Here is a 57,671-nt window from a genome sequence, read left to right on the forward strand (position 1 = left end):
AGAAATGACGGGCTCCATGTCCTCCGTCAAAAGTGATGAGCTGCTGAAAGTACCGACCTCGGATATCACCCAGGCCCTAGGAGGACGATTGGCAGGTGTGCAGATTGTACAGACCGACGGACAGCCGGGTTCGGCCATGTCCATCCGCGTGCGCGGCGGTATCTCCATCACCCAAAGCAACGAGCCGCTTTATATCATCGACGGCTTCCCTACCGAAGACGGCATGGCCAGCCTCGACCCCGCCGACATTGAATCCATCGACGTATTGAAAGACGCCTCGGCCACCGCCATCTATGGTGCGCGCGGAGCAAATGGCGTAGTGGTCATCACCACCAAAGGTGGAAAGAACGATGGCGGGAAAGCCACAGTTACTTTCGATGCGTATGTGGGAGTCCGCAAACTGGCAAACCGCCTGTATACATTAGACCCGGAAGAATACGTGCTGGCTGATTATGAAAGAGTACTGGGCAGAAGCACCAAACCCGATGAGGAAATGCCGGCCTGGCAAAAACGATATGGCAGTTTTCTGGAAATTCATGACAACTATGCCAGCCGAGAAGGAATTGACTGGCTGGACAGAACGATGGGACGCACCACCGTTGCCCAAAACTATCGTGTAGGCGTGAACGGAGGCAATGACAAGACCAAATACAATCTTTCCTATAATTACTTTGACGATGAAGGAGCCATGATATACAGCGGAAGCAGCAAGCACAACATCACCCTGAGTGTCAACAGCAAGGTAAACGACCGTTTGTCCGTCACCGCACGCGTGAACTACGACCAACGCAAGATTTACGGAGCCGGTGTGGCCGGAAACGGAACCAACGAAGGTGGAAGCAACACGGACGCACGCTTCAACAAACTGGCACAGATTCTACATTACCGCCCCACCATCGGGCTTCACGGAAGCGACAAGGATTTATTGGAAGGATTAGACCCCATGCTCGACACCGAAGGCAACACCATGCAGAATCCATTGATTGCCGCCCGCGAAGAGGAAGACAATAAAGAATACCGCACCTTCCAGGCAAACGGAAGCCTGACCTTTAAAATCATCAAGGGGCTGACCTTCCGCAATTCTACCGGTATGCGCTATCAATCCCTCCGCCGCGAATTGTTCTATGGTGACGAATCCATCATGGGAAAACGAAACGGTATCTATGGTTCTATCCGCCAGACAGAGAACGGAAGTTTCCAGACCTCGAACGTACTGACCTATGACAAGAAAATAAAGAAACACAAAATCGTGGCCATGCTGGGACAGGAATACGTCACCCGCTGGACACGCTACGTGGAATCAGGAGTGAGTGATCTGCCTACCGATGAGTTTATCCTCGGCGACATGAATCTGGGAGCCCCCTCTATCGCTGCATCCAACGAAAATTATGACGACAATCTGGTCTCTTTCTTTGCCAAAATGAACTATGACTATGCCGACAAATACTTGTTTACCGCTTCGTTCCGTGCAGACGGTTCCTCCAAGTTCGGAAAGAACAACAAATGGGGCTACTTCCCCGCTATATCGGCCGCATGGCGTATGGGAGAAGAAGACTTTATCAAGAACCTGAACATCTTCTCCGACCTGAAATTCCGTATCGGCTATGGTTTGGCAGGCAACAACCGCATCGGCAGCTACAACAGTCTGGCACTGCTCAGTTCTGTCACCACTGCCATGGGAGGCGGACTGACTCCGGGATACGCATCCAAACAGATTCCCAATCCCGACTTGAAATGGGAAGCCAATAAAACCTTCAACCTGGGTATGGATTTCGGTTTCCTGAACCAGCGTATCACCGTCTCGCCCGAATTCTATATCAACAAGAGCAGCAACCTGCTACTTAGCGCGCAGCTACCCTATTCTTCAGGTTATCAAACGATGCTTATCAATGCCGGCGAAACCAAGAATGTAGGCTTGGACCTGACCATCAACACAGTCAACTTATCCACCAAAGACCTCACTTGGAATACTTCTCTGACCCTGTCGCACAACAAAAATACCGTGGAAGAACTGACCGGAGAGACCGTGCAACTGTACGAAGCCCGTTTCGGCTTTAACCAAAACACGCACCGCATCGCAGTGGGCGAATCATTAGGACAGTTCTACGGCTATGTGACGGAAGGCTTGTACCAAGTGAGCGACTTCAACTATGACGCCGCCACCCAGACTTATACATTGAAAGAAGGCATTCCCTATCATGGTGACCGCAGCAAAGTACAGCCGGGCAACTGGAAGTTCAAGAACCTGAACGACGACAAGGTGATAGACGAAAAAGACAAGACCGTCATAGGAAACGCCACCCCCAAATTCTACGGAGGATTGAACAATACCTTCACCTACAAAGGCTTCGATCTGAGCATCTTCCTCACCTTCAGCTATGGCAACGAGGTGATGAACGCCACCAAGATGGTATCGTCCAGAGTGGGTAACAGTAACAACAACGCGCTGGAGGTTTCAAACAGCGCCAACCGCTGGATGACCATCAACGCCAACGGAGAAATTGTAACCGACCCCGAAGAACTGGCCGCCTTGAACACCGGCAAGACCGTAGCCGCCTATTACGACGCACAGCAAGGAAACAACTATATCCAGTCATGGGGGGTGGAAGATGCCTCTTTCCTGAAACTGAGCAACGTGACACTGGGATACACATTCCCCAAAACAGCCATTGCCAAACTAGGGCTGAAGAACCTACGTCTCTATGCCACCGGCAATAACTTGGCGACCTGGACCCCATACACCGGTTTCGACCCCGAGGTGTCCACCATGAAAAGCGGCCTGACACCGGGCGTAGACTTCGGAGCCTATCCGCTGAGCCGTTCCTTTATCTTTGGTCTTAATGTAGCGTTTTAACCCTTAAATATAATCAGAAACAATGAAAAAGTACCATTTACTATATCTATTATCCGCCTTGTTACTGGCGGGATTCACCTCATGTGAGGATATGCTGACGGAGAAGCCGAACTCCAGTTATGACAAAGACGGATATTTCGACTCGGAGGCCAAAGCGGAAATGGCCATCATGGGGATCTACTCCTCCATCTCGGACAAAGACCATTACGGATGGTGCGAGATGGCTGCCCCGGCATCCGACGATACCTATTACACCAGCCGTACACACTCGGACAATCAAGTGCATGACATAGCGCATTATCGCATCAACTCCACCAACACATGGGTAGAAAACCTGTGGAAATTCAAATATCAAGCGATAGACCGCGCCAATATGGCCATAGACGGCATCCGCCACATGACCGGTTATGAAGAAAACAAGAAACTGAAAGCTTTGGAGGCCGAGGCCCGCTTCCTCCGCGCCTTCATGGCATTCGATTTGGTGAAATATTGGGGCGATGTACCTTTCAAAACCACCTATTCCGAAAGTTACGAATCCGCCTATCAGCCCCGCGCAAGCCGTGAGACCATCTACGATGAAATCATCGCCGACCTGACTTTTGCCAAAGAAAATACAGAATGGGCTACCGCAGGCTCTGATCCCGAAAGAGTGACACAAGGCGCCGCACGCGCCCTATTGATGCGCGTCTATCTGCAACGCGCAGGCTACAGCCTGCAAATGGACGGCAAACTGACCCGTCCGGAAGAAGGCAAGCGCAAGGAATATTTCAACGCTGTCATAGAAGAATGGAAAGCGTTTCAAGCCAATGGCTACCATGACTTTCATCCGAGAGGATACGATACGTTGTTCAAGGACATCTCCTACGGCACACAGAACCCGAAAGAAACCCTGTGGGAAATCTCCTTCTTCCACATGCAAGGCAAGCGCAATGGCGGCGCATGGGGAATATACAACGGACCTATGGTAGGCGAGCCGACCGGCTTGGCAGCCTCTGAGGCCAACCAGCACATGGGACGCGCCAACGGATTCTTTATCGTAGTGCCCGAATGGCGCGGATTCTTCGAAGAAACCGACACACGCCGCGATGTGATGGTATGCACCTACCAGCAACGCTGGAACGCCAAACTGAAAGCACACGAAAAGAGAGAGTTGAAAGCCGGAGGATGGTATTGCGGAAAATGGCGTCGCGAATGGATGTCGCCCGATTCCTGGAACAAAAACCTGAATTACGGCGATGTGAACTTCTGCCCGTTGCGCTACGCCGATGTCGTACTGATGGCCGCCGAAGCATACAATGAAACAGGGAATGCACAATCCACCGCATGGGAGTTACTGAACCGGGTACGTACACGTGCCGGAGCCACCCCGATAACCGAAGCCAATTATGAGGAACTGATGGCGGCACGAAAGAAAACGCATCAGCTGACCTTCATTGACGACACCACTCCACAAGGCAAATTCCGTACCGCCCTTTATTGGGAACGCGGATTCGAACTGGCCTTCGAAGGACAACGCAAATATGATCTTATCCGCTGGGGAGTATTAGGGAAAGCCCTCAAACTGTTCGGTGAAGCCAGCTCGGTGAACAAGAAAGAGACCAAGCCCTATCCGGCATACCAGACTTTCACCGAAGGAAAGCACGAACTGTTTCCCATTCCCTTGAAAGAGATACAAAGCAATCCGAAACTGGAAGGTAAAAACAACCCGGGGTACTAACCGGAACAAAATGATTTCAGGGATTGTGCAAGAACCATCGGACGTGCACAATCCCTACTTTTATTAAACTCCAGAAATATAAAGAATATGAAACGATTCTCTTCAATCTGCCTGTTATTATATCTTTGCATCCTACCGGCAGCCGCTTTCAACAAAGATGTTTTTCAACTGCTGAATCTTGACTACCCCGGTTTACAACAAGTTAAAGAACACTATGCCAACGGAAAATATGAAGATGCCGCCCAGGCGTTGCTGGCATACTACCGGAACCGTACAGACATCATCAACCCGAATATCGACATGAAAAATCTGCACCTCAGCGACCGGGAACGTCAATGGGCGGAAGAAGCATTAGAACATACATTCTATGTGCACGACGGCTATCAACCCTCTTTCCATTATGGAAAAGACATCAACTGGCGCTACTGGCCAGTGAAAGACAACGAATTACGCTGGCAGCTTCACCGCCACAAATGGTTTACCCCCATGGGAAAAGCCTACCGTCTGACCCAAGAGGAAAAATATGCTCAAGAATGGGTCTGTCAGTTTATGGACTGGATTAAAAAGAATCCGTTGACCGAAATTGATAAAGAAGAATATGAAATGACAAACAAAGCAGAAGTAACAGGTTCTGCGGAAAACGTACGTTTCGCATGGCGTCCGTTAGAAACAAGCCACCGACTGCAAGATCAAATCAACCAGTTCGTTTTGTTCCTGCCGTCCGTCTCGTTCACAGCAGACTTTCTGACCGATTTTTTGGTAAACTATCACAAACATGCCTTGCATATACTTCATAACTATTCTGCCGAAGGAAATCATTTATTGTTTGAAGCGCAACGGATGATTTACGCCGGAGCCTTCTTCCCCGAGTTCAAAGAAGCAGCCGGTTGGCGTAAAAGCGGGATAGATATTCTGAACCGTGAAATAAAGAAACAAGTATATGCCGACGGCGGACAGTATGAACTCGACCTGCATTATCATCCCGCCTGTATCGATATTTTCTACAAAGCATTGATCATGGCCGATGTAAACGGATTCCGACAAGAATTTCCTCACTCCTATCGGGACACGATAGAGAAAATGATTGTCTTTTACATCAACGTATGCTATCCCGACTATTCCAATCCCTGTTTCAGTGATGCCAAACGAGGAGGAAAATCAAGCGACTTGAAACGCTATAAAAACTGGATGAGACTTTTCCCCAAGAATGAACAGATACGCTACATGGCCACAGAAGGGCGCGAAGGCAAACTCCCGGAAAACCTCACCAAAGGCTTTCCGAATTCGGGATTCTTCACCTTTCGCAACGGATGGGACGAAACCGCAACCGTCATGGTCATGAAAGCCGGTCCCAAAGGAGAATGGCACTGCCAGCCCGATAACGGTACTTTTGAACTGTGGTTCAACGGAAAAAACCTTTTTCCCGACTCCGGCTCTTACATTTACGCCGGTGAAGGAGAAGTGATGAAACTACGGAACTGGTTCCGTCAGACAAAAGTACACAACACCCTGACCCTGAATAACCGGAACTTGGAAACCACCCAGTCCGTCACCCGCCTGTGGCAACCGGAAGGAGAGGTACAAGTGTTGGTCACAGAAAACCAAAGTTATAAGAACTTGAGACACCGCCGTACGGTCTTCTTTGTAGAAAGCACCTACTTCATCATTGTGGACGAAGCTTCGGGAGATGCCACCGGAATGATAAACCTGCATTACCAACTGGCCGACGGCAACGTGGATATTGATGAAAAACAGCATACGCTCACTACCCGTTTTGACAACGAGAGTAATGTAAAGCTCCAGTGCTTTGCTCCTAAAGAGATCCGGACGGAAAAAGAAGAGGGATGGTATTCCACGGCTTATCGTAAACGGACGGAACGCACAGCTGTCGCTTTCAACCTGAATAAAAATGATGAAAAGACAGTGCGTTATATCACCGCTATCTACCCATTCAAGAAACAAGGAAGCGCCCCCCGAATCTCTGCCAGAATTATCAGCCACAAGCCAGATGCACTAACGGTTGAAGTAAAAATCAACGGGAAGAAAAGCATCTTAAGTTATACATTGTAAAAACCGGGTTCCTATGTTTAAACATTCCACGAGGAACCTGCCATCTTCACCCGGATGCGCATAAAACATAGGAACCTGCCACCATTTCTTTTTTTTAAGTAAATGATTCACTTCACATTCTTTGTCATTCTAAGTATTTTTTATAAATTGCCACGGTCTTTATCTGAACACACGAAAGACGTTGACTATTATCCAAAACTATAAAATTATGACAAAATATTACTTGTGCCTGCTTATCACCTTAGCCTCCCTGTTAAAGGTATCAGCCCAGATTTCCTTCACACACCTGGGTATCAATGACGGACTCTCCCAAAGCACCGTGTTTGACATCACACAAGACAGCAAAGGGAATATGTGGTTTTCCACTTTCAACGGAGTAAATAAATACAACGGATACGATTTCACCGTTTATCTGCACGAAGAAGGAAACCCGCACAGCATAAGCCACAATACCGCCCGTACCATCCAAGCAGGCAGCAACGGCAAAGTATGGATAGGCACCGATGAAGGATTATCCTGTTACGACCCCATCGAAGATTTCTTTTACAACTATTATTACGAAAAAGATAAAAAAAGAGCTGCCGTCACCGGCATTATTGAGATAGATCCGGAGCATTTGCTAGTCAATACATCTCACGGTCTGACTCTGTTCAATATATCACAAAGCGCATTTACAACAGACAAAATGGACGCAACTTTACTCTCACTGAAAGCCACAGCCATACACCGCTATCAAGACCGTATATATATAGGAACCTCCCAAGGGGTATCTGTCTACTCACTTATCCGGCACACCCTGCAAACCATCCTCACCTTTCCGGAAGGAGCTTCCAAAGAAGTGCTGACCATCCTACAGCAATCAGACTCCCTGCTATGGATCGGAACGGAAGGAGACGGCTTGTATGCTGTTCATCCCGGCACCAACACCGTCAGACACTATACCGCCAGCAACGGGAACAGCATCAGTTCCAATTTTGTACGCTCACTAGCCTTGGATGCGCAAAACCGCTTATGGATAGGCACATTCACCTCCTTATATATTTACGATGAAGAAAACGATAAGTTCATTGCTCACGTCAGCGACCGTCTGCAAGAACAAAGCCTGTCCCAAAGTTCTATCCGCAGCATCTTCAAAGACTCCCAAGGTGGCATGTGGCTAGGCACTTATTATGGCGGCATCAACTATTATCACCCACTGAGAGAACGCTTCCAACACCTTCACTTCTCTCCACACCTCAACTCACTGAATGACAATATAATAGGAAGCATCACAGAAGACCGTACCGGCTGTTTGTGGATAGGGACCAACAGTGGCGGCGTAAACAAATACAATCCCTCCTCGAAAACCTTCACCTACTACCAGGCACAGCAAGGCTTGGGAGCCAATGATGTAAAAGCCATATACATAGACGAGGCTGCCGACAAAGTGTACATAGGCACACACACAGGAGGCCTCAATATCCTGCACCGCAGCACAGGACGCATAGAAAACTACACCACAGCAAACAGTGCATTGACCGACAATAATGTCTATGACATTTTACCAGCGGACAAGGAAGGAAATCTATGGATAGGCACCCTGAACGGACTCTTCTCCTTTAACCCCACCCAACGCAAATTTATAGAAGCATACACCGGTGGAAAAACACAAGACAAAAACCGTATCCGCGACCTGATGACCGACAGCAAGCAACGCCTGTGGATAGGCGGGGAAAACGGAATTGCCCTGTATGCCCACCAAGAAGGACAACTGCATCCCCTTCCATTGCTTGACAAGCATACGGATTTGAAAAATGCGTTTGTTTACTGCATTCATGAAGCAACCAACGGAACATTCTGGATAGGAACCCGGAACGGTCTGTACCAATTCGATGAAAAGAAAAACGAACAGACACGCTACAGTGTATCCGACGGGCTTCCCAATCCAGTCGTATATAGTATTCTGGAAGATCATCTGGGACGCTTATGGATCAGTACCGACAAAGGGCTTTCCTGCTTCCATCCCGAAACAGGAAAGTTCAGAAACTTCACCTCCATGGACGGCTTACAAAGCAATCAGTTTACCCCCAAAGCCTGTTGCCGCACCACTGAAGGCGAAATGTATTTCGGTGGCATCAATGGCATCTCCATCTTCCAACCGGAACAGATGCAGGATAATCCCTATGTGCCCTCCCCCCTCATTACAAACATGGAACTATTCAATATACCGGTCGCTCCGCACGATAAAACCGGCATTCTGGACAAGCACATCAGCGAGACAACACAAATAACACTGCAAAACAAGCAATCATCCTTTACGCTGAACTTCAGTGTGCCCAATTACATCGCAGGCCGCCATAATACATTCGCCTACCAGCTGGAAGGATACGACAAGGAATGGTATCATACAGACGGAGATCATCACTGGGCCACCTATACCAACCTGCCGGCGGGCCGTTATAACTTCCTGGTAAAGGCGGCAAACAATGACGGCAAATGGAATGAGACACCTACCTCTTTAAAAATAACCATTCTTCCCGCGTGGTATCAGACCTGGTGGGCCATCACCCTCTTTTTACTGGCAGTGTCGGGATTCATCGCATGGATATTCTATTATCAGATGGAACGCATGAACAAAAAGCGCAATGAAGAGCTGCAAGAAATGAAAACCCGCTTCTTCATCGACATCTCACACGAACTGCGCACTCCTCTGACCCTGATACTGGCCCCCCTGCAGGAATTATTGCTACGTACCAACGACCGCTGGACAAGAAACCAGTTGGAATACATCAAAAAGAACGCCGACCGGCTGCTGCATCTGGTAAACCAGCTGATGGATTACCGACGGGCGGAAAAAGGAGTCTTCCAACTAAAGGTAAAAGCCATTTATGCACACAATATCGTAGAGAAAAACTTCCGTTTCTACGAACAACTGGCCAAACGGAAACAAATAACGTATGAACTCCAATCCGACCTGATGGACAAAAAAGTATTCTGTGACGCCAATTACCTGGAGCTGGTCTTAAACAACCTGCTGTCCAATGCCTTCAAATATACCGATAAAGGTCAAAGCATCACCGTATACCTGAAAGAAGACGGCCCCAATCTGCTACTACAAGTCAAAGATACGGGAGCAGGCATTCCGGTTGACAAACAAGCCAAGATATTCGAACGTTTCTACCAAGTGGAAAACGATCATCCGGGAAGCGGTATCGGACTGTCCCTGGTACAAAAATTGGTAGAACTCCATCACGGACATCTGGAACTGGAAAGTGTAGAACATGAAGGAAGCTGCTTCTCCATCTATCTGCCCAAAGACAAAGAAGCCTACAAGCCCGAAGAACTGGCCCAAACGGATACGGAAAAACAACTGTATTCCACCAATGTAAAAGACATGTATATCGTTGACACGGAAGAAGAGAAAGAAGGCACTGAACAGCAGCCGGGAGAGGCCGGGGCGTCAGCATCCGAAGGAAAGCGCAAGAAGGAAACCATCCTGATTGTGGAGGACAACACCGAGATACAACAATACCTGAGTGAAGAACTCTCCAAATCCTTCATCACCCTGGAAGCCGGCAACGGAGAGGAGGCACTGGAAGTAGTGAAAGAAAACGAAATAGATTTGATTATCACCGATGTGATGATGCCGGTCATGGATGGCATCAAGTTATGCCGCAGCATCAAGCAGAATCTCAAGACCTGTCATATACCGGTTATCATCCTGTCTGCCAAATCGGAACTGAGCGACCAGTTGGAGGGATTGCAGGTAGGAGCGGACGACTATATTCCCAAACCTTTCTCATTGGCGCTGATTGTAACCAAGATAAAAAATATTCTGCGCACCCATTATCGTTCGATAGAACACTACTCTAATTCACTGGAAATAGAGCCGGAGAAAATCGCCTTGAACCCATTGGATGAAGAGTTCCTGACGAAAGCGGTAAGTATCGTGGAAAAACACATGGACAACATCGAATTCTCTACCGACGAATTTGCCCGTGAACTGTATATGAGCCGCTCGTCCCTGCACATGAAAATGAAAGCGGTAACCGGAGAGTCCACCGCGGAATTTATCAGGAAGATACGTTTCAACCAGGCATGCAAATTGCTGAAGGAAGGACGATATAACGTGGCGGAAATCAGTCTGATGGTAGGATTCAACACCCCCTCTTATTTCGCCACCTGTTTTAAGAAATATGTAGGCTGTCTCCCCTCAGAATACATCAAAAACGGAGGGAAACAACAAATTTAAAACTCCTTTCAACAGAATTGGCATCCTTCATACCGGCTTGAAAGTTCTTTCAACATACCGAAATAAAGATTAGCAGGCTTACTCTTACCTTTGCGTCAAGAATAAGTCACGCTAACTTTATAAAATAGTATGAAAAAAGTTTTCTTCTTAGCCATATCCGCCATCATCGGACTGGCTTCTTGCAAAAACAATGCGCCTCAACAAGAGGCATGGGTAAACAACGCGCTGGATATAGCATCGTATCAGTTAAAGACGACCGCTTCCGAAATAGCGGATTCCGCCAAACTGCCCCGCTCCATCTGGACCGGATATACAACAGACTTTTTGGTCAGCCAGCTGGAAAGAGACGCCAAATCCTTTCAGAACTCCCTTTGGGCCAATCCTTCGGCCGACAAACTGGGCCAACGCCGTCTGTGTGGCATCTACGACTGGACCAGCGGGTTCTTCCCCGGCAGCCTGTGGTATCTTTATGAACTGACAGGCGACAACGAGTTGAAAGAACAAGCCATAAAATATACCAATCTGCTGAACCCCGTCAGATATTACAAGGACACCCACGATTTGGGATTCATGATCAATTGCAGCTATGGCAACGCCCTCCGCCTTGCGCCCAATGATACCATCAAAAATGTATTGATAGAAACTGCCGACAACCTCTGCCTGCGCTTCGATCCTAAAATAGGCTGCATCCGTTCATGGGATTTCGGACATTGGAACTTCCCGGTCATCATTGACAACATGATGAATCTGGACCTGCTCTTCAGTGCCAGCAAGCTCACCGGTGACAACAAATACCGGGAGGTAGCCATCACCCATGCCCAGACCACCCTGAAACATCACTTCCGTCCCGACTATACCTCTTATCATGTAGTGAGCTACCATAACGACGGAACTGTAGAAAGCCAGGGTACCCATCAGGGAAAGAACGATGCTTCCGCCTGGTCGCGCGGACAAGGATGGGCCGTATATGGATACACCGCTTGTTACCGTGAAACCCAAGATACACTTTTCCTGCAACAGGCTGTGAGCATCGCCAATATGATTATGGAACGCGTAAAGACCGAAGACCTAATTCCTTACTGGGATTTCGATGCTCCGGCTGGTAAAGACACCCCCCGCGACGCCTCCGCCGCCTGCGTCACCGCTTCCGCTCTGCTAGAGCTCAGCACGCTGGTTCCGGACGGGCAGAAATATTTTGACTATGCCGAACAACAACTGAAAAGTTTGTCCGGTAAAGGCTATCTGGCAGACAAAGGCAAGAATCAAGGATACATACTGGAACATTCCACCGGTTCGCTGCCTCACGGTTCCGAAATAGATACTCCTCTGAATTATGCCGATTATTATTATTTGGAGGCAATGAAAAGATATGTGGATTTAAGATAGGTAAAAGGTTGTTTTAGACATTAGTCCTCAGAGGTTAGTTTTAAACTTCTGTTTTCAGTTTAACACTGTAAGCCGGTAGAGTTGCCAAAGAATACTCTATCGGCTTTTTATCTGTCTCCCATATCTCCTCTACGTCTTCAGCCCCTCTTTCTCTTTTCCACGCAGATAAACAGAAGGAGACACGCCATACTGTGTCTTGAAACAACGGCTAAAATAAAGCGGATCACTGATACCTACTTTATAAGATACTTCGCTCACATTATAATTACCTTCCAACAATAATTCCGCCGCTTTCTTCAGACGAATAATACGGAAATATTCATTAGGAGTATGCCCTGTCAAACCACGAACTTTCTTAGAGAATACAGTACGCCCCAATTTCATCCGGGCAGCAAAGTCTTCCATCGTAAATTCCGGATTTCCCAACTCCTGCTCTATAATAGCCTGCAATTTATCAAGGAACTGTTTATCTTTATCAGAAGTATAAATAGCCGGTCGCTCTATACTGGGATCATTCACATATTTCTCACGTAACTTTTCACGCTGGTCAATCAATTGAACCATCCGTGCCAAAAGCAATTTTAAGCTGAACGGTTTGGTTACATACGCATCCGCCCCACTTTCCACTCCTTCCAATTTATTTTCGGTAGTTCCCATAGCTGTCAGTAGAATGATCGGAATATGACTGGTACTGAATTCATTTTTTAACTTACGGGTTACTTCATACCCATTCATTCCCGGCATCAGGACATCACATATTATCAGATCAGCATCATAAGTCCGTGCACGTTCAAAACCCGCCACACCATCAGCCTCGGCTACCACCTCAAAATAAACAGATATTTCTTTCTTCAAAAATTCACGAATGTCAGTATCGTCTTCAATGATCAATATCTTTTTCTTGTTTAAAGGAGCCACCATCTGTTCTTCTTTTACGAGACGGCACGGAATGCCTTCGTCTGTATGATCCGTTTCTTCCATTAAGACTGTAGAGATCAAAAAATCTTTTGACTCATATACAGAACTATCCAATGGCAAAGTGACTGTAAAAACAGAACCCTGCCCTTCATTCTCCGCATATTCAATGCTTCCTTTATGCACATTTACAAGTTCGTGAGTCAAATGCAACCCGATTCCCATACTATCACCGGAGAAACTACTTTGCATAAATCGAGAAAAAAGTTGCCCACGTTTCTCTAAAGGAATACCAATACCGGTGTCTGACACGGAAATGATCATTTTTTTTGTTTCTTCTTCCACATCTACCGAACAAACTATTTTCCCGCCCTCCGGTGTGTACTTAAATGCATTGGACAGAAGATTATAAACTATCTTATCCAGTTTACCCTTATCAACAAACATAGGATAAGAACTGACAGAAGGAATAAATCTAAATTCCATTTCTTTAGATTCCGCCGTTTCCTTAAAACTCAGAAATATATCGTAAAGGAAAACGATAACATCTGTTTCTTCTAATGAAAGAACCAGCTTATTATTCTGCATTTTTCTGAATTCCAGCAGTTGATTGATTAATCTGAGCATTCGCTGCGTACTTCTGTCCATTACTTTTATAGGATAAGCCAATTCTTTAGAAACCCTGCCCATAGTCTCTATTTTCTCCAAGGCTCCCTGTATCAACGTCAACGGAGTACGAAACTCATGAGAGATATTGGTAAAAAAGACCAATTTATATTCCGTCAACTGTTTTTCCAGTTGGATACGGTTCCGCAAGGTAGCAAACTTATGGATTAGTCTGAACGTAATATACATTGCCATACAAATCAGAATCACATAAATAGCAAAGGCCCAACCCGTTTTCCAAAAAGGCGGAGTAATAACAATCTGCAATACGGTTTCATCTTTCCCCCATACACCGGAAGCACTGGATGCTTTTACATGTAACTGATAAGTACCCGGCAACAAATTTTTATAAGCTGCAAAATTCAAGGAAGAAGGAACTCCCCAATCTTTATCGTATGGAGCTAGCTTATAAATATACTTGGCATCATTTGCCATAGAATAGTCAAAAGTAGAGAAGTCTATACTGAATGAATTCTGATAATATTTCAGTTCTATTCTATCTGTATAACTTAACGCTTCCGCCAAAGGAGAATCAACATCTCCGGGACGAACGGAAATTCCATTTATTTTTAAGTCTGTGAGAACTACCGGAGAAACGACATGCTGTGGCATGACTTTTTCAGGATCGACCACAACCAAACCATGATTCGTTCCAAACAGCAAATGTCCGTTTTTCATAACGCAGGCACTACTCTCCAAATAGACATTGCCGGGCATTATAGCTGAAAAAAAGAAATTATCAAAAGTCTCCGTATCCGGATCAAACCGGGACATCCCATATTCGGTACCCAGCCAGATTTTTCCATCTCTATCTTCTATGATTGACTGGACTACATTATTTACCAACCCATCATCCTCATCATAATGCCGGAATTCCAACTGATCATAAGTTTGTCCTGACTGGCAGACAGAAAAGCCTCTACCTGTAGTTCCAATCCACATACGGCCTTTGCTGTCACAGAAAATGTTACGAATTTCATTGCTACGTATTTTCCCATTATCCAAGTTATAAACGTAATACTGCCGCGAATCATTCAACAAAGAATCCGGATGGAATACATAAATACCATTATTAGTTCCTACCCACATCCAATGATTCCGGTCAGCAGTAATAGTACGAACCTCTTGCTCTCCAAAACTCCCCTTCAAAAAATGATGAAACACGAAATCGTTTTTCTGATAAACAGCCAAATCGAGTCCTCCCCCGAACGTTCCAATCCACATTCTATCCCGGTAGTCCCTATAGATATCATAAATATGATTATGTGCAAGTGAATTCACATCATCAGCCCGATGCACATACCATCTATCGCCTATACACAATCCATCCCCACGGGTTCCCATCCATACTTGCCCTTTGTCATCCTCTTCGAGAGCAAAAACACTAAGATGATAATAATTTCTTTGCAATAAATCCAAGTGACAGTCATAAGCAAACAATCCCCCCCGACGATTTCCTACCTGCACGTCTCCATTCTCCATACACGTAACCATACGGATGGTATTGGAACGATCCACCAATTTCTCATTTTCAGGATAAATATAAGTTGCCCCATCATTTAGCACTGACAATAAAGCGATGCCGGAATATTCTGATCCCAACCAGATATTACCGGTTCTGTCGCCCATAGCATATAAAAGAAAATCAGAATTCACCCGATTGAACTCATCCACATGATAAGAGTAATGGGTCATCTCCTCCTTTTGAGAATCATAAACAAATAAACCATTACCATAAGTGGAGATCCATATCAGTCCACGTGAAACATCCTGTATGATATGATAACGTTCATCTCCTATCAACTTAACTTTTTCATCAGACATTAATCTAAAAATCCGGACGGCACGTGTCCGAACATCAATATAATGCACAAGACCGGTACCATTGGAAATCCACAGATTATTCAAATTATCCTTTTCACATTTTCCTAAACGGATATCAAGCGAAGCATCATGAATCAGTCTTTTCTCAGACATGCTAAACACCTCCCCACCCTCGGGAGTAAAAAACACCCAATCGTTCTGTAAGCGACAGGACTCATAGGTATTAAAAGCAGAAAGTTTCCACGGCAACCGGGCTGTCAAAGACAAATTCTCACCTGAAGACTTTTCATAAATACCTCCATCAGAGGTTACAAAAAAAATCTTGTGACGAAAAGACATCGCCCCCACAAAAGACAAACCATCTTGAACAACCCGGGTCTGCCCCTCTTCCGTCACCTGAAACAAGCCTAGCTGAGTACAAATCCAAATCACTCCCTGTTCATCCTCATAAACGGAATTCACTGCATTAGTTAACAATTTCCCATTTTCCTTTGTAAAAGATACAGAAGAGTGAATTCCATCCTTACAGACTATTTTACGACATCCACTTTGATGATGCCACAGCCAGATATCCCCGCCAGCAGTCTCCAATATTTTATTGTAAGGCCTCCTATATTCCCCACACCCTGTAAAATCAACAAAACAATCATGTTTCAAATCGTAACAACTCATTAATTCCGGGGCAGTGATAAACCATAAGAAACCATTCCGATCTTCTTGTATCTTCTTTACATGATGATTTGCCAAAGAAATTTTATCGCCTGATTCCGGACGGAATGTCACAAACGAATGGCCGTCATAACGGCTCAGCCCATCCAATGTCCCCATCCAAATAAACCCTTTGCTGTCTTGGAACAGATAACGTACCGAATTATTCGCCAATCCGTCGCTAGTCGTGATAAAAGTAGGATGTACATCTACCGATGCATGCATTTCCCAACCTATACACACAAAAACGACCCATAACAGACAAATATATGTTTTCATACAATTTCAATCAGATTCATACCAGGCATTAAAATATATGACGTACATCATTTTCCCGACATACGCCATATTGACAAAGATAGGAAAACTCGCTCACATACGGATGGATTTCGCAGGAATAATGCAAACCGTTGGAATAAAAGGGAGATATGTAGGTTTTACCTATATTCGTCCATTATATGGTTTTGACCTGTTTTGGAGGAGTTAGGAAAATAAATTGCTACTTATCCGTTGCCTGTTCAAGGTCGAAAACAATATTGGAAAAAGGTCTATGCACTGCCACTGACATCACCGTAAAGAACGCTGTTTCACTCATATTTTGCGAGTACAAAGTTAATGCTTTTTTTGCTAAAGGGAGAAAATACAGGTTCTGAATGTTACGCATGGAGCTTCTTTCCATATTCCGCTATATTCGTCATGCCGTTCATTTGCTCGATATCCGGTAATTTTGCAAACAAAGTAAAAAGCTATGGATCAAGCGAATGTAAAGGTGTCGTTCTACCTCAAAAAGAGCGAGGCGGATGCCGATGGTATGTGTCCTGTAATGGCAAGGCTGAACATCGGCAAGTATTCTGAAGCGGCTTTCAGCCTGAAACTCCGTGTGCCGCAGGCAATATGGAGTTCGGGGCGTGCTTCAGGCAAAAGTGTGAAGGCGAAGGAAATCAACAACCGGCTGGATGAAATCCGTGCGATGGCATTGGGAATCTATGCTGAACTGTCGGTTGTTCGTGACAGTGTGACTGCGGATGATGTCAAAAGTCTGCTGCTGGGTATGGCTGGTGAACAGACAACGTTATTGAGCTACTTCCGCACGTTTATTGAGAACTTCGCGAAGCGCGTGGGTGTAAACCGGACCGAAGGCAGTTTGAGAAGCTATCGGAACGCCTACAACCATGTGGAAAGGTTCATGCGGGAAAAGTACAACTTGTCGGATATCCCGTTTTCGGCATTGACCCTCTCCTTCATACAGGATTACGATTCGCACCTTCGGACGGATTGCCGCCTCTCTCCGGGAACGATTATCAACCTGACCGTGCAGTTGAAAATCATCGTTGGTGAAGCCGTGGCGGACGGCATCATCACCACCTACCCGTTTACCGGCTATGAACCCGTGCGCCCGAAACAGAAACGGAGGTATCTCACATCCGAGGAACTGCAACGGCTTATGACCATGCCTCTTCACAGACCGAACCTTTATCTCACACGGGATTTGTTCCTATTCTCATGCTACACCGGCATCCCGTACAGTGATATGCGGCTTCTGTCGAAAGAGCATTTGTCACTTGCCGATGACGGCACATGGTGGATCAGAAGCTCGCGCCGGAAAACCGGAGTCGAGTTTGAAATCCCCCTGCTGGACCTGCCGTTACATGTCATGGAGAAATACAGGGACACAGCACCGGACGGGAAACTGCTACCCATGTATTCCAACAGCACGATGAACCTTAACTTAAAACGTATCGCAAAACTCTGTGACATAGACTGTCCGCTGGTTTTTCATGCCGGCCGCCATACCTATGCAACCGAAATCACGCTCGGACATGGGGTTCCGCTTGAAACGGTCAGCAAGATGTTGGGACACGCCCGGATTGAGACGACCCAAATTTACGCCAAAGTAACTGATGACAAGATAAATGCAGACACGCGGATATTGAACGAGAGAATAGCAGAACGTTTCTCCGTGGTTATTTGACAAACGATAAAAAGCCAACGACATGAAAAAGAAAAGTGAACATACAGACAATACTATCAGACATCGCAGCACATTCGCGATACTGTTCTATATCAACCGTACCAAGATGCGCAAGGACGGGACGTGCCAGTTGCTGTGTAAGGTGAGCATCGATGCCGAATGGGAACAGATTGGCACGAAGGTATCCGTCAATCCCGACATCTGGAATCCGGAAAAAGGCCGTGCCAACGGACGCAGTGCGAATGCGGTGATAGTGAACCGTGCCATAGACGAATTGACGGAGGAGATTACCGGACATTACAACCGGATTAAGAACAGCCTGGGATTCATCACGGCGGAACTGGTGAAGAACGCCGTAATGGGTGTCGGGCTGAAACCGCTTACCCTGCTGGCTCTCTTCCGGGAACATAACGAAGATTTCAGAAGACGTGTTGGGCTGGATCGCATCAAGGAAACGCTTGATTCTTACTTGAGATCGTACAAGCACCTTTCCGCTTTCATCAAGGATAAGAAAGGCGTGGAAGATGTCACGCTACGTAGCCTTGACAAGAATTTCTATGATGATTTTGAACTGTTCCTTTGCAAGGACTGCCACATGATGCCCAAGACCGTGCATGAGCATCTGTACCGCCTGAAAAAGATGACCAAACTGGCAGTCAGCCAGGGAACGCTCCGCCGTGACCCGTACTGCCGTCTCCACCCTGCGTTGCCACAACGGAAGAGCCGCCACATGAAGCTGGAAGACCTCAAGAAACTCATGGAGACTCCCGTGGAGAAACCTCAACTGCAATTCGTGAGGGACATGTTTTTGTTTTCGACCTTTACCGGACTGGCTTACGCGGACTTGAAAAGGTTGAAGACGAGTGATATCACACAATCCGAAGACGGTGCGTGGTGGATTCACATACGCCGTCAAAAGACAGACACGCTTTCATCCGTCCGCCTGTTGGATATTCCATTACGAATCATTGAAAAATACCGGAACCAGCAACAAGGGGATAATGTGTTCAATGTTTACCGCCGTGGCTATTTTATCCTGCTGACGCGGGAACTGGGAAAGGTGTACGGTTTTGATTTGACCTTCCACCAGGCCCGCCATAATTTCGGAACCCATGTCACACTTTCACTCGGAGTCCCGATAGAAACGGTCAGCCGCATGATGGGACACATGTCGATTTCTACAACGCAACTTTACGCGCAGGTGACGGATAAAAAAGTGGACGAGGATATGAAAATTTTGAAAGCAAGCGGTTTCTGTGGTACGACTGAACTTTGCGAGGAGGATTTCACCACCCGGAAAGGCAGAAAAAGGACACCCCACGCTATCTGAAAATCAAGAACGGAGAAACGCATGTCCCTATGAACGAGCCGTTTCTCCGTTTTGTCATGTCACACCCACCGCATATCTTCTTTGCACCGTTTGTAGGCATCCTCTAATATTTTAAGGATGTCCGATTCCTTGTAGAGGGCCTTACCCTGTACAAGATAGTAAGGGACAACACCAAGTGTGCGGTATTCCTGCAATGTCCGTCTGCTGACCCTCAGAATTTTGGATAGTTCCTCGTCCGTCAGGAAACGTTCGCCGTGGAATACGGATTTAGGGGTGTCCTCCATCGCTGCGATTAACCGCTCCATATTGTCAAGTCCCTGAAACAGGACATCGACACGCGGGTCTTTCCGTTCTAAAAAATGATAGCTCATAGTTCTCGTTTTAAGTGGTAGTAATTCGATTCCAATAGTTTGTGTACGTCTTCGGTTTTGAAGAAAATCTTGTGCTTGATGCGTGAGTAAGGCAGGATACCCTTGTCACGGTACACCTGAAGCGTCTTTTTGGATATGCGCAATATCTCGCACACCTCCTGGTTGTCAAGCCACTTTTTTAAGCCGAGGTCTTCCACCGGACGGCACATACCCATTACCTTTTCCTCCAGTTTGCCGAAACGTACCCGAAGTTCATCGAACGTCTGTTTGTCGATACATACTATTTCCATACCAGTCATTTTTTGAGTTGAACATCCATCCGGTTTTTCAGTTTCGGGGGCAACACCTTCCCTTTTTGGTTGAGGAACGCTTCCACTTCGGAGGCCTTGTAGTAAGTCCGTCCGTCAATCATGTAATAGGTGACATACTTCTTCTGGCGGTAACGTGCCAGCGTGCGTTTGGTGATGCCGAGCAATTGGCAAAGGTCATAGTTATCCAGAAGTGTGTCGCCTTCCAGACACTCTTTCAACTTGTTCATCCGCTCCAGGGTACGGTCGATTCTATCGAACCGTTCCATGATTTGCATGAGCATTATTTGGACACTTTCGCTGTTTATCTGTAGCATAATGCATTCTGTCTTTAGTGTAAATAATAGTTTTGCTTACACCTTGTCGCGCAACAGGTTATACTACATATAGGGCTAATGGCGTACCAATGACCATGTATTTCACTGAATGGCATCGGCATTCCATTGAAATACAGTGGAATAAAAATTTTTAGTATGAAAAGTAGTGATAAAAATGTTCTTGCAAAATGCAAGGTTTTTCGCAAAATGCAAGTTACATCTTGCAAGATTTGCGGTAGATAAGGCGGCAGATGCCGTTGGAAAAAGAGGTGGTTTTATGCAGTTCCCAATGTTGTGGTCGGAATGTATTCAACACGGAAATCCCTTGTCCGGCAGAAAACGGCAGCTGGTAAACCACAAGTTCATCAACAAGATCATAGAGGAAAAGCCCGCGAAGCAGCTCCACCGATTCCGGTTCTATGATTTCAGCAAGGTAAGTGAATGAATCGTCCCTGTTGTCTTTCTCGCAAAGCAAATCAAGGATGGAATGGGGCAATATAAGGGCCGAGCAGCGTTCACGCCAAAAGGGGAAACCCCGCCTGTCGTTTCTTACCCAGGACACAAGTGCTCCGGCCGGTTCCGGAAGGAAACCGTCCAATGTTATTGCCGTCACAACTTGAATCCTTGCCATAGCTTTAATTCTTTTTCAACCGGAAACTGTAAAAAAGAAGCGTGCAATCCACGCTATTTCTAATGGAGGCTCTGGAATGCCCTTAACAGGAATAGGTGAATGCACGCTATGCCAAGGCATAGCATAAGCAATCACGCAATAGTTCCTGTTAATGTTCATTTTCCAGATTCCCATTAGGACGCTTGCGGTCTTATGTCTATATATAAACGGCAACTGCCCGTTAGACAGTACGCCGCATTTTTCGCTATTTAAGTGCAAAAGTACACATATTCAGCGACATTTGCACTATTTTTAGTCGTTAAATTCATTTCAGCCCGTATTTCTTCATCTTCCTGTACAGTGTTGCCGGGTTGATGTTCAGCATTCCAGCCGCTTGTTCCCGGTGACCGTTGCAGGCTTTGAGAGCCCTGATAATGCTTTCTTTCTCAAATGCTTCACCTTTCAGAGGCAGGATTGCAAGTGTGTCTGTTTCCTCATTTCTACATACACAGACAGTTGTTTCCAATCCGTCCACGTCAAGCATCGGAGACTCAGAGACCAGTACGGCACGCTTGACACGGTTTCGGAGTTCACGCACGTTGCCCGGCCACCGGTAGGCAAGCATCCTGCGTTTGGCATCCTCCGTAAATCCCAATGTCTCCCTTTTCAACTCTTTGGAGAAACGTTCACGGAAAAACTCCGCCAACGGAATGATATCTTCCGGGCATTCCTCCAGGGAGGGCTGCCGAATCTCAAACTCGTTCAGACGATGGTAAAGGTCTTCCCTGAACCGTCCCTCCTTGATAGCCAATTCCATATTCTCGTTTGTCGCGGAAATGACCCTGACATCCGAAATCCGTTCCCTGCCGCTACCAATCGGGGTATATACATTCTCCTGTAATACCCGGAGGAGCATGGATTGGATTTCATGCGGCATCGTGCCTATCTCGTCAAGGAACAGCGTGCCGCCTTTCGCCAGGTCGAAATATCCGCTCTTTGCCGTGTCCGCACCGGTGAACGCGCCTTTCTCGTGCCCGAAGAACAGCGAGGCGGCCAACTCGCGGGGCAATGCGCCGCAGTTTACGGCGACAAAAGGCTTGCCATACCGTTCGCTGTTGTCATGGATGGTCTGCGCTACCGACTCCTTGCCGGTCCCGTTGACCCCGAGTATCATCACGGACATATCGGACGGGGCAACCAGCCTGGCAAACTTTTCCACTTTCAATATCATGGGGCTTGTGCGGTGGAACAACTGCCGTTCCTGCTTTCTCACGGTGGCTACCGGATGGAACACATCTTCCGCCAGTTCCAGCAGGTGATCCCTGTACACAGGTTTGGGCAGGTAGTCCCTGGCTCCCAGTTTGATGGTACGCACAACGTCCGGAACGGAAACGTATTCGGTCGTTATGATGAACGGGATGTCTTTCTTCTCCTTGCGCAGCCATTCCAAAAGGGAAATGCCGTCGCCTTCGGGCAACCGTACGTCCGACAATATAAGGTCGAACTGCATACGGCGTATCAACGAGCGGGCTATCGGCTCGCTCATGGCTGTCACCGCTTCATAACCGGCCCGGGAAAGCCAGTCTTTCTGTATTTGCGACAACCCCACGTTGTCTTCAACTATCAGTATCTTCCGTTTCATTTGTCAGTCTTTTTATCTCGGCTTCCGCCGCCTTGATGAGCATGGCGGTGCTGGCTATTATCTGCCGGGTATATTCATTTAACTCTTTGTCGCTTGTTTCACTGTCTTTCAATAAAGTCCGGTATGCCAACAGAGGTTCCGCCATCCGTAGGAACTCCCACATCGGTTGCATACGGTGGGTGATTTCACGCAACTTCTGCCTGTCGCCGTTTTTTATGGCTGCATCAAGTTCTTCACGGTCTTTCTCTGATTGGGATATAAGGGAAAGCAATGCCTTGTGCTTGTCACTGACCTCGGAAAGGATCAAACTGAAATCAACCTCCGGTTTTTCCTCCCGCCTGTTTGTCTTTATCCTCGAAAGCAGGCCGAGAAGTTCCGATGAAGAAAACGGCTTATAGATGTAGTCCGTAAATCCGGCATGGAGAAAAGCCTCCTTGTCCCTGTCACCACGTGCGGTCATGGCTACAATAGGGATGGTGCGGGAGTTTCCGATGTTCGAGTTGCGCAACAAGGTCAGCAAGTCAAAGCCGTTGGTCCCTGGCATTTGAATATCAGAGATCAACAGGTCATAATCCTTGCCCCGCATCGCCTTGACCACATCTTTGGAGCTTACGCTGGTCGTACAATTCATCCCGTTACGCTCCAGCATCTCTTTTATCACATTCAACAGCATCGTATCGTCATCAATGACAAGTACATTCCGAGGCAAATGTGCCGGATGTGGGATTATCAGGCTTTCGCTCTCTACCGTTTCATCCGTGGTTTTCAATGGAAGTGTAATGCGGAACGTGCTACCCCGGTCAATGCCGCTCGTCACGTCTATTGTCCCGCCAAGCAGGTTGACAAGACCTTTTGTTATCGGCAGGCCTAATCCGAAACCCTCCGCGTTTCTGACGGAGTCCAACCGCTCAAACGGGCGGAAGATACGTGAAAGCGCATCTTCACTCATGCCTATGCCGGTATCCTTGACTTCCAATACTAATTCACCTTCGTTATAACGGGCATTCAAGCTAATTGTACCGGTTTCTGTAAATTTGACGGCATTGCTGAGCAGGTTGTCCAAAATCTGTTCGATACGGTCCACGTCACCGCAAAGTTTGACATCGGTACCGGTAAAATCGTGATTGAATAGGATGCCTTTGTTATTGACCACATGGGAGAAGCCGAAGGCGATGCGTTCCAACAGGGCATTCAGGTTGAACGGTACATCGTTGCGGGTTTCTTTTGCCTCGTTCAGGCGGTACACGTCCAGCAGGTTGTTAAGCAGATGTACAACATGTCGGCACACAATCCTGATGTTATTCAGGTGCGTGTTCCTTCGTTTCTTTTCCCTGGTATCCACGGCAAGTTCCGCGCTGCCGCTGATTACGTTCAGAGGGGCACGGATGTCATGGGAGATTGTCAGGATGATATTCTTCCGCATCTCTAACAGCGCGATGTTCTGCTCTATCGTTTCTTCCAGATGCTTCCTGTTTTTTGCCTTGACCTTAATATCCCGTTGTATGACAAGATACGAAATGAACAGCAGGATGATTGAGAATATAATCAAGCCGGTAATGACCAAAGTCGAATGTTCGTAGGAAGCTTTCAGACGCTCTTCCTTGCTCCTGAAGGCGTTCCATGTCTGCTCATCCAGACTTGTAATAAGTAAACGCAATTTCCGGTTGAGTTCCCTATTGCACAACCGCAGGCTGTCCGTATAAGTTTCTATGTCCCGTTTCCGTTTATTCAACAACGAGATCAGTTCCTTATCCGGTGCGGTTTGCCTGGTTGTAACAACCGGCATCTGTACGGTTTCCTTGCCACCGAAGAATCCGGCGATACCTTTCTTCTTTCGGGTAACGGTCCGGGTGGTTGTCTGTGTCGTTACGGTCGGTTTCTGATTGAATAGAAGGCTATCCGTTCTCTTCTGCTCCCAAGACGCTTCCATTATTTTGAACAGATGTTCTTCTTTAGCGGCCAATAATGTACGAAGTGAATCTATTTGCACTGGTTGTATAAAATCACTACATTGTGTACGCAAGACTTGCAACATAGAATCAGTACGCACACGGCGTTCCCGATAAGCCAGAGAATCCTCATTGTTCCATACCATGACTGATTCTCCATAAGTTACCAATGCAGTCACATACCGATGGGCGGTATTGATGTCGTGCTGAGTTTGGAAAATAGAAATCGATTCGTTTTCTATTTTTTGTACACGGTGACGCTCGTGCAGAACAATAGCGACCATACTACCGATGATTGCCATTAATACTATGTATCCAAAGAAGACTTTGTATAGTAAAGATATTTGTCTATGCTGCGTCATAAGAATGATAGGAATCAATTTCGTCGTCACTTCACAACATCAGTAATTATATTAATTATTTATTATTCTTGAGAACCAGATGATAGATAGTCAATATAAAGCCGCCCATAAAGATGATCAATCTCATGTTGGAATATCACTGCTGTAAATCCCGAAATTTTTTCTTCACGAGATTCAGAAGTTTTTCCATCAATATACTTGACTGTAATATCTGCCGCTCTTAAAACTTCACCCTCTTTATCTGGAATAGAAAGGCATCCCTCAGTTCCAAGTTGCGTCTGTTCAGAATAACTGATGATTTCAGGATTTACAAGAATTTCAAAAGGATATCCTTCTTTATCAAATCGCTGTACTGCTACAATGCGACGAAGAATACCAACTTGAGGAGCCGCAATTCCAACACCTTCATTTTCAGGATTACGAACAGTAGCCAACATACGGTTTACCAACAGTTCGTATTCTTTCGTTGCCATCATTTCTTTGCTTACATCTGAAGAAACAGTGCGTAAAAGAATCGAGTCATTTATATTGTCCACAGTTAAAATCCTCATGAGACTTGTTGTGTCATGTGAACGAATGAGATTAATTTCATGTTCAGAAAAACAATCATCAGTATCTTTAATTTCAAAATGCTGGTAATCCTTCAATGAAGTCCAATCGCCACCCCATTCAAATCCGGCTTCTGTAAAGAGTCGATATGCAAGGTCGTTATGATCTATCTTATAGGGTATATCCGTCCTGTTCTCACGGTCGAATGCGTATGGTTCGCCGGTAGCCGGTTCTATATGCCAGGATTCGTCATCCTTTTGCTTGACATATGGATTGTAAAGCGTATTGATGTCAATGGCAAGACCAAGTCCATGCTTGGAAATTTTGGTAGTAGATCCGGTCATGAAGCGGAAGTTGAACGATGAGGAGTTGTTGGCACGCATAGAGCTTTCGTCGTCGGCATCGTAGTTGTCAATGAACACCATTCGCTCAATGCGGTAGTCTGCCTGGTAGAGCCGGCGAAATACATCAATCACTTTATCGGCAATGGCAGCGTTCACCACCATCTCACCCCTTTGCGGGTTACCGTCAGCGTTACGATGCAACATTTTTAAATAACGTAGTTCGGATCGCTTCAAAGGACAGTCCTCTTTCCATGACTTGAGCCACATGCGGTTGAATATCCGGTCGCTGATAGTTTCCGAACGGAACCAGGCATCCACACCGGAGCGTTCCACGTCAGCTTCGGATACCAACGTTTCGGCAGTCCACTCATCGTCAGGACTTTGATATCCGAGGTCGTTGTCACATCCGACCAAGAGCAAGGTAAAGGACACGACAAAGAGTAGCAGGTATTTTCTTCTTATCATATTTGCTAATGTATTTATTATTTGTTTTTACTTCTCAAATTTCCACTTAGGCAGTTCGCTGCGACGAGTAGTGGAGGTACAGTAGAAGAGAGTGTCGCGGTAAGTGCGAGTGTAGTCTATGGTCACAGTGCTGTCTGTGAAGTTCTTTACATGTACGGTTTGCACCGGTTTATTGGGGTGTGACATATAGAGGGTGTCGTTGTGGAAAGCATATCGAAACCGCAGCTTTTTCATCAGCGTGTCATTTTGGATGGTGTAGAAGGTCATCACGCTGTCCGGAGTATAGACTTCGTAGAATTGCTGTTCTTGCGGGTTGTTGATGTAGTCGTAAAGCATGGTGTCGGAGGCGGTGCCCAGCACGGTTTGAGTCATGGTTTCATAGTACCATGTGCCGATGAAGTTCGGAATGCCAGGTTCTGTGGGATTTGTTTTGCTTGTTCCCTTGCACGATATAAATGCTATTGCTGCCATCAAGGCGATACTGATGATATAAAGTATTTGCTTCATAATGAAAATGATGATTTATTGTTTTACTTATTTATGTTTTTGCTATCCGGAATCCTACTCAGATGTCGGCAGGAGCTATTGTTGTGTATTCTATGAGATCTTCAGCCTGTTAGCTGGTCGAAGCGGCAGGCGTGGTATCGTTCTCTGTTTTTACTATCATTGACTGAAATATTAACATAGACGTTGTAGATGTAGTTGTGCCGCCTATCGGTCTGACGGTGGGCGACGAGGATATGCGACAATACTTTGTCCAGCCGGTTGATATAGGAATCAAGGCGCATGTTACCGCTGTAAATGCAGGCGTAACGTAGATTGTTTCATTTTGATTATTTTTTGAAGTTTATAAATTCTGACATATCAGCCGAATAAAGGTTACCGTAGTTTTCAGCGTTATAGACCATCACATGGCTACCGACCGTATTGATGAACAATCGGTAATATAGGTCGCGTAGGGCAATGTTCTTGTTTTCGGTGATCTGCTCAATAAAGGTGGAGGTAAAGCGGTTGCTCATCCATACTTTCATCTCGCCGTTGAACACGTCTGCCTTGGAGGTTTCGTCACCATTGGCAGCCGTGACGAACAACATTCCCGGAATATTCCGGCATTGCTCCATCACACCGCCCGAAAAACAAGCCTCGACCATCATCAGGAGTTTACGATAGCTTCTCTTTTCCCTCATCCGACGGAAAGTCTTGTCAAGTTGGTCACCCATAATGCCATAGGCATCATCGTTCCAGCATAAGGCACCGGGCACTCCGTGTCCGCTCCAGAAGACAAATACATTGTCGTTTGCGGTAGATTCGATTACGATGGGCAGTCTTTCGCTTTTTTCTCCGCTCAGTATGGCAAGTATGTCTTTTGCCTGCAACTCCGACATGTGATAGTCTATCTCTACTTGCTCGTACACGTTGTTTCCTCCGATGGTCACCTGCACAACTCCTTTGTTAGGATTCGACACATTGTCGGCTATATCGTTCTCGGCAATGAGAATGATACGGTCGTCGGTATATCCGGCCTGTTTGAGCTGCTGGTAGATGGCGAGCACATCTGCCTGATGGCGGTAGTTGGCCCATCCTTTGGAGGAAGCAACCAGAAGTGCCCAGTTGCCGGTATGTACAGGGTAATCGAATTCTCCTGAATTGTTGAAATCCTGCATCTGCGAAGCCTTCCAGTTCCAACCGGCAAGTGTCGCATCCGTGCGGTTTCCTCCATCGCTGGTGTTATAGTCGAGGATGATATACTGCCCGTTGTAAACCTTGAAGTTATAGTAAGTCGTAGCAAGCACATTGGTAAAGACTTTTGCATCAAACCTCAGATGGCCTGAAGCCCCACGGACGTATGGCGACTTGCCGGCAGCAAGCGCATCCACCACAAGCCTCATATCCTCACCCGTCCAGCTGCCCATGTTCAAGTCTTCTCCTGAAACAACAGCCCTGAGTGATTTTTGTAACGACAGCTCCGGATTGAACTGCTGATGCCATGCTGCATAGCCGATGAGCATGGCGGCATCGTGGAGCTGTGATTCTCCCAGAGTGGGCGTGGCATTGAAAAAGGTCCGATAACTTACGTCGAACCCCGATTCAGGATCGGCACCAAATGCGACTCCCTCTATCCCTTCGGCTGCATCTCCGTGAATCTTGAGCACATCCGCACCGTAGGCTGTATCCGAAAACAACATCCTCGGTACACTCTGACTGTTCAGGCTTTGTGTTTTATGCGCTTCAAGCATCGGTCCCATCTCTTCAATCTCAGAGGGGATACATATCACATACTCTGCACCCGACTGCATGGCTTGGCGGGACACATCCGCTATGTTATCGGGGGTGTAAGCATAGCTGCCCATATTCTTCAACCCGAGTTCGCGTGCCTGAAATGCGAACCAATCCATGAACGTCTGCCCGTAATTGTCATTATCCTTGGCCAAAAGTGCCACGCTTTTACCTCCATAGTTAATCACCTTGGAGAGAAGTACCTCACATTGCGTAATGTCGGTTTCGGTCATCGCCCAAAGATAGCCTGTCGATGCGTATGCACGAACCAGTTGTTCTGTAGTGGCGAGTGTGAAGAATGTCTTGCCTACAAGGGTCAATTCAGCCGCGAGGATTGCAGCGTTGGATGAATACAATCCGCCGATGACGGCATATACTTCATCGTTGAAAGCCAGCGATTGGGCAAGTTCCTGCATATCGGCATTTGCCTCGTCGTAGTATTCAAACTTCAATCTGATACCTGTCTCGTGGTTTTTGAATGCACGTTCAAAGTTGGTTGCAAACATACCCAACGTTCTTTCCCAATGCGCAGCAAGTCCTTTCTCCATCGGGAGCACCACGGCAACGGTTTTCTCTGTCCACTGTTTATCGGCATAGGACATGGAAGATTCATCATCCGAACAGCTCCACAGACCGATCAGGCAGAGGAGTGGTGCAATAAGTTTAATAACCATTCGTTTCATAATACTCTTTCTCGAAAATAACAGCCTGTTGGCGTATGTCATTGACTAAACTGTTGAAATTATTCGCGTATCGGGATGCGACCAGCCAGTCGGCATACCCGCTTTCAAGACCGTAAAGTTGGTTCTCTGGCATAATCCCCGTGACGACCCATTCCGTCAGATACCTGTAAATCAATTGGTCGATATGCTTAATGACCGAGCCAGTGATCCGGTTGGAGAGACTTGATTGATCGATGTCCATACCTGCGAGGTACGGTGAATCTTCAAATTCTCGGGAGTAGCGGTAGATACCGGCATTGGAGCCACCTGCCACAGGAAAGATGAAGTCGTAATCAACCGCCCAATCGCTCATTTTCCGGTAAGCGAGCGAAGCCGACACATATCCTGTCCAATCATCCGCCAGGTACTCCACATCGCAGTCGCTGCCGTAACCGGCAACAAAACCGTCTTTGGCTATGTTGATGGGACTGTCCGAGGGGTTGGCAAGTAAGACAAGCGGTTTCCTGTCTCCCGTACATTGCCTTGCCACTGCTCCGGCAAGATACGAGGCTCCGAACATAGAAATTTGGAAAGTGTGTATCTGTTTGTCATCATATTGTTTCCGGCTTTCAAACAGCAAAAGGCTCCTGTTGGGAGTCAGGTCTTGTTGGGTAAGATGCTTTTCTACCATAGGCTCATAGTCGCTGCTACCCAGAACAAACAACACCGGAATGTCGCTTTCCGGCCGTTTGAGCCAGTCGGAGAAGATTTTCTCGGCCTCAGGCAATGATTCGGGCGAATATATATAGAGGTCAATCTCTTTATGTTCCATCTTGAACCGCTGCACGCCTTCGAGGATGCAGTCGTTATAGCTCATGTCGCCTAGTCCGCTTGGAGAAAAGAGAAAAACAATCTGTGGAACCGGAGAAACCGGCTCCAACTCATCGGCATGATTGCAGGATGACAACGCTCCTGTTACCAAGAACGTTGTCATTGCCAAAAAGATACGGAAAGGATTATACATGCTAATCAAATACATGATAACATTCCCATAATGTTTCATTTTATAAATATTGTGATCTGTCTCATTTATTATTTAAAATTCTCACCTCCGCATCTATTGCATTTCTTTGGTCTGTAGAGCTTAAATGTCTCCAATCCGCAATCGGAACATACCCACCCTGATACAGGGAATCGTTCCCAAGGAAAATTCTCTCCCTCCAGATATGCTTCGGGAGCGATGCGAATAAACAAATCACCGAAATTATCAAGTGCTTTGAGCGTAACGTTGTAAAAGACGCTTTCATCCGTACCAGGAGCAAGAGTAATAACCCCTTTGTTGTCTGAGAATTTTATCGTGCGTTGTTTACCATCCCACCGGTCGAGGATAAGACGCTCGCACAGCTTATGGGCGGCCTCCTTCGAGTCGGCAATCATCACCAAAGTGCTTCCATCCTCACCTCTTTGGTAGAGTTTTTCTGCGTTAGCCTGCTCAACAATCACCTTGTTGATGTTTAGCAATATCTCTTCACTTGATACAGCCTTTGGTTCGTCATCGTTGCTACAAGCTGTAAATGCGAGTATTGCCACCATTGCAGTACACATAATCGTTAAAAATTTCTTCGTCATACTTGTCATATTCTTGTCTTCTTTTTGTTGGCATGACGCCATAACGCCATAACCGTTATAATATTATATATCAGCAGTCTCATTTGTTTTCACCGGCAGCATCATTGGTTCGGATTTTTAAATGTAATGATGTACCTCGGTTGGCCCTTTTCCTTCCGAAACCATATATCCAGTTTGGAAAAACCGTTCTTGACATCACTCCTTTTATAACTCATTATCAGGTACTCTGAAGAGATGGAGCATAACCCTCTAAACCTCTTTTGTGCCATAATATCGTCTCTGTCAATTTGGTTATACATGAAAGCAAAGCACTCTCCCTCATTTTTGAAATCAGTGCATGTTAACCCCCCGGATTGTACAGCGGGGAAGTCGGGGTATATCTTCTTGACAAAATTGGTAAAGTTCTTTGCTGTATTCTCTTTCGCAGCCTGCGAGGAACCACCGAAGATGTTTTCGTTGTCGGCATTGAATACAGCCATGCACACTACCTCTTCGGTAAGGGTGTTTGTCACTTCTAAGAGGTAATCGCCTTGCCACACTTCGCTCTTGAGCGAATTGCAGGCTTTCTCGCAGGCTGCGTAAACTTGTTTGTCGCACTCTTCCACCGTACCCCGCTTCGTGAAGTTGCTTCCGGTAGCACCGAGGGCAGACTTGAAGGCGTTCTCTATCTTCCCCTTCTCTTCGAGAAAGTCGGGGTGTGATGCCGAAATTTCGGTGAAAACGTAGGTGTAAGTCACTTCATTCTCAATATCTTCATCGTCGCTGCAAGCTGTGAAGGTGAACGTGAGGATGGCTGCTGCCATCAGTGCCAGCCATGCCGGCACTCTGTCCATTGTACTTTTCATCTTGATCAATTGCTTTTAGAGTTTGTCGAGTCAGCGTCCTCCCCAACTCGTTGTTACATTCAGTTTGCTACCACACTTGTCACATTTGTAGCCTGAGGGCATATAACCCACACCGGCAGCATTCTTTGTATAGACATACTTGCATTTCGGGTTTGTGCATGTTCCTATTACAGATATATTGACAAACTGGTCTATCCCATAATTATCATTCTTGATATACTCCGGATCGGCCAGGTGCAATGTCATATCGTCCAGATGGCGCACATCACGGAAGATAACCGTGCCATACAGCCCTTCTACCGAACCTGCTTTCAGCATAACCGTGCCATACGCATCAGCCAATGTCACAGTGCGGTTCTTGCCGTCCCACTTCTCGCCGGTCAGCGACTCACAGAACCTGTATGCCTCATCCTTCGAGCTGACAGGCAAGTAGAACTCGCCGTTCTTTTTGTCCACACACATTTGAGCGATATTTAGAATCAGTTGGTCTATCAGTTGATCCACTTGTTCTTCGCCGGTCCGTATGTCGTTCTTTGTCTCATCGTCGTTGCCGCACGAAGAGCATATAGCAATTACCATCATGGTTGCAAACAATATAGTAAAAATCTTTTTTCCCATAATCCTTTTTTTATCTTCCATTTATCCTTAATTACCGACTGATGATCACCAATGTTTTTTCTTGGTCTAATGCAGTCTTTACTTCTTTCTCTCCTTTGGTAACTTTACAGAGACTCAGGTCATCACCCATCACTTCCTCTATTTTCAGGCGGCCTATCTCCTGACGGGCTTCTCGTCCGGCAATGCTTTTTAAGACGTAGATGTTGAACTGTTGTCCTTTTTCAGCCCGGCAGTTGTTTCCCAGATCAATGTACACCGTGCGTTGTTTGTCCTTCTTTTCTTCACCACGTTCCACGATACTGCCATGAAGGGGGTAGCGGTGGTTGTAGTATTCGGATATGCGGGAAGCCAGGCGGTCGATGGCATCGTTCAGCGCCTTATCAGCCGTAGTCATCCAGGAGATGTCACTGTCGGTCATGCTGAATATGTGGCTATCCACCGCTTCGTCCGTACGGGCGTCTTTCAGATTGAGGGTGACGTTGATAAGCACCTTGTACGATTGTTCGGCAGGCTTGTCTTTGACTGTGGAGGGGGTGACTTGCGAAGTGCCGGTGATGCTGTTGATGGTGCCATCCACATAAAGGGCTTCTTCGTTGCCCGCCAGTTCATCAAGGTGGAAATCTCCGTCGATGACCCGGAATCGTGTGACGTCGCTTAACGCTTTCACGATAGCCTCACGCACCGAAGGGGCATATTCATCGTGTTGGGTAGTACTCTTACCTGTGACGGCGGTGGTAGCCAGATCGGTCAGGATGCTGCCTACGGTCTGTTTCTTGCTGTGTGCCTTGTCCACGTAACGGATGTCCCCCACAGCTACCTTCAGGAAACTGTTACGCGAGCTTTGTGCCCGCAAGGCTGCTGCTTCCAACAGTGCCGGAAGCAGCAAGACGAGGGCTATGAATGTTCTTAGTCTCATTTTTCAAAATTTAAATTATTGTCAATGTTCCATACCGGGTTTTCTACAATCTGCAGTGCATCCTCTTCGACTGCCGCAGCGCGGGTATGTAAATAGTTGCCACCGATGTTGAACGAAGGCAACCATTGGCGCAGGCGGTAAACATCGATGGTAGAGTAGTTCACCGGATCGTCCTGGCGACCCTGTTGATAGGTGTTGATTTCATCTTGCTGACTGCGTGTCATGAGGATGGTGTAAAACCTATCTACGTTCGCAAAGTCAGTGGCTCCGGGTGAGTCGGAGAGGATGGGGAATTGGGCCATGCTACTTGCCAGCATAGTCAGATCCACAGGGTATGCTTTGCCCTCTCTGTCATACAGGCGGTTGACAGCATGCCCGGGCACGAATTCAACGGTGCATTTCACGCCTTGGTTGATGCACCATGAAGCGAAAGCGGCCGACAGTTCCATACAGTAGCCTTGCTGGTTGTGGAAAATATCGTCGATGGTACGTATATATTGCACATCGGCCGTGTAATTCGGACTTTGCAGCTGACCGCCATCAGAGACAGTATAGAAGATGCGGTGTTTCATCATCAGATAGGTGAAGGCACGTGCCGTGCTGTTCAACAATTGTTCGCTATTGGGGCTCGCCATGCCGCTGATTGTAGGCAGGTAACCGTCGTTCAGGATCTCCTTTTTCAATTGCTCCACCAAAGCCGAGTGTTCGTCGATGTAGCCCATGAGGAACGCACCGGTCTGAGGACATAGCACTTCATCGTTTTCCCGGACGGGATAACTTCCGAAATCAGATTGCTTGATGAGGTTGATTTTCTGCTGATTCTCCTTTTGGAGCAAGACCGGGTCGGGAATGTAACAGTGCAGGCTGCGGCAGTTGAACTGCTGCGTGAAATGGTCTACGGTATCACCTTCCAGGAGCAGGGTCCAAGCCAATTCCACCGGCTTGTCAGCATGCCAATGCAACAGGGCATCGATATTCCACTTCACGGGATAGGTCAGGTGGATTAGCTCGTCTGTCAGCCCTTCGGGCACGGTAGCGTTGAACACCGCAGCATGGCATACGGGACTTTCGTCCATCCGCAACGTGAAGCAGGTGCCTGCACCGGGGTTGCGCATGCTGATGCCCATATCGTCGGTGATAAACTTTTGGGCGAACTCGCTGTCGCTGTAGGCACGTTTCACCCCGTCGGCTTGCAGTAACCAACCGGGATAGAGCGAGTAGCCGTCATCAAGCAGACCGTAGTAGCACAGTGAGCGTGCTTCCGTCAGCCACTCACCCGGCTCGAAGTCGGGTGAGTTTTGGGTTTCGGGATCCTCGGTGTAATAGTTATTAGTCACCTTGTCGCATGCAAGCATGAGCAGCAAGACGAGGATAAGAGGAATGTATGTCTTCAGTTTCATCATTTTTAATATTTGTTTACTCCTTTATTACTAATACGCAGGTTGCGACCGATTTGTTTGCCTTTGTTGTCTTTCAACCGGAAGGTGTATGCGTTTTTCAAACCGGAGAACTTAGAACCGAAGCTCTCCAACGTTTTCAGCATTTTGTTCCAACGCTCCTCCATCTGCCTGTCCAGAATCTTTTCTTCAGGCGCACAATAGCCTTTTGAAATATCCTTGTACTCTCGGACGCTGTTCAGGAACGTTTGGATAAGTTCCATCTCTTTGTCATCTTGATAATTGTCTGCCACTACCGAGTAGTTCTTGGTGAAGCGGTTGGGGACGGGTAGCTCGATGCGGAGTTTAGGGTTGTTGTAAACAGATTCTTCATGACCAGCTCTGAATTTCGCAAAATAGGCGTGTTTAGCATACAATGTAAGGGCGAGATCCATATAGAACGCCTTGTTACCACGTCTTTCGGTATTGTTTACCAACCAGTTCCATGATTGGCGCGTTTTGCAGACCGTGGTACTGATGGAGTTCTTGTCCGGTTCTGAAATTAGCTTGCCATTGGTTACAGCAGATATTGCCCCTTTGCTATATTCGTATTTGTGCGGTATATCATACTTCCAATAATATCCGGTACCACTCTTCTGGAGGTTTATATTGATTTCCTTGCTCACATTGCTCACCGTCTGTTGGTGCGTGAAGCCACCGGTCAGTAAGGCTGTCAGCCCGTCACTGTATCCTAATTGGCTGTTCAGGTTCCATCCGTCGATAGTTTCTATCTTCTGTATCGCTCCTTCGTTCTCCGGCTGCGGGTTCCACATATCTTTCAAGGTATAACCTTCCGTATCCAGTGTGGGTTTCACATATAGGCCGCCATAAGTATATCCGGCTGCTTTCTGACGCTGGCCCCATTTGTTGACCTTCTTACTGTAATATTGGCCAAACTTGAACTTATCACCCGGGTATGTCTCTTCCAACAGCACATGATAGTAGTCCTGCTTGGTCTCAAAGTTATAAAGGGTAGATACCCATACTTTGAGTTCTGCCTGGCAAGTAAAAGTTTTTTCATCGAACTGACGTTTGAGGACACAAGGGAGGAGGATGGTTTCCAGAGCCGCTGAGTTCAGCATTTCGCCGTCTGATGCGCGTGTCTTGGTTTCTCCGTTCAGCCATTCCGCCACTTTTTCAGCAAAGAGTCCGTATTCGTAGTCAGAGGGCTCGTCCGGTGTGAGGCTTTCGGTAACGGCGTGGGTTTGCTCGTTGCCGTCTTCTGTTTCTTCGGTAACGAATCTTTCGATGGTAACCTGTTCACCGTTGTAGATGTCACGCAGGTCAAGATGGTCGTTGCGGCGTATGATGTAAGAATCACGTTCCAGCGGGTTACTTTTTCCGCCTGCTTTGGTTTGGGCACCTCCATCCTTCAATTGCTCTTCCAGCCACGCCATGAAATCGTCCAGTTCGTCGTACATGACAAGGTCGAAGAACATCAGTGCCAGAGCATTGGGCCTGTGCAGATAGACGGCTCCGCCACGGTCGAATACCTCCTTTATCTCATACACCATCTCCTCGCTGATTTCCATCAACGCATCGTAGTCCAGAAAGACTATCTCCACGTCGTCAGCCAGTTCCGTGGCGGCGGGACTGTAACTGTAACGTTGTCCGGTCATACGTTTCATCACGTAGGGGGTCACTTCGTCGAAGTGCTCGCCCAACACGGCGTAGGTTTTTCCCACGGTCGTCTTCACTTCATCTTCGGTGGGAATGGTAATATTCACTTCCGGCTCGTCGAAGTCGGGAGCCAATTCGTCGTCCTTGCACGAGGCAAGGACGAGCACCATCATCCCTCCAATCAGGAGGGAGAGGTATTTGACTAATAGATTTGTTGTCATATCGTAATGTCTTGTTTCTAATGATTAGAATGCGATGAACGGTCTTACGTAAAATATCTCATCTTCGGCATTGAAGTGCGCTTTGTATCCAAACTCTACATCCTTGTTTTCGCCTCGAAGCACGCAAGTGGTCACCAAATTGTAAAACCTGTAATTGAAGTTCCCTAAATCCTCTAACTCCTCAAAGAGTGAACTGCTGGCATACACCCGGTCTCTCACCAGCGGATCTCCTCCAGCCTTCTCGAATGCCTCGTCGGAAAGAGAGGTGGCATCCAGCAGGTCATTCCTTGAAGGGAGGAACCAACCTTTGTTGGATTTGGGGTTTGCCACCGGATAGTTGAGGGCGTAGTACAGGACAGGATACCACTCCTTGCTTGGCTCTTTCCCGTCTTTTTGGGCGGCAGCCAGCATCAGGTTATGGGTATTGTTGTAACCTGCACCATGATTAATGGGCAACCAATTGTTAGAGCCCTTTTTGCTGAAGGGGGTAGCGTCGCCCCACGCACAGGGTGTCTGGTTGGCATCGTGCAGTGCTATGGCAAAGCCATTGATTCCATTGGGGAGCTCACTGTCGCTTGTTCTGCCTACACAAACGATACCTATACAGTTACGCTTCTGCTCCTCGGTCAGCTTTGTTTTGGCGGGGAGGAAGCTGCCGTCGCTCATGTAGTAGCTACCTTTCCCAAAGAGATTCACACCGTTGGGACCGATGTAGAGGGGCGAACCTATTTCTTTCCCTTCTCCGTTGGTCATGCGAATGATATAGTTGTTCTTTACAGCCGAAAGGTCAAGATTTTTCTTTTCTAATGCCTGCTTTGCTTCATACCATTTTCTCTCCAGTAGGTTTTTCAGCGAGTTCTCGGAATCGCGGCAATACTGGTTGTCCTTCAGTTCCTTGTATTGCCGGCAGCTATTCAGGAGGGTTTCCACGGTATTCCAGTCGGAATACTTTTCATCGGGGGCAATGGTGTGTTTGCTTATATACCGGTTAGGCGCAGGCAGTGAGGCGGTGATTACATCATCGTAGATGTCGACATATTTAAAGCACTCTCCTCCAGATTGCATTTTCCATGCCACGTGGAATCTGAATTTGTTGTGTATCTTCATCTTGAAGGGGTTTAAGCCCCTCTTTGCCGTATTACTCACTTTATAGGTGAACGATTGTCGTGTAACGACATTCTTACAGTTAGGATGAGATAGGTCAAGGAATTTCAATGTGTAATAGTTGTCTGCTTCATTCGAAAAGTAAAACCAATATTTGCTTCCATTATGGGTCTCAGATGGCTCATAGTAGAATTTGGTGAGTCTCTCTTCCGGTGCCAAGGCCAATACTTCGGGATGATACGTGCTTTCCAGCTTACCCACAATCGTGTTGTCCTGGCATACGTCGGAGCCTGCCGCCCATCCATCTACAGACAGGGTTGTGGGCACCGCCCCTTTGGCAAGTGGCTGAAGATTACCGGTTGTTACATTATACCCATCTGCTTCCAATTGGGGCAAATCGATGGCGTGTGAACCATAGGTATATCCTCTTGCTCTATGTACTTGCGCAGTCATGATGGGACCTGTACGGCTCTTAAAATAATATTCTCCTTTGGCGAATGATTCCACCGGTATCATCTGTTCCACTGTCACATAGTAGAAGTCTTCATTCTCCTGTGGAGAGTAGAGCGATGCAGCCCGTATTGTAATCTCAGCGTTGGCGGTTATCTGCTTGTCGTCTCCTATGCGTTGTACGCGGCAAGGTGCCAAAATGGTCTTTGTATAGGGCATTTCCAAGTCTGCACCTCCGTTGGCACGTGTTTTCGTCTGGACACCATCATCGTTCAGCCATTTCGCTACGCTTTCGGCAAAGAGTCCGTACTCGTAGTCGGTGGGTTCGGTGGGTGTGAATGTCTCGGTGACGGTCCGGGTCTGTTCCTTGCCGTTTTCGTCTATTTCGGTGACGGTTGCTTCACGGGTGATCTCTTTTCCATCGTAGATGTCCTGCATGTCGAGGGAGCTGTTGCGCGAGAGGATGTAACTGTCACGCGTCAGCGGGTCACCATCTTGTGCAGTGCGGGTGTCGATTTTGCCACCGCCCGTATTCTCTTCCATCCACTCCATGAAGTCGTCCAACTCATCGTTCACAAGCATCTGGAAGAAGGCAAGCGCCAAGGCATTGGGCTTGTGCATGTAAATGACCCCATCGCGGTCGTACAACTCTTTGAGTTCGTAGGCCATCTCTTCGTTCATACCGGTCAGTGCTTTGGTATCCATAAACACTACCTCCACGTCGTCTGCTATCTCCGTGTCAGCAGGTGTATAATTGTAGCGTTGTCCGGTCATGCGTTTCAGCACGTAGGGGGTCACTTCGTCAAATTGCTCGCCAAACACGGCGTAGGTCTTTCCCACGGTCGTCTTCACCTCATCTTCGGTGGGAATGGGGATATTCACATCCGGCTCGTCAAAGTCGGAAGCTATTTCGTCGTCCTTGCACGAGGCAAGTCCGAATGTCATCATTCCTGCCAATAGCAGGGAAAGGGCTTTGATGGATAGATTTGTTCTCATTTCGTTTGTTATTATGGATTATTTATCTTTGTCTCTTAGGTTCGATAATATTCTTGCTTCCGCAACGACCGCATTTATTGCCGATGGGCACACCGGCATTGGTCCACCAACTGCAATCGCCACATCTCCATACACATAGCGGTTCGCGCTGTTCATGGTAATGGCTGGGGTTGTCTCCATCCAAGTACTCCTTGGGAGCGATGGTAAGGGAGAACACCGGATGGTCGCAACTCTTTAGCCCGGTGAACGAAACGGTGCAAAAGATACTCTCGTCCGCAGCGGGCGCAAGCGAGATGATGCCGCAGTCGTCTGGGAGTTTGACCGTGCGCGGCTTGCCGTCCCACGTGTCGGCAATCAGGCGTTCGCACAGTTTGTGGGCAGCCTCTTTCGAGTCGGCAACCAGTATCATATTAGGGGCATCCTCCTCTGCCTGATAAAGTTTTTCGGCATCGGCCTGGTCGGCAATTACCATACTGATATTTTTCAACATCTCTCCGCCCGACATTGTCCGGGACGCATCGTCATCGCCACAAGCAGTGAATGCGGCCATTGCCATCATTGCGGCAAGTACAATCATAAAAAACTTCTTTTCCATATACATTATTATAATAGGGGTTTACGTGAATATGAATTTGAGGAGAAACAACACCGACAGCACATACATGGTAGGGCTAACCTCCCGGTGTCTGCCCGTGCCCAGTTTGAGCAACACATAACAGAGCATACCCAAGATGATGCCATTGGCAACGGAGTAGGTCAGCACCATGGTTATGATGGTGATGAACGCAGGAAGTGCCTCCGCGATATTCTTCATGTCTATTTGAGTGATGGACTCCATCATAAAGACACCCACCAGCACCAGTGCTCCGGTCGTGGCAGCACCGGGGATGAGCAGGAAGATGGGGGCGAAAAAGATGGCCAAGAGGAACATCCCTCCGGTGACCAGCGAGGTGAAGCCGGAACGTCCGCCCTCGGCAACGCCCGAAGCACTCTCCAAGTAGGTGGTAATCGTAGAACAACCCAGTATGGCTCCAAAGGTGGAACCGATGGCATCGGCCAGCATAGTCTCTTTGGCACGGGGGATTTCGCCGTTCTCTTTCACAATCCCGATCCGGTAGGTAAGGGCTACCAGTGTGCCGATGGTGTCGAACATATCCATGAACAGCAGGGTGAAGATGATCACCGCCATGTCGAGCGTGAACAGCTGGCTGAAGTCGAATTGACAGAAGGTGGGAGCCAGCGAGTGGGGCGTGGAGATGGGCAGGAACCCTTCGGGAATCGTAGTCACCCCCAACGGAATGCCGATGAGCGTACAAATCAGGATGCTATAAAACAAGGCTCCCTTCACCTGCTTAACCACGAGCAAGCCACTCAGCAGGATGCCTGTCAATGCCAACACGGAGACGGGCGTGAAGGGGCCGAACGTCACGAACGTAGCCGGGTCGGAGACGATGATGCCGGCGTTCTTTAGTCCGATAAAGGCGATGAACATCCCGATACCTACCGAGATGGCGTAGCGCAGCGTGGCAGGTATGCTGTTCAGCACAATCTCGCGCACGTTGAAGAAAGTGATGAGAATGAAGATAAGCCCCTCCACAAACAAGGCAGCCATAGCCACTTGCCACGGGTAACCCATACCCTGTACCAGTGTGAAGGCGAAGAAGGCATTGATCCCCATGCTGGGTGCCTGTGCCAAGGGCAGCTTTGCCATGAAGGCAAGCAACAGGGTGGAGAGGGCGGTGGCAAGAGCGGTAGCCGTGAACACGGCACCCTTGTCCATTCCGGTGGAAGAGAGAATAGAGGTGTTCACCGCAAGGATGTAGCTCATGGTAAGGAAGGTGGTGATTCCGGCGATGCTCTCCGTGCGTAGTGTCATGGTCGTGGAGTCGAAACCCAGTAATTTCTTTAGCATATCTTTTCGGTTATTTTTTGATAAACGCTTTTGTTGCGACATTCGCAACAAAAGCGTTTATTGACCGGTTATTTTCTAATATTATTTCTATTATTTCATTGATTTAGCTGTGTTCCAAGCATGCTTCAGCGTATATTCGATTCTTTCCGCCTGCTGCGGTGTGCATCCTAAATGGGTGTTTTTCGATGGGTCGAGTCCGTAGACACCGCTACTCTGTTCCTCCGTCAGTCCTAAGTAAGAACCCAGTCCGGTCAGGAAAAAGGAAATCCCGTGTATGGGTTCCACTAAGCTGTTGATGTAGATGACATGGGGCAGCGTGGGTTGCTTCACGGTATGGCAACCGGAGAGTTGGTAACCTTCGGGAAACTGCGGGTATTGCCCGTAGATGTTGTTGGCAGTCAGCGTAAAAGGCAAGATAACGACATTGAGGTAGGCATCCGGATTCCAATACAGGTCGGGATGGTCCAGATTCAACGCATTCTCACGACCGTCTAAACAGATTATAGGGTTGTCGTTGCTATGGTGTATGCCTGCTTTTGCCAGCTTCGTGCCGTCGGGTGCTTGACGGGCAGCTTCCAACCGCACACGGGTGTCGGTCAGTCCGGCTGTCGCGGCGGCATTGCCCAGCACGGCATTGGCGGCTGCTATCCATTCGCGCACCGTTTCGTCATCAAAACGAATTTGGGGCAAGCTCGGATGGTCAAAGAGGTGGAACACTACGGGCAGGGTGCGTATTTCACCCTTTGCCTCTGCTTTTGCTTTGGGCAGGGCAGGGATGTCGCCCACCACGGTGTTGCTGAAGTACTCCTTCCGGTTAGTCACGAGCGAGAAGGTGTAATAATGGCGTGTTCCGCCTGCCAACGGCGACAGTGTCACCTGATCTGCCCAAGTGGCGGATGGCGCATGCAGCGCATGGTTGATACCTTCTGCCGCTCCGGTCAGGTAGATGTCTTGCTTGGTTAAAGGTGCTTGTTCGCTTTGGCGATACACGCGGAGCATCAGCACTGCCTCGTCGGCAGGGAGCGGAGCCGGGGCTTTCACTTCCAATTGGAGTGTGGGGTTGAATAGCGAGCCGTTGGGCATGTGTCCTGCCTGTTGTATCGTCAGCGACACCGGTGCGTCGGCATTCTTCGTTGCCTCACGAGCCATTACCGGCTGCGCGAGGCTAATAGATAGAACCATTAAAATGAGAAGGTTGCGTATAGATGTTTTGTTCATAACTCTTTGCTTTTAGGAGGCTTGCCCCTTGTTTGTTAAAAACAATACTTCACTCCGACCTGCAGGGCGAAAGTGGTGTTGTATTGCGGTTGTTTGGTATGCTTCATATAATCCTTGGTGATGGAAGTCAGCGCGTAGTAGCAACGACCTTCTGCTTCCACCTCGATATGCGGGCGGATGCGGTAAGATAGACCTACGCCACCCACCAGACCGGCATCAAAGCGGTTGTCGCGCGTGGAGTTGAACTCATATTTATGGTCGTAAGCGACGAAAACGTCCGGGTCTTTATCTGCCATCAAGTCATCCAGTATGGAGCTCTTGCTCTCCTCCATACCCTGCACCCAGCTTTTCGCCCAGTAGCCCATGTAACCTCCGGCATGGAGGAATCCGCGTACCTTTTCACCCCCGAAAGAGAAGCGTGCCATCACGGGCAGCGCGAGGTAATGGTCGCGGCGGTCGCGGTAGGTGGGGTTGTAGGCGCGGGACATCGAGTGCCCCTTTTGCAGGTAAGTGAGGTCGGCGCGTACCGCCAACCAATCCAGAATGCCATATTCCACAGGGATACCCACGGTCAGACCGCCCAGGCCGTCGTAGTTGAAGTCGTAGGCATATTGTGTGTCGATGCTATAACTGTTATAGGTATATCCGGCATTTAGCCCTACTTTCCATTGCGCGGCAGCTTGGTCGGGCAGGAAGATGGCAGCAAAGAACAGCAGGCCGGTTATTATCCATTTGTTTTGTTTCATATTTTCTTTCTTATCAGTTGTTATACAATGTCATGTAGCTCTCTTATTTCTTGCCATGCAGGAAGTCGATGGCGTATGCCAGCTGGTCGTCTATGTGCTGTTTGGTAAACCGTTCGAAATCTTGTTTCACCGGAATGTCTGGTGTGATCCCTATGCCTTCCAGCTGTTCGCCATCGTGTGTGCGCGACATCCATGTGCTGGTATAAACAAAGTAGCTTGTATTTTCTAAATTCCTGTCGCCAAACTGTCCGGAAAAGGAGGTATGGGTGTTAGTAGTCAAGGGGCCAAGGCCGCCGAACGTGCGCTGGCCTATCACCGTGGCGTAAGGCAGCTGCTTGACTGCTGCCGCTGTCATTTCCGACATACTCACCGACCAATTGTCTGTCAGCAACACTAACTTCCGGTCGCCGATGCAGTCGGTTTCGGGCAGTTTTCCATCCCAGTCCAACATTTCTCCTACTTGCCGTTGTGTGGTAACTTGTGCATTGAAGGGATTCCATTCGCCGTAGTCCAAGCGTCCCAGTCCCATCTTAGTCTTTGTGTCGAGCACATGTATGTCTTCCTTCAGCAGCGGTCCCAGTATGGTGAACATATCCCACAAAAAGCCTCCCCCGTTGTTGCGCACATCGACGATGACTCCTTTGATCTTCTGGTTGAACACGAGTTGGTTCATATATTCACAATAGACCTCCTTCGCTTCACGTGCTTCGGTATTCTCCGGGTTGTCCGCTTTAGATATCTGTTCGATGATTGCGAAGTTGCTGAATCTCAGGTAAAGGATATCATTGTCGATAACGTAGGTGAACAGATGATCAAAGCCGGCTTCGGGGTTGTTGTTGACGAACTCGTAGTCGTTTGTGATGCGCCCCGCTGCTTTCAGCTTGTTGCGATACACTTGGAAGCCTTCGCGGGGGATATCCAGAAAGAAGTCTTCCCGTTTTGACACTTCCATCCCGCCGGGATGGACAGAGACGATGTCCGTTTGATCGCCGGGGGCGGGCTTCAGGTTTTTCACCTTGATATTCATGTGATGGTCGATCAGCGTGCCGCATACCTCCTCGTAGAGTTTCTGCAAGTCGGCTGTCGGAACGTTTTCCTTCTTGTCCAGCTCTTCAAAGCGCGGGCGATACTGGGTGTAGACGGCATCCCAATCGGTCGGGTCTATCTCCCAGAACACATAGTTTTGGTTGATTCCGTTCCAGATGATGTCAAACTGTTCGGTCAGCGTATTCTTACCTTCGAGCATGCCGGGTTGTATCACATCATCCGCCTCATCGCGGCAGGCGGTCAGCAAGGCCAACAGGGTGGCCAGTATCCATATATTTATTTTAATTTTACTCATTGTTGTTTTATTCGTTTCCTTCGTTTTCATTCAAATTGTTTTCCGGGGATTGTATATCGTCCGAATCGATGTCGTAGGAGTTTTTCTCCAACAGTTTCCCTGCTTCATCCAGTTCCTCCTGTGTGATGCGGAGCACCTGTTTGTTGCGCTCGTTCAACTGGCAGACAATGTCGTGGGTGTTTCTCAACATTTGCGTGATGTTGGGATGTATTTGCAACACATACCGCACGTCGTTCCGCATGAGGAGCGCCTTTGCCGCCTTTTCAACGTCCGGGTAGTCCATAGGCGGACACTCGCCCCAGTAGGCTTGAAAGGCTTTCATACGCAATGCTTCCATTCTTTTGTACTCTTCGTTGCACACATCCAGCACGCTATAACAGTTGCCTATCCGCCCGATCACCTTCTCGTCGTCCAGGCATTGCCATACTTCGAAACTGTTGGAGAAGATGCTGCTCGTGGTATAGTCCGTCATCAGCAATCGGCGTGAGCCGAAGGCGTTGATGAATATTCGCAACGAGTCGTCTCCCATCTCTCCCAAGCGGTCGGGCATAAGAGAAGCGGCCCGTGTGAAAAGCGTGTCGTATTGCTGCAACTCGTCCAAGAGCGTCTGCATGTTCCGGGTGGATGCGTCCAGGTTGTGCAAGGTGAGCAGCACGGTCTTCCGTGCCATCTCCGCTTTGTTTCGGTTCTCCAAATGGAAACTCGTCCCGAATGTGAGGAGGATACCGATTATGGTACCCACCGTACATCCGGTCGTGTTTTTCCACCAATCCGTATCAAAGAATTGTTTCATCCTTTGGTAATCCGTTTACTCGATGACGATTTTGAATCTCATGTCGGCACAAACAGGGTTGTATGTCTTGCCGTTGTATTTCCAAGGTTGGCTGCAACGCTGTACGTAGTAGTAGGTGCCCGGAGCGTAGTTGAATTCAGCATCTCCCATCAGGCTCACGCTACATTTGGTATTGCCGTTGGCATCTGTGTCGAACAAGCCCACGATGAAAGGCGCGTCGTCCACCGGTTCGCCTTTCTCATTCAGCAAGCCCATCTCTACCGCCTCGAAATTCGTCTTTTCCAATATACCGATGTGTCTGAGTTTGTGGGTTACATCGATGTCGAATTCCTTTTCGAAGTCCGGGTTACTCAGTTCGGCTACCGATACGGTCAGCGCGTCGTCTTCAACGGTTGTCAGCGGTGTGCAAGCCATCGTTGTCAGCGGCAGGCTGGCTACACGGTTGTTCTTGGAAGTGAGCTGCACATTGAAGTCAAGCGGACTGAATGTCGGGATGGCTTTCTGCACCTCTTCCAGCTTTTCGGGATTTATCCTCAGTGTGAAACCAACCTCGCCTTCCAAAGGAGTTTTGATGAAGTGGGCAACGCCTATCGGATGGGATGGAGTTCCGTCAACCACCTTGATGTTTTCTGTATCGATCAGGTCGAGGTTTTCCGGCAGCAGAGGCTTGAGGGCTACCGGAAGGCCGGTTGCATACAAGTTTTCTTTGTCGGCACTGTAGTAGTTGAACCCTTTGGGCTGTTCCAGTTGGAACTTGTTTTCGATGGTGTAGGGGTCAATCACAGTAAGCATAACCTCGCTGGATGCTCCACCGGTCTGGCCAACGGACAGGGTGATGGCGTTGTCTTGCTTGATCTGCGTGAAGTCGGTTACTTTGGCGTTCAACAGCCATTTGCCATTTCCTTTGGGTGTGAAACCTTTTGATTCGAACGCGCTGTTTCCTCCTACGATCGTCACCTCATCTACTTGGGCGTCTCCGGGGACTACTTCAAATTCCAAGGCAACCTCGCCCGCTTCATTCAGTTCATAAGCGGATGCAGTCGGCTGTGCGGCTTCAATGACTGCCGGTGCATCGTCATCGCTGCATGACGGCATGGTGCAACAGATACAACCTGCCATCAACAGGGCAGATACACTTCTCCATAAATTACTTCTTTTCATTTTTGATTCTTTTTTTGATTAGTATTTGTTTTACTTCTTATTGTTCTATATGTTCCCCATACATTATCCGGTCACTAAAAAAACAATAGACACCATCACAATAACCAAAGCGATGATTATGGCGACTATTTGAATCATGGACGCAACATCTGTGTCCATAGGTAAAAAGCGTCTGAATGGTGTTCTGTTTCGTCTCATAATAATCGGGATTTTTTTACTCCAACAAAAATAAGCGAACTTTCCGAGCCCGTTTGTCTCAAATTGTCTCTACATATCTCAATTTGTCCATGTGTGCTGACATATAATTAGTTACAATGACTATCAATACAAGTTTGAACCAAAAAATCTACAGAGAATAGCAATGCTAAAGTGTCAATTCTTTGGTTTAATCAAAGCGATTTGTTACTTTTGTAGGTGTTTTTAATATGGTAAAAATGAGATTGAGTTGTATCTTGGTATTCTTCATACTTTGGGTGGTTAACCCTTTTCGTACGGGGGCGACGGTTTCAGACAGTCTGTTGACCGAGCGTACGATTCGTTCTATATATGTAAACTATCCCGATAGTGCTTTACAACTGTTGGACGAGGCCGAGAGAAGTTCGGTTTCCGGCATCACTCCCTTCCGGATTGATTTGTTACGTGCTATGTGTTATGAAATCAAGCACGACTTGACAGCCAAGGAAACTTGTGTGCGCCGTGCGTTGCAAAACGATTCAATACGTTTGATACCAGAACGCTGTCTGCCTTTTATGGAGATGTTGGCAGGAGTATTAGAAACACAGAATAAGTATGAGGAAGGCATTTCCGTATGTCAAGAAGCTATCCGTCAAGCACGCATTTTAGGTTATAAAAAAGAAGAGGCAGTGATACTTTCTACCATGGCGCGTACTTATATAGGTATGAAAAACAATACAAGAGCACAAGAATGTTTTGAACAAGCTGTGGATTTACTGGAGGGGACGGACGATGTTCGTGAAATGTCCAGACTTTCTACCCTTTATGGTGAGTACATGACATTTCTCATAAACCAAGAACAGACGTCTAAGGCAATCGAAACTGGCTACAAGCGTGAAATTGTCATACAACGCATGAGCGAACAACCTGGCCCTCCTCCGGGGTACATCGACCAACAATACGGATTCCTTTATACCAAAATGGCCGTGTTGCTGTATAAGAATGGAGAGAAAGAAAAGGCTGAGGAAATATACGGAAAATATCAGTCTTCCCACTTTTCACAAACACTTACCGGAAAACAATTCGGTATTCCCTACCTGCTGGATGCAGGTCGTTATCAGGAGGCGGCATCACTTAACGAAGCCTGCCTGTCAGCCTTTACAAACGACACCATAAGTTATGAGTATCTACTCCTGCTTGAATATCGTACACGGATTTGCCGTGGTATGAAGCGTTTTGATCTGGCCGATGCTTCCATGCAACGTTGCTACGTGGTGCAGGACAGCATTTATACTCGTGAGAGCAAGAGCAAGGCACAAGAGTTCGCTACCAAATTTGAGCTGAAAGAGAAAGAATTGTTGTTGGCTAAATCCCATGCTCTGTCTGAACGGCGTATGCTTTTGCTGGTAAGTTCGTGCATTTTGTTGGTTTTACTTTTTATCATCTTTTGGATAACTTTTGCGAATTTGCAAAAGACAAAGAGGCGAAACCGTATCGCGGCCAAACAGATAGACGAATTGTTAGCACAACGTGAAGAATTGCGTAAGGTGTTTACACAAACAAAGGATACTCATGAACCAACGATAGAAATCGAAGCCGACTCATCCTTTCCTGATGAAGAGAAATTAACAGCCACCGCAAAAACGGATGTGACAACTCCGGGGATAAATAGTGATGAAGAATATGCTCGTTTCATGAAGATGGAAAGCCTGCTTGTCGAACAAAAGCTTTTCTTGAAACCCGGATTCGGACGTGATGACTTGATACGTGTCGTCGGTATCAGCAAGAATGACCTCAGTCCCTTACTGCGGAGATATGCTGGCTCTGATAATTTCAACGATTATTTGAATAGGCTAAAAATAGAGTATTCCATCAAATTGATGAAAGAAAAACCTTATCTTTCTGTTGATGCGATTGCCGAAGAGGCCAATTTCAACAGCCGTAGCACATTCTACAGGGCTTTTGTCAAGATTTCGGGAATGACGCCTGCACAATATATGCGCACTAAAATAGAGTAGGCTGGTTTTTCGTTAACTTTCTATCCCAATATAAACTAAAAGAGCTTATTTTATGGAAAATTCCCCGATTTATGCCATATTTTCAAGGATGTTTCCGACCGTCGGGAAAGATCCGTTGCAGCTTGCCGGACAACAGATGATAACGTTCATCCTGTATTCACTGACACTAATAACCGGCCTTGTCGTAAACCTGACCGGACTGTCCGGTCCATAGGACAGATTGCCGCTCATGCTGAACTGCATATTCCTCGGCATATCACTGATGCTTGTCCTTGCATACAGACTAAACCGGATATCCATGCGGCATACATTCGGCGTGATGACGGTTGTAGCCCAGCTGTTCACCTGCAACGAGATGCTGCTATGTGCGCTGTTCCGGTCGGAATACAACATCATGCTCATCGTGGGAAACATGGTGCTGCTGGTGGCCAACGTCATGTTTTCCCTCATAGGACAGCTCAGAAAAGTTCCATATATACTCGGTGGCATAGGTATGATTACGTACATGGCCTGCGTTGTGATTACGGATAACAGCATACTGAAAAATTTCGCCACTCTGTACATGGTGATGTCGTAGCTGTTACCGTGCTTGGTAATCTGCTGGTGAGGAATATACGGAATCTGAACAATGAAAAACACCGGTCTGAAGCACGATGAGGAGGAAATTCTCGGCTTTCTGAATATAAAAAAGGAGCAGGTGATGGCGTACATCAGGCTCTCGAAAATGGAACACGAGGCGGCGGAGACAAAAAACCTGCTTGAATTATTGAGTGATGAAGTCCGCAACAATGTCATATCCAACGTAAAAGAGGCTATGCTGGCAATGGAAATGGAACGGAACAGCTTGACTGAAATCTTTCCCGAACTGTCTCCTTCGGAAATAGAGATATATCGACTCGTAATCATGGGAAAATCGCTGAATGAGGTGTGCTCTATATTGCGAAAATCGGAAAGTAACATCACATGTCAACGCAGCAATATCCGAAAAAAACTCGGCCTGCAATCATCTGACAACCTTAAAAAAGTATTGCAGGAACGCTTCAACAAAGGGAAAAACGGTTTATAATCATCAATTACATATTTATACAACCATCGGATTCACCTTCATTGTCTCCAAATTCAGAAACAGCCCATGATATTCCAGCATCCCGTTACGGAACATCTTCCACAGGATATTGCAACCGAGTTGCGCCAGTGTGGAGTTGATGAACAAGTCTTGCTTTTCCAACGCCTCCGCCAAGGAGCAGCTCGGTCCTGAATCCGCCTCCTTCACCCTCGCGTATTTCACGAACCGGGTAATGACCTTCAACGAATCGACAGTCTTGTACAACTCGGAAGCGGGCTGTTTTATTTTCTTGGGTATGGTTCCCAGCACAACCTGCCCCATACTTTGTGTGTTCCCGAAATCCATCCAGTAAAGCGGTGTCTCGTAATCACGGTAATTCGAGGCGGGCACGGCTTTCAATACGTTCCATAAGTCAAGCCGTGACTTGATGTTGTCGGTACAGGTGACGGTAATGTTCGCCATGTCGTCCCGTCTGGCATCTTTCAGTACGGTCGGGAAAATATCCGGTACCGCTTTCCAGTCATTGCCGAAGAAATTGTTCACACGGGTAATCAGGCATTGCGCCTTGTTCAGCCCCAGGTCGGAACTGCCGAAAAGCTGACGGCCGATGTTGGCATCCGTAACGATGTCAGGGTCGTAGAGCGTGACGAACAGTCCCGGATGTCCGAGTGCCCGCAATGTCACGTCCAGCCGTGCCAGGCAGGTCAGTACCTGCGAGCCGGTTCCTCCCGCGCCGATCAGGTTCACAGTGACCGGGTGTTGCGGGTTCAGCAGATAATTGTCTATGTAGTGTACTCTTTTCATTTCAATATGTCTTTCAGTTTCAAGTTATTCAAAGGTTTCAGTTCGTCAGTATTGAAAGGCTTGTCCTTGGCGGCTTTCGTCACCAGGACCAGGTTGGATCTGGTCGGGTTGCCTCCGCCACCCAAGTGCGAGAACTCCGTCAGCCAGAACTTCTTCTCCCAATACTCCAACAGGTTTTTGTAGGTCAAATCTCTCGGCTTGTCTATTTTAGCGGAACCCAGACAGACATTTGCCCCTGTCACGTTGAAGAACGGTGCGGCATAAAGACCCGTCTTTTCCGTCAGTTTCTTGTCCTTGTAAGCATATATACTCAACGAACTGCCACCTGCCACGTAAATGACTCCCGGCAGGTTGTATTTTGCATTCTCTACTTGAAGGGATTCCTTGAAAAACATCATCCGTTTCTGCGGGGGATTGTACCAGATATACCTCTCACTGCCCTTGCGCGGGTCGCACCACAGCATATTGGGCGGAATCCTGCCGTATGGCGTGGTGCTGTGGTTTTCGGAATAACCGCGCACCAGTTCGTTCATGAAATCCACCGTGACGGGCCGACCTTCTCCCATCATTCCGTTATCGTCTATATCCCTTATCTCAACAAAATAGTTGTTGTCAGAGGCATAAGAGTTGTCTTTCTCGCCTGAATAGGCAATCAACGCCGCCCTCGGATGGAGCAGCGTCCTCAGTTTTTGGGTAAGTTCATTCGTTTCCAACATAATTCAACTGATTAAAGATATGAATTCGTCCGCCCACCGAAAGAACCGTTCCGGGTAATCGTCCATGCTGAACAGTTCTTCGGTATCGGGCGACAGGTCAAGGGCAGTCACCGGAGTGATGTCGTAGGTCTCCCTGCTATAGGAATTGTAATAGTCAACGAGATAGTCGGATATGATGTCGTTGATGTCATACACGACCCTTATCTGCTGTTGCAGATACATCGGGTGGAAGTCCGGATTTTCCGAGTAATAGGCGTCATAACCGTATTGCATGATGCCCCGTGCAGGCGTCAGAAACGGGAGACCCCGTTTCATCGCATCGACCAAAGGCTGTTCAAACCCGTTTTGTGGAGTATATGCCTCAAGCGCTTTCGGCAGGTTCTTGTAATAAGATTTCGTTTCCACCCGTTTGAGCAGCCTGCCGATTTTCCCTTCCTGATAGGAGTTCAGCAGTTTCATGCGTTCTTTCCACTCCTCCGGGTCGCTGCCGTCATCCTCCGAAAGCATTTCAAACAAAAAGTCCGATTCTTCGTAATCCACGAATGTATCAATGCCGTTTGCTTTCATCAGTTTATGGATAAAGGTAATGGCAATCCTCCTCAAGACAGGGTTGAGCGATTTCAGAAACTTCACCGGAAAGTAATACAGCGTGAAACTTCCCCACTTGTGGTATTTCCACAGCCGGAAGAAAAGCCTGCCGCCTTCCTGCTCGATATTGACATGCAGTTCGTCACCGACAAGCGTGTTCATTTCATCGTACAGATTGGCGATGCCTTCCCCGACACTGTTTCCGGGCGTGTGTACGCCTTCCTTCTGCAACAGCAGGGAATACCTGAAATACGAATCACGCAGGAATTCGTAGTTATCCCGCGTGATTACGTTTATACTGTTGCATTCGCCGCTGTCGTAACAATCCACGGTAAGATTATTCTGTGCCAGCGGTATGAAGGCTGTGCTTAGAAAAGAATTACGGCCCCGCTTGGAGCCGCAATCCGTTCTTCCCTGTTCACGCCGTACCGTACATTCCTCCGCGTCTGGCCGATGATGAGCCTCGCCAGCTGCCTTGACTGTTGTTCGTCCAATGGTACACATGGTTTCCTTTTCTTGTTGTTCTTTTTCTTTCGTTCCTTCTTCATGCTTCCTATCCTTTGGTCCCGATGGTGGTCTTGAACTCGTACACGGCTTTGTCGTCCTTGATGACCGGTCCGTGTACCGTTGCCGTTGTCAGCTCCGGGTAGAAGTTGGAGTAATAGCTCATGACCATTTCGGGGCTGTCCGACGGGTTGGGGTCATCGAGCATTACCATTCCGCTGCCTTTCTTGAATGTGAATGAGCGTGTCATTCCTGTTACTTCGAGTGCCATAATCTTATACTGCTTGATATTGTGAGACATGATTTTCTAACATAGACTGCGGAAAATCGGGATATTCCTCGTAATCCTCCGGACGGTAATTGGGTTCATCCTCTCCGGCGTGATAATGCGGGGACAGTTCTTCAGGGTGCTGTACCGGCTCCTGCCAATGTGTCCCATGGTATCCCCCGTGTGCGAGTTGTGGAGCCTGTTGCGGTACTGGCTGCTGTCCCATGTAGGGTTGCGACTGTGGCTGGTAATATTGTCCCGGTCCCTGTGGCGGTTGTTGCGGCGGCCACATTGCCTGCTGTTGCTGAGGGCTGGCTGCCGGTCTCTGCTGTCCGCCAGGAGCCTGCGTTGCCATCGGTCTCTGCGCCTGCGGTTGCGGAGGATATTGTGGAGCCTGCCGTGGTTGTTGGGGTGCGGCTGCCGGTTGTGCCTGCGGCTGTTGTGGCTGTGGAGCCGGTTCATCCATCAGTTCAAACAGGCTGCCCTTGTTCATCGCCTTTGTCTGTTCCGCCACCATCTCGTCGATTTTCTTCTGGTCTTGTGGTTTGGCGTAAAGACGTGCCTGCCCGAGCGCGGTAACCGCCTCCTTGTGGTTCTTGGCGGCGATCAGTTCCTCCGCTTTCTTGAAATGTTTCTCGTACTTCTCCCGCTTCTCCTTTTCCTCTTTCGTTTCCTTCGCTTTGGTTTCCTTTGCCGCCTTGCTCTCGGACGCGGCCTTCTCAGCCTGCGCCTCGAATTGCGCCATGTTGGAAATCAATCCGGTAGTCTTCTGTATAGGACGTGCGACGGCTTGCAGGAAACCCGCGTCCAGTTCCTGCGGCAGCCCGCTGACGGTCAGTGGTACGAGGTGGTTCTGGGCTTCGTCCTTCAGCCCGTTCGACTTTGGCAGTAAAGATACTGTCAGTTGTCCGTTCGCTTTGCGGATGACAAGCGTGAGATCCACGCCTTCGGTCATCATCTGGTGGATTGCTGTAAAAAACATAATTTAATGTATTAAAAGTTATTACTGGGTTTTATTCTTCACTGAACAATTTGGCCAGCAGCCTGTTCCTGTCGGGATGGCGGCTAATTTCCAGTATCGGGTTCAACAGGGTGGAAATGTGTACCGGTCCTGTCGTCCCCCGTGGCGGGAACTTGACGGCAGGTTCGGGTTCCACCGTCCTTTTTCTTCTCGTTACCGGCATGGGCATCCTCATGGGAGCCGGCGGTGCGCTTGTTGCAAATGCTTGGTTCATGTCTCTTTATTTTTTTAATTGTGAATATTCGGGCTTTGGCAGCCCGTGAACTACAAGGGCCTGACGGCAGATGCCTTCGGTAAGGCAAGGTTTTCGGGAAAAATACCGCAAGCCTCCGGCGAGGATGATTTTTTCCGAAACCGCAAGGCTTGACCTTGCCGTCCGAACAAAGGCATTTGCCAATTTTGCCCGGTAGTTTCCGGTATGCCAAGTCTGTGTTTTCATCCCTTTTCCTTTTATTCCTGTCGTTATGGTTTCCGGTTCCACAGAGGGCGGAAAACAAAAAGAGCCGTCCCGGAAGACAGCCCTGTTCTGTAAGGTTCCACTTGATTTTGTATGGCAGTTATGTTTCATGGTCAAATATTGTCAGGATACCAGAAAACTGAGTATGCAGAAAAGTATGGCCGCAGCCACCAGAAGGCAGGCTATCCGGTAGAGGAACCTGAAGAATCCCCTGAAACACACGATGGCTACCGCAGCCCACACGGGGGATATGCCCCGTGTGTACATATAACTGAACACGATGAAGGCGGCAAAGCCCAATGCGATGGTCCGTACCCATCTGTTCGCTTGAATCTTGTCGATATATTCCCTTGTTTTCATGACATTCCGGTATTAACGGGTGAAACAGTCTTTTCCAATTTCACGGGCCGGGATGCGTACCGCCTCCACAGGCAAGGTTTTCGGAGGAAAATACCGGAGCGGCGCGAGGATGATTTTCCCCGAAACCCGGAGGGCCTGACCTTGCCGGTGGAAAAAGGCGGTGCGCTACCTTTGCCCGCGAATTGGAATGACGGTGTTATTTTTTCTTTCCGTTCCCGGTTTTCGGGAACGAGAATACCGTGTTGTATTCCGCATCGAAGGTGACGGCGGCATCGAACGGTACGCCTTTCTTCCCCTTGAACCCCTTGATGAGTCTGGTGGTGCCGGAGGAGAAAAGCTGTTCCATGTGGGTGTCGGTCAGTTCCTTGTTCAGGATGCGGCGGAACACCAGCAGCCCGCACCCGTCATGGTCGCACCTGGCCATTTTGGAACGGAGGATGATTTTCCCCGTCTTGCACTTGGGGCAGGTGAATGACTTTTCCTGCATGGTCGGGAACTCCAAGCGCAGGATCTCAGCGGTTGCCCTGCGGGTGTAATCCCGGATGGACTGCATGAAGGTTTCCGTATCGAGGGTATGCCTCTCCACCTGCGCCAGGGTCTTCTCCCAGCTTCCCGTCAGTTCCACGTCCGCCACACGCATGTCCTTCACCGCCTCATAGATATACATCCCTTTTTCGGTCGGGATAATGCTTTTGCCGGAGCGGGCGATATAGTCACGTTTGACAAGGGTGGTAATGATGGCGGCACGGGTGGCGGGTGTGCCTATGCCCAAATCCTTGATGGCCTCCTTCGCCTGTTCGTCCGTGATGTTTTTCCCGCAGGTCTCCATAGCAGCCAGCAGGGTGGCTTCCGTGTACAGCGGCTTGGGCAGGGTCTTCTTCTGCGCCAATCCATGTCCCATGACCGGAACGGCCTCGCCTTCGGCAAATTCCGCCGTTCCCCCGTCACGTTCCGGCTCGTCCTTCTCGCTGTCCTCCTTTCTGGCGAACACGCCGCGCCAGCCCGGTCTGACGATGGAGGAAGAGCGGGAACGGAACGCCATTCCCTCGCAGGCACATTCCATGACCAGCAGTTCCTTCTCGCATGGTGGTGAAAAGGATTCCAGCATCCTTCCGGCAATCATGGTGTAAACAGTTGATTCCGCCTCAGACAGCCCTTCGTGTGCGATGCCCGTTATAATCAGGGCGTGGTGGTCGGTCACTTTCGTGTCGTCCACACAGCGGTTATTCAGGTTTGACAGGTCGAAAGACTGCCCGTATTCCTTGAATTCCGGCATGGCAAAAATTTTCTCCAGCAAGGAAGGAATGTGCCGCATGACATCCTTGGGGATATAACGACTCCCTGTCCTCGGATAGGAAATCAGTTTCTTCTCGTATAGCGATTGGGCGATGGAGAGGGTCTTGTCCGCTGTCAGGTCATAATGGACATTGCAGTCTTTCTGGAGCGCGGTCAGGTCATATAAAAGCGGAGCCTGTTGGAAAGTCCTCTTGCGTTCCGCCTTGGTGATTGTCGCCACAGAACCGGAAGTGACTTTCCGGTATGCCGCCTCTGCCGCATCCTTCTCCTTGAACTCTTCCGTGTGGATGAACATGCGGTGCGCGTCCTGCCGTTTCAGCGTGAGGTGCAGCTGCCAGTAAGGGGTGGAGACGAAATTCCGGTTCTCCTTGAAGCGGGCACAGACCATGGCGAGCGTCGGGGTCTGCACACGCCCGATGGAGTTGTTCGCCGAGCCGGAGGCTACCGCCAATGCGCGGCTTGCGTTCATGCCCACCAGCCAGTCCGCCTTTGCCCGGCAGTCAGCGGCGGCATACAGGCTGTCGTAGTCGCTGCCGTCCCGGAGGTTCGCCAAGCCCTCGCGGATGGCCTCGTCGGTGAGAGAGGATATCCACAGGCGTTGAAACGGTTTGGTATAGCCTAAGTAGGAATATATCCAGCGGAAGATAAGTTCCCCTTCACGGGCGCAGTCGGTAGCCACGATGATGCTGTCGCACCGGTCGAACACGCTGTCGATGATTTTCAGTTGTTTGGCGGCGGCGATGTCCGTCACCATTCCCTTGTCCGTCCTGACCTGGCGGGACACCAGACGGAACGGGTCCGGTAGCATCGGGAGGTCTTCGGCGGAGGTTTTCGTGTAGCCATACGCGCCGGGCATGGCGAGCGACACCAGGTGTCCCAACGCCCACGTGACCATATAGCCGTTGCCTGTACAGTAGCCGTCCTTCTTGTCGGTAGCCCCGACCACACGGGCTATATCTATGCCGACACTCGGTTTTTCTGCTATGATTGCTTTCATGTTCGGATAAAATTTAAGCCGTTCCCCGCTACCGGAACCGGAAAACGGGAAACGGCGGTTTGACATTTTTAATTTGCTATAAAGGATGTGCGTTTGTCATGCCACCGGCTTGACACCGAGGATTTCGATCAGTGCATCACCGTCCTTGCGCACCAGTTGCAGGGTGGCGTCCATCACCACGTCCACGCCCAGCAGCACAAGGCTGAGTGACATCACCCTCGTCTTCTCTCCCCGGAGCAACGTGTCAAGTTCCCCCGACATTTCCAACTCGTCCTTCAGGATACCAATTCCCGCGAGTTCTTCCCAGTTTACGTCTTCCGCCTTGAATGGCGTGTTGTTTTTATTGTTCACGTTCATATTCCAGCTTTTTTTGATTTGACATTCATTTTGATTCATGCTCAGGCTATGCTTGCCCCCTTGGACTTGCGGCCAGCCTGTTCCTGTCCCTGCTTCTGAGCGTTCGCCACCACGTTGCGCTGCGATGCATCACGCTTGCGGTCCGGGTTCTCGTTGTAGAAGTCCAGCCTGCCCTGGTTGAAGTTCGCCTTGACATACTGCGAGATGGTCTTTCCATCGTAGCCTTTGATGCCCTCGACCAGTACCGCCTTGCCGCTCTGGAGGTCGGCACGCTGGTTCCGGGTCAGCTTCACGTCCCATACCTTTTCCGGTATCTTGAACTCGGCACGCTGCTCGAAGCCGTCCGGTGTGCGTGAGTAGCTCAGGCGTCCCGTCTCCAGGTCCGCTTTGATGAAGGAGGAGAACTCCTCGCCCTTGCGGTTCACCATGTCGTTGAGGAAGATGACTTTGCCCTCGCGCAGTTGTTGCTGTTCCTCGGCGGTGATTTTCACGCCGCCTATTTCATTCGG

At 48.2% G+C, this 57,671-nt stretch carries 49 protein-coding genes (2 of these 49 running past the window's edge); 11 read left to right on the forward strand and 38 right to left on the reverse strand.

From position 1 onward, the window contains the following. The 5 genes from ACYQ0C_RS17500 to ACYQ0C_RS17520 all read left to right on the forward strand — a co-directional run. Positions 1-2,854, forward strand: partial view of a SusC/RagA family TonB-linked outer membrane protein gene (locus ACYQ0C_RS17500; RefSeq protein ID WP_016277742.1) — the 3' portion only. 356 nt of this gene lie to the left of the window's left edge; the window shows 2,854 of its 3,210 coding nt (coding positions 357-3,210); its start codon lies off the left edge, out of view; it ends in the stop codon at positions 2,852-2,854. Between the two features lie 22 nt (positions 2,855-2,876). Continuing rightward, on the forward strand, positions 2,877-4,571 hold the full coding sequence (locus tag ACYQ0C_RS17505) for a RagB/SusD family nutrient uptake outer membrane protein (protein ID WP_016277743.1): 1,695 nt from the start codon (positions 2,877-2,879) through the stop codon (positions 4,569-4,571). A gap of 87 nt (positions 4,572-4,658) precedes the next feature. Then, a complete protein-coding gene (gene hepC / locus ACYQ0C_RS17510; RefSeq protein WP_016277744.1) occupies positions 4,659-6,641 on the forward strand; it encodes a heparin-sulfate lyase HepC in 1,983 nt (660 codons plus the stop codon). A 208-nt stretch (positions 6,642-6,849) separates the two neighbouring features. After that, a complete protein-coding gene (locus ACYQ0C_RS17515) occupies positions 6,850-10,872 on the forward strand; it encodes a hybrid sensor histidine kinase/response regulator transcription factor (RefSeq protein ID WP_016277745.1) in 4,023 nt (1,340 codons plus the stop codon). A gap of 129 nt (positions 10,873-11,001) precedes the next feature. Then, the gene (locus ACYQ0C_RS17520) at positions 11,002-12,258 is read left to right on the forward strand and encodes a DUF4995 domain-containing protein (RefSeq protein ID WP_257463890.1); all 1,257 of its coding nucleotides are present in this window, start codon (positions 11,002-11,004) and stop codon (positions 12,256-12,258) included. 129 nt (positions 12,259-12,387) lie between these two features. Here the strand turns inward: ACYQ0C_RS17520 and ACYQ0C_RS17525 are convergent, their stop codons facing one another. Next, positions 12,388-16,650 (reverse strand): hybrid sensor histidine kinase/response regulator transcription factor, encoded by a 4,263-nt coding sequence (locus ACYQ0C_RS17525; protein WP_016277747.1) that lies wholly within the window; start codon positions 16,648-16,650, stop codon positions 12,388-12,390. A 469-nt stretch (positions 16,651-17,119) separates the two neighbouring features. On the opposite strand from ACYQ0C_RS17525, the gene ACYQ0C_RS17530 reads away from it, so the two are divergent. Together ACYQ0C_RS17530 and ACYQ0C_RS17535 are read left to right on the forward strand one after the other, a co-directional pair. Further along, on the forward strand, positions 17,120-18,343 hold the full coding sequence (locus tag ACYQ0C_RS17530; protein WP_025076663.1) for a site-specific integrase: 1,224 nt from the start codon (positions 17,120-17,122) through the stop codon (positions 18,341-18,343). A 22-nt stretch (positions 18,344-18,365) separates the two neighbouring features. Continuing rightward, the gene (locus ACYQ0C_RS17535; protein WP_025076664.1) at positions 18,366-19,673 is read left to right on the forward strand and encodes a site-specific integrase; all 1,308 of its coding nucleotides are present in this window, start codon (positions 18,366-18,368) and stop codon (positions 19,671-19,673) included. A gap of 59 nt (positions 19,674-19,732) precedes the next feature. Here the strand turns inward: ACYQ0C_RS17535 and ACYQ0C_RS17540 are convergent, their stop codons facing one another. The 26 genes from ACYQ0C_RS17540 to ACYQ0C_RS17665 all read right to left on the reverse strand — a co-directional run bounded on the left by ACYQ0C_RS17540 (position 19,733) and on the right by ACYQ0C_RS17665 (position 46,734). Then, positions 19,733-20,044 carry a helix-turn-helix domain-containing protein gene (locus tag ACYQ0C_RS17540; protein WP_025076665.1) on the reverse strand — a complete coding sequence of 104 codons (312 nt, stop codon included), beginning with the start codon at positions 20,042-20,044 and terminating at the stop codon, positions 19,733-19,735. Beyond that, positions 20,041-20,334 carry a helix-turn-helix domain-containing protein gene (locus ACYQ0C_RS17545; protein ID WP_008766700.1) on the reverse strand — a complete coding sequence of 98 codons (294 nt, stop codon included), beginning with the start codon at positions 20,332-20,334 and terminating at the stop codon, positions 20,041-20,043. The genes ACYQ0C_RS17540 and ACYQ0C_RS17545 overlap by 4 nt, the downstream gene beginning before the upstream one ends. Positions 20,335-20,339: 5 nt before the next feature. Continuing rightward, entirely contained in the window at positions 20,340-20,669 is a 330-nt protein-coding gene (locus ACYQ0C_RS17550; protein ID WP_008766699.1) for a helix-turn-helix domain-containing protein, read from the reverse strand. Between the two features lie 214 nt (positions 20,670-20,883). Beyond that, positions 20,884-21,300 (reverse strand): hypothetical protein, encoded by a 417-nt coding sequence (locus ACYQ0C_RS17555; protein ID WP_025076666.1) that lies wholly within the window; start codon positions 21,298-21,300, stop codon positions 20,884-20,886. A 304-nt stretch (positions 21,301-21,604) separates the two neighbouring features. Beyond that, a complete protein-coding gene (locus ACYQ0C_RS17560) occupies positions 21,605-22,921 on the reverse strand; it encodes a sigma-54-dependent transcriptional regulator (RefSeq protein ID WP_055299972.1) in 1,317 nt (438 codons plus the stop codon). Then, positions 22,896-25,232 carry an ATP-binding response regulator gene (locus ACYQ0C_RS17565; RefSeq protein ID WP_055300105.1) on the reverse strand — a complete coding sequence of 779 codons (2,337 nt, stop codon included), beginning with the start codon at positions 25,230-25,232 and terminating at the stop codon, positions 22,896-22,898. Before ACYQ0C_RS17565 ends, ACYQ0C_RS17560 begins: the two co-directional genes overlap by 26 nt. A 62-nt stretch (positions 25,233-25,294) precedes the next feature. After that, positions 25,295-26,590: a peptide deformylase gene (gene def / locus ACYQ0C_RS17570; RefSeq protein WP_235783028.1), complete on the reverse strand. Its 1,296-nt coding sequence runs from the start codon at positions 26,588-26,590 to the stop codon at positions 25,295-25,297. A gap of 27 nt (positions 26,591-26,617) precedes the next feature. Further along, positions 26,618-27,097: a hypothetical protein gene (locus ACYQ0C_RS17575; protein ID WP_025076667.1), complete on the reverse strand. Its 480-nt coding sequence runs from the start codon at positions 27,095-27,097 to the stop codon at positions 26,618-26,620. 101 nt (positions 27,098-27,198) lie between these two features. Then, entirely contained in the window at positions 27,199-27,378 is a 180-nt protein-coding gene (locus ACYQ0C_RS17580; protein ID WP_128811825.1) for a hypothetical protein, read from the reverse strand. Between the two features lie 45 nt (positions 27,379-27,423). Beyond that, entirely contained in the window at positions 27,424-29,550 is a 2,127-nt protein-coding gene (locus tag ACYQ0C_RS17585) for a C13 family peptidase (RefSeq protein WP_025076668.1), read from the reverse strand. Further along, positions 29,531-30,592, reverse strand: a complete 1,062-nt coding sequence (locus ACYQ0C_RS17590) for a BMP family ABC transporter substrate-binding protein (RefSeq protein ID WP_172681591.1) — start codon at positions 30,590-30,592, stop codon at positions 29,531-29,533. Before ACYQ0C_RS17590 ends, ACYQ0C_RS17585 begins: the two co-directional genes overlap by 20 nt. A gap of 29 nt (positions 30,593-30,621) precedes the next feature. Further along, positions 30,622-31,167, reverse strand: a complete 546-nt coding sequence (locus ACYQ0C_RS17595; RefSeq protein WP_235783029.1) for a hypothetical protein — start codon at positions 31,165-31,167, stop codon at positions 30,622-30,624. Positions 31,168-31,259: 92 nt separating this feature from the next. Continuing rightward, the gene (locus ACYQ0C_RS17600) at positions 31,260-32,003 is read right to left on the reverse strand and encodes a hypothetical protein (protein ID WP_025076671.1); all 744 of its coding nucleotides are present in this window, start codon (positions 32,001-32,003) and stop codon (positions 31,260-31,262) included. A 30-nt stretch (positions 32,004-32,033) separates the two neighbouring features. Then, positions 32,034-32,621 (reverse strand): stalk domain-containing protein, encoded by a 588-nt coding sequence (locus tag ACYQ0C_RS17605; RefSeq protein ID WP_055300107.1) that lies wholly within the window; start codon positions 32,619-32,621, stop codon positions 32,034-32,036. A 31-nt stretch (positions 32,622-32,652) separates the two neighbouring features. After that, complete coding sequence (locus tag ACYQ0C_RS17610; RefSeq protein WP_025076672.1) at positions 32,653-33,537, reverse strand: hypothetical protein; 885 nt, start codon at positions 33,535-33,537, stop codon at positions 32,653-32,655. Further along, positions 33,534-34,613: a hypothetical protein gene (locus ACYQ0C_RS17615; RefSeq protein ID WP_257463904.1), complete on the reverse strand. Its 1,080-nt coding sequence runs from the start codon at positions 34,611-34,613 to the stop codon at positions 33,534-33,536. Before ACYQ0C_RS17615 ends, ACYQ0C_RS17610 begins: the two co-directional genes overlap by 4 nt. 329 nt (positions 34,614-34,942) lie before the next feature. Further along, the gene (locus tag ACYQ0C_RS17620; protein WP_242357712.1) at positions 34,943-36,814 is read right to left on the reverse strand and encodes a hypothetical protein; all 1,872 of its coding nucleotides are present in this window, start codon (positions 36,812-36,814) and stop codon (positions 34,943-34,945) included. A gap of 24 nt (positions 36,815-36,838) precedes the next feature. Beyond that, complete coding sequence (locus ACYQ0C_RS17625) at positions 36,839-39,364, reverse strand: hypothetical protein (protein ID WP_055299982.1); 2,526 nt, start codon at positions 39,362-39,364, stop codon at positions 36,839-36,841. A gap of 22 nt (positions 39,365-39,386) precedes the next feature. Further along, positions 39,387-39,959 carry a hypothetical protein gene (locus ACYQ0C_RS17630; protein WP_025076677.1) on the reverse strand — a complete coding sequence of 191 codons (573 nt, stop codon included), beginning with the start codon at positions 39,957-39,959 and terminating at the stop codon, positions 39,387-39,389. A 21-nt stretch (positions 39,960-39,980) separates the two neighbouring features. Next, the gene (locus tag ACYQ0C_RS17635) at positions 39,981-41,276 is read right to left on the reverse strand and encodes an NCS2 family permease (protein WP_217772433.1); all 1,296 of its coding nucleotides are present in this window, start codon (positions 41,274-41,276) and stop codon (positions 39,981-39,983) included. Between the two features lie 90 nt (positions 41,277-41,366). Beyond that, positions 41,367-42,458, reverse strand: a complete 1,092-nt coding sequence (locus ACYQ0C_RS17640) for a hypothetical protein (protein ID WP_235783034.1) — start codon at positions 42,456-42,458, stop codon at positions 41,367-41,369. Between the two features lie 71 nt (positions 42,459-42,529). Next, positions 42,530-43,240, reverse strand: a complete 711-nt coding sequence (locus ACYQ0C_RS17645) for a porin family protein (RefSeq protein WP_025076680.1) — start codon at positions 43,238-43,240, stop codon at positions 42,530-42,532. Positions 43,241-43,283: 43 nt separating this feature from the next. Then, positions 43,284-44,582, reverse strand: coding sequence for a S41 family peptidase (locus ACYQ0C_RS17650; protein ID WP_025076681.1), 1,299 nt, complete (start codon positions 44,580-44,582; stop codon positions 43,284-43,286). Positions 44,583-44,589: 7 nt separating this feature from the next. Then, entirely contained in the window at positions 44,590-45,375 is a 786-nt protein-coding gene (locus tag ACYQ0C_RS17655) for a hypothetical protein (RefSeq protein WP_025076682.1), read from the reverse strand. A 15-nt stretch (positions 45,376-45,390) separates the two neighbouring features. Beyond that, positions 45,391-46,536, reverse strand: coding sequence for a hypothetical protein (locus ACYQ0C_RS17660; RefSeq protein WP_055299988.1), 1,146 nt, complete (start codon positions 46,534-46,536; stop codon positions 45,391-45,393). A 63-nt stretch (positions 46,537-46,599) separates the two neighbouring features. Further along, positions 46,600-46,734, reverse strand: a complete 135-nt coding sequence (locus ACYQ0C_RS17665) for a hypothetical protein (RefSeq protein ID WP_008156757.1) — start codon at positions 46,732-46,734, stop codon at positions 46,600-46,602. A 236-nt stretch (positions 46,735-46,970) separates the two neighbouring features. On the opposite strand from ACYQ0C_RS17665, the gene ACYQ0C_RS17670 reads away from it, so the two are divergent. The 4 genes from ACYQ0C_RS17670 (at position 46,971) to ACYQ0C_RS17685 (ending at position 49,794) form a co-directional block, all read left to right on the forward strand. Beyond that, positions 46,971-48,728, forward strand: a complete 1,758-nt coding sequence (locus ACYQ0C_RS17670) for an AraC family transcriptional regulator (protein WP_008156756.1) — start codon at positions 46,971-46,973, stop codon at positions 48,726-48,728. A 52-nt stretch (positions 48,729-48,780) separates the two neighbouring features. Continuing rightward, positions 48,781-48,942 (forward strand): hypothetical protein, encoded by a 162-nt coding sequence (locus tag ACYQ0C_RS17675; RefSeq protein WP_175331240.1) that lies wholly within the window; start codon positions 48,781-48,783, stop codon positions 48,940-48,942. Between the two features lie 84 nt (positions 48,943-49,026). Next, positions 49,027-49,305 carry a hypothetical protein gene (locus tag ACYQ0C_RS17680; protein ID WP_025076683.1) on the forward strand — a complete coding sequence of 93 codons (279 nt, stop codon included), beginning with the start codon at positions 49,027-49,029 and terminating at the stop codon, positions 49,303-49,305. Positions 49,306-49,356: 51 nt separating this feature from the next. Continuing rightward, positions 49,357-49,794 (forward strand): helix-turn-helix transcriptional regulator, encoded by a 438-nt coding sequence (locus tag ACYQ0C_RS17685; protein WP_025076684.1) that lies wholly within the window; start codon positions 49,357-49,359, stop codon positions 49,792-49,794. A gap of 15 nt (positions 49,795-49,809) precedes the next feature. On the opposite strand, the gene ACYQ0C_RS17690 is transcribed toward ACYQ0C_RS17685, so the two are convergent. From ACYQ0C_RS17690 to ACYQ0C_RS17740, 11 genes are all read right to left on the reverse strand, one after another. Continuing rightward, positions 49,810-50,598, reverse strand: coding sequence for a PRTRC system ThiF family protein (locus ACYQ0C_RS17690; protein WP_025076685.1), 789 nt, complete (start codon positions 50,596-50,598; stop codon positions 49,810-49,812). Beyond that, on the reverse strand, positions 50,595-51,314 hold the full coding sequence (locus ACYQ0C_RS17695) for a prokaryotic E2 ligase family D protein (protein WP_025076686.1): 720 nt from the start codon (positions 51,312-51,314) through the stop codon (positions 50,595-50,597). Before ACYQ0C_RS17695 ends, ACYQ0C_RS17690 begins: the two co-directional genes overlap by 4 nt. A 3-nt stretch (positions 51,315-51,317) precedes the next feature. Then, positions 51,318-52,406: a hypothetical protein gene (locus ACYQ0C_RS17700; protein ID WP_025076687.1), complete on the reverse strand. Its 1,089-nt coding sequence runs from the start codon at positions 52,404-52,406 to the stop codon at positions 51,318-51,320. 49 nt (positions 52,407-52,455) lie between these two features. Further along, positions 52,456-52,677, reverse strand: a complete 222-nt coding sequence (locus ACYQ0C_RS17705) for a PRTRC system protein C (protein WP_025076688.1) — start codon at positions 52,675-52,677, stop codon at positions 52,456-52,458. A gap of 4 nt (positions 52,678-52,681) precedes the next feature. After that, positions 52,682-53,656, reverse strand: coding sequence for a PRTRC system protein E (locus tag ACYQ0C_RS17710; protein WP_025076689.1), 975 nt, complete (start codon positions 53,654-53,656; stop codon positions 52,682-52,684). Positions 53,657-53,687: 31 nt separating this feature from the next. Beyond that, on the reverse strand, positions 53,688-53,909 hold the full coding sequence (locus ACYQ0C_RS17715) for a hypothetical protein (RefSeq protein WP_025076690.1): 222 nt from the start codon (positions 53,907-53,909) through the stop codon (positions 53,688-53,690). Positions 53,910-53,915: 6 nt separating this feature from the next. Continuing rightward, positions 53,916-54,263, reverse strand: coding sequence for a hypothetical protein (locus ACYQ0C_RS17720; protein WP_070103080.1), 348 nt, complete (start codon positions 54,261-54,263; stop codon positions 53,916-53,918). 12 nt (positions 54,264-54,275) lie between these two features. After that, positions 54,276-54,512, reverse strand: a complete 237-nt coding sequence (locus ACYQ0C_RS17725) for a hypothetical protein (RefSeq protein WP_008766683.1) — start codon at positions 54,510-54,512, stop codon at positions 54,276-54,278. A gap of 196 nt (positions 54,513-54,708) precedes the next feature. Further along, positions 54,709-56,805: a type IA DNA topoisomerase gene (locus tag ACYQ0C_RS17730; RefSeq protein WP_055300112.1), complete on the reverse strand. Its 2,097-nt coding sequence runs from the start codon at positions 56,803-56,805 to the stop codon at positions 54,709-54,711. Positions 56,806-56,901: 96 nt separating this feature from the next. Continuing rightward, positions 56,902-57,162 carry a DUF4099 domain-containing protein gene (locus ACYQ0C_RS17735; RefSeq protein ID WP_025076691.1) on the reverse strand — a complete coding sequence of 87 codons (261 nt, stop codon included), beginning with the start codon at positions 57,160-57,162 and terminating at the stop codon, positions 56,902-56,904. Between the two features lie 41 nt (positions 57,163-57,203). Continuing rightward, positions 57,204-57,671 carry the 3' portion of a DUF3945 domain-containing protein gene (locus ACYQ0C_RS17740; protein ID WP_055299992.1) on the reverse strand. The gene runs 1,302 nt beyond the window's last position, so the window shows 468 of its 1,770 coding nt (coding positions 1,303-1,770); the start codon falls outside the window, past its right edge; it ends in the stop codon at positions 57,204-57,206.

The organism is Phocaeicola sartorii JCM 17136 = DSM 21941, from assembly GCF_054653615.1.

Excerpts from the sequence above, each read along its gene's own strand:
- ACYQ0C_RS17505 (WP_016277743.1), top strand. The coding sequence starts at position 2,877 with ATGAAAAAGTACCATTTACTATATCTATTATCCGCCTTGTTACTGGCG.
- hepC (WP_016277744.1), top strand. The coding sequence starts at position 4,659 with ATGAAACGATTCTCTTCAATCTGCCTGTTATTATATCTTTGCATCCTA.
- ACYQ0C_RS17515 (WP_016277745.1), top strand. The coding sequence starts at position 6,850 with ATGACAAAATATTACTTGTGCCTGCTTATCACCTTAGCCTCCCTGTTA.
- ACYQ0C_RS17520 (WP_257463890.1), top strand. The coding sequence starts at position 11,002 with ATGAAAAAAGTTTTCTTCTTAGCCATATCCGCCATCATCGGACTGGCT.
- ACYQ0C_RS17525 (WP_016277747.1), bottom strand. The coding sequence starts at position 16,650 with ATGAAAACATATATTTGTCTGTTATGGGTCGTTTTTGTGTGTATAGGT.
- ACYQ0C_RS17530 (WP_025076663.1), top strand. The coding sequence starts at position 17,120 with ATGGATCAAGCGAATGTAAAGGTGTCGTTCTACCTCAAAAAGAGCGAG.
- ACYQ0C_RS17535 (WP_025076664.1), top strand. The coding sequence starts at position 18,366 with ATGAAAAAGAAAAGTGAACATACAGACAATACTATCAGACATCGCAGC.
- ACYQ0C_RS17540 (WP_025076665.1), bottom strand. The coding sequence starts at position 20,044 with ATGAGCTATCATTTTTTAGAACGGAAAGACCCGCGTGTCGATGTCCTG.
- ACYQ0C_RS17545 (WP_008766700.1), bottom strand. The coding sequence starts at position 20,334 with ATGGAAATAGTATGTATCGACAAACAGACGTTCGATGAACTTCGGGTA.
- ACYQ0C_RS17550 (WP_008766699.1), bottom strand. The coding sequence starts at position 20,669 with ATGCTACAGATAAACAGCGAAAGTGTCCAAATAATGCTCATGCAAATC.
- ACYQ0C_RS17555 (WP_025076666.1), bottom strand. The coding sequence starts at position 21,300 with ATGGCAAGGATTCAAGTTGTGACGGCAATAACATTGGACGGTTTCCTT.
- ACYQ0C_RS17560 (WP_055299972.1), bottom strand. The coding sequence starts at position 22,921 with ATGAAACGGAAGATACTGATAGTTGAAGACAACGTGGGGTTGTCGCAA.
- ACYQ0C_RS17565 (WP_055300105.1), bottom strand. The coding sequence starts at position 25,232 with ATGACGCAGCATAGACAAATATCTTTACTATACAAAGTCTTCTTTGGA.
- def (WP_235783028.1), bottom strand. The coding sequence starts at position 26,590 with ATGATAAGAAGAAAATACCTGCTACTCTTTGTCGTGTCCTTTACCTTG.
- ACYQ0C_RS17575 (WP_025076667.1), bottom strand. The coding sequence starts at position 27,097 with ATGAAGCAAATACTTTATATCATCAGTATCGCCTTGATGGCAGCAATA.
- ACYQ0C_RS17580 (WP_128811825.1), bottom strand. The coding sequence starts at position 27,378 with ATGCGCCTTGATTCCTATATCAACCGGCTGGACAAAGTATTGTCGCAT.
- ACYQ0C_RS17585 (WP_025076668.1), bottom strand. The coding sequence starts at position 29,550 with ATGAAACGAATGGTTATTAAACTTATTGCACCACTCCTCTGCCTGATC.
- ACYQ0C_RS17590 (WP_172681591.1), bottom strand. The coding sequence starts at position 30,592 with ATGAAACATTATGGGAATGTTATCATGTATTTGATTAGCATGTATAAT.
- ACYQ0C_RS17595 (WP_235783029.1), bottom strand. The coding sequence starts at position 31,167 with ATGACAAGTATGACGAAGAAATTTTTAACGATTATGTGTACTGCAATG.
- ACYQ0C_RS17600 (WP_025076671.1), bottom strand. The coding sequence starts at position 32,003 with ATGAAAAGTACAATGGACAGAGTGCCGGCATGGCTGGCACTGATGGCA.
- ACYQ0C_RS17605 (WP_055300107.1), bottom strand. The coding sequence starts at position 32,621 with ATGGGAAAAAAGATTTTTACTATATTGTTTGCAACCATGATGGTAATT.
- ACYQ0C_RS17610 (WP_025076672.1), bottom strand. The coding sequence starts at position 33,537 with ATGAGACTAAGAACATTCATAGCCCTCGTCTTGCTGCTTCCGGCACTG.
- ACYQ0C_RS17615 (WP_257463904.1), bottom strand. The coding sequence starts at position 34,613 with ATGGACGAAAGTCCCGTATGCCATGCTGCGGTGTTCAACGCTACCGTG.
- ACYQ0C_RS17620 (WP_242357712.1), bottom strand. The coding sequence starts at position 36,814 with ATGACAACAAATCTATTAGTCAAATACCTCTCCCTCCTGATTGGAGGG.
- ACYQ0C_RS17625 (WP_055299982.1), bottom strand. The coding sequence starts at position 39,364 with ATGAGAACAAATCTATCCATCAAAGCCCTTTCCCTGCTATTGGCAGGA.
- ACYQ0C_RS17630 (WP_025076677.1), bottom strand. The coding sequence starts at position 39,959 with ATGGAAAAGAAGTTTTTTATGATTGTACTTGCCGCAATGATGGCAATG.
- ACYQ0C_RS17635 (WP_217772433.1), bottom strand. The coding sequence starts at position 41,276 with ATGCTAAAGAAATTACTGGGTTTCGACTCCACGACCATGACACTACGC.
- ACYQ0C_RS17640 (WP_235783034.1), bottom strand. The coding sequence starts at position 42,458 with ATGGTTCTATCTATTAGCCTCGCGCAGCCGGTAATGGCTCGTGAGGCA.
- ACYQ0C_RS17645 (WP_025076680.1), bottom strand. The coding sequence starts at position 43,240 with ATGAAACAAAACAAATGGATAATAACCGGCCTGCTGTTCTTTGCTGCC.
- ACYQ0C_RS17650 (WP_025076681.1), bottom strand. The coding sequence starts at position 44,582 with ATGAGTAAAATTAAAATAAATATATGGATACTGGCCACCCTGTTGGCC.
- ACYQ0C_RS17655 (WP_025076682.1), bottom strand. The coding sequence starts at position 45,375 with ATGAAACAATTCTTTGATACGGATTGGTGGAAAAACACGACCGGATGT.
- ACYQ0C_RS17660 (WP_055299988.1), bottom strand. The coding sequence starts at position 46,536 with ATGAAAAGAAGTAATTTATGGAGAAGTGTATCTGCCCTGTTGATGGCA.
- ACYQ0C_RS17665 (WP_008156757.1), bottom strand. The coding sequence starts at position 46,734 with ATGAGACGAAACAGAACACCATTCAGACGCTTTTTACCTATGGACACA.
- ACYQ0C_RS17670 (WP_008156756.1), top strand. The coding sequence starts at position 46,971 with ATGAGATTGAGTTGTATCTTGGTATTCTTCATACTTTGGGTGGTTAAC.
- ACYQ0C_RS17675 (WP_175331240.1), top strand. The coding sequence starts at position 48,781 with ATGGAAAATTCCCCGATTTATGCCATATTTTCAAGGATGTTTCCGACC.
- ACYQ0C_RS17680 (WP_025076683.1), top strand. The coding sequence starts at position 49,027 with ATGCGGCATACATTCGGCGTGATGACGGTTGTAGCCCAGCTGTTCACC.
- ACYQ0C_RS17685 (WP_025076684.1), top strand. The coding sequence starts at position 49,357 with ATGAAAAACACCGGTCTGAAGCACGATGAGGAGGAAATTCTCGGCTTT.
- ACYQ0C_RS17690 (WP_025076685.1), bottom strand. The coding sequence starts at position 50,598 with ATGAAAAGAGTACACTACATAGACAATTATCTGCTGAACCCGCAACAC.
- ACYQ0C_RS17695 (WP_025076686.1), bottom strand. The coding sequence starts at position 51,314 with ATGTTGGAAACGAATGAACTTACCCAAAAACTGAGGACGCTGCTCCAT.
- ACYQ0C_RS17700 (WP_025076687.1), bottom strand. The coding sequence starts at position 52,406 with ATGTGTACCATTGGACGAACAACAGTCAAGGCAGCTGGCGAGGCTCAT.
- ACYQ0C_RS17705 (WP_025076688.1), bottom strand. The coding sequence starts at position 52,677 with ATGGCACTCGAAGTAACAGGAATGACACGCTCATTCACATTCAAGAAA.
- ACYQ0C_RS17710 (WP_025076689.1), bottom strand. The coding sequence starts at position 53,656 with ATGTTTTTTACAGCAATCCACCAGATGATGACCGAAGGCGTGGATCTC.
- ACYQ0C_RS17715 (WP_025076690.1), bottom strand. The coding sequence starts at position 53,909 with ATGAACCAAGCATTTGCAACAAGCGCACCGCCGGCTCCCATGAGGATG.
- ACYQ0C_RS17720 (WP_070103080.1), bottom strand. The coding sequence starts at position 54,263 with ATGAAACATAACTGCCATACAAAATCAAGTGGAACCTTACAGAACAGG.
- ACYQ0C_RS17725 (WP_008766683.1), bottom strand. The coding sequence starts at position 54,512 with ATGAAAACAAGGGAATATATCGACAAGATTCAAGCGAACAGATGGGTA.
- ACYQ0C_RS17730 (WP_055300112.1), bottom strand. The coding sequence starts at position 56,805 with ATGAAAGCAATCATAGCAGAAAAACCGAGTGTCGGCATAGATATAGCC.
- ACYQ0C_RS17735 (WP_025076691.1), bottom strand. The coding sequence starts at position 57,162 with ATGAACGTGAACAATAAAAACAACACGCCATTCAAGGCGGAAGACGTA.